At 50.7% G+C, this 56,892-nt stretch carries 57 protein-coding genes (2 of these 57 cut by a window edge); 22 read left to right on the top strand and 35 right to left on the bottom strand.

The features are described from left to right. On the top strand, positions 1–534 hold the 3' portion of the coding sequence (locus EHT87_RS27685; RefSeq protein WP_124910022.1) for an aldose 1-epimerase family protein. 333 nt of this gene lie to the left of the window's left edge; only the last 534 of its 867 coding nucleotides appear in the window; its start codon lies beyond the left edge, outside the window; it ends in the stop codon at positions 532–534. Between the two features lie 277 nt (positions 535–811). Here the strand turns inward: EHT87_RS27685 and EHT87_RS27680 are convergent, their stop codons facing one another. The 4 genes from EHT87_RS27680 to EHT87_RS27665 form a co-directional block, all read right to left on the bottom strand. Further along, positions 812–1,951: an acyltransferase family protein gene (locus tag EHT87_RS27680; RefSeq protein ID WP_124910021.1), complete on the bottom strand. Its 1,140-nt coding sequence runs from the start codon at positions 1,949–1,951 to the stop codon at positions 812–814. A gap of 211 nt (positions 1,952–2,162) precedes the next feature. Next, positions 2,163–3,002: an OmpA/MotB family protein gene (locus EHT87_RS27675; RefSeq protein ID WP_124910020.1), complete on the bottom strand. Its 840-nt coding sequence runs from the start codon at positions 3,000–3,002 to the stop codon at positions 2,163–2,165. 133 nt (positions 3,003–3,135) lie between these two features. Next, entirely contained in the window at positions 3,136–4,332 is a 1,197-nt protein-coding gene (lhgD, locus tag EHT87_RS27670; RefSeq protein WP_124910019.1) for an L-2-hydroxyglutarate dehydrogenase, read from the bottom strand. Between the two features lie 12 nt (positions 4,333–4,344). Next, on the bottom strand, positions 4,345–5,544 hold the full coding sequence (locus EHT87_RS27665) for an anhydro-N-acetylmuramic acid kinase (protein WP_124910018.1): 1,200 nt from the start codon (positions 5,542–5,544) through the stop codon (positions 4,345–4,347). Positions 5,545–5,627: 83 nt separating this feature from the next. Between EHT87_RS27665 and EHT87_RS27660 the strand changes: the two genes are divergently transcribed. The 3 genes from EHT87_RS27660 (at position 5,628) to EHT87_RS27650 (ending at position 8,850) form a co-directional block, all read left to right on the top strand. Next, positions 5,628–6,509, top strand: coding sequence for a fructosamine kinase family protein (locus EHT87_RS27660; protein ID WP_124910017.1), 882 nt, complete (start codon positions 5,628–5,630; stop codon positions 6,507–6,509). Between the two features lie 111 nt (positions 6,510–6,620). Next, positions 6,621–8,006 (top strand): DEAD/DEAH box helicase, encoded by a 1,386-nt coding sequence (locus tag EHT87_RS27655; RefSeq protein WP_124910016.1) that lies wholly within the window; start codon positions 6,621–6,623, stop codon positions 8,004–8,006. A 70-nt stretch (positions 8,007–8,076) separates the two neighbouring features. Next, the gene (locus EHT87_RS27650) at positions 8,077–8,850 is read left to right on the top strand and encodes a tetratricopeptide repeat protein (RefSeq protein ID WP_124910015.1); all 774 of its coding nucleotides are present in this window, start codon (positions 8,077–8,079) and stop codon (positions 8,848–8,850) included. Between the two features lie 77 nt (positions 8,851–8,927). On the opposite strand, the gene EHT87_RS27645 is transcribed toward EHT87_RS27650, so the two are convergent. The 6 genes from EHT87_RS27645 to EHT87_RS27620 form a co-directional block, all read right to left on the bottom strand. Continuing rightward, positions 8,928–9,638 carry a DUF2306 domain-containing protein gene (locus EHT87_RS27645; RefSeq protein ID WP_124910014.1) on the bottom strand — a complete coding sequence of 237 codons (711 nt, stop codon included), beginning with the start codon at positions 9,636–9,638 and terminating at the stop codon, positions 8,928–8,930. Positions 9,639–9,812: 174 nt separating this feature from the next. Then, the gene (locus EHT87_RS27640; RefSeq protein ID WP_124910013.1) at positions 9,813–10,709 is read right to left on the bottom strand and encodes a LytR/AlgR family response regulator transcription factor; all 897 of its coding nucleotides are present in this window, start codon (positions 10,707–10,709) and stop codon (positions 9,813–9,815) included. Between the two features lie 78 nt (positions 10,710–10,787). Next, positions 10,788–11,408 carry a rhomboid family intramembrane serine protease gene (locus tag EHT87_RS27635; RefSeq protein WP_124910012.1) on the bottom strand — a complete coding sequence of 207 codons (621 nt, stop codon included), beginning with the start codon at positions 11,406–11,408 and terminating at the stop codon, positions 10,788–10,790. Positions 11,409–11,452: 44 nt separating this feature from the next. Further along, on the bottom strand, positions 11,453–12,436 hold the full coding sequence (locus EHT87_RS27630; protein ID WP_124910011.1) for a polyprenyl synthetase family protein: 984 nt from the start codon (positions 12,434–12,436) through the stop codon (positions 11,453–11,455). Between the two features lie 48 nt (positions 12,437–12,484). Then, positions 12,485–13,426, bottom strand: a complete 942-nt coding sequence (gene miaA, locus EHT87_RS27625) for a tRNA (adenosine(37)-N6)-dimethylallyltransferase MiaA (RefSeq protein WP_124910010.1) — start codon at positions 13,424–13,426, stop codon at positions 12,485–12,487. A gap of 595 nt (positions 13,427–14,021) precedes the next feature. Further along, a complete protein-coding gene (locus EHT87_RS27620) occupies positions 14,022–15,692 on the bottom strand; it encodes an ArnT family glycosyltransferase (RefSeq protein ID WP_124910009.1) in 1,671 nt (556 codons plus the stop codon). Positions 15,693–15,784: 92 nt separating this feature from the next. Between EHT87_RS27620 and mog the strand changes: the two genes are divergently transcribed. Further along, entirely contained in the window at positions 15,785–16,321 is a 537-nt protein-coding gene (gene mog, locus EHT87_RS27615) for a molybdopterin adenylyltransferase (RefSeq protein ID WP_124910008.1), read from the top strand. Here mog and EHT87_RS27610 read toward each other — a convergent pair whose 3' ends face one another. Together EHT87_RS27610 and EHT87_RS27605 are read right to left on the bottom strand one after the other, a co-directional pair. Then, the gene (locus EHT87_RS27610; protein WP_374756043.1) at positions 16,322–17,623 is read right to left on the bottom strand and encodes an anthranilate phosphoribosyltransferase; all 1,302 of its coding nucleotides are present in this window, start codon (positions 17,621–17,623) and stop codon (positions 16,322–16,324) included. Between the two features lie 284 nt (positions 17,624–17,907). Then, positions 17,908–18,456: a phosphatase PAP2 family protein gene (locus EHT87_RS27605; RefSeq protein ID WP_229321405.1), complete on the bottom strand. Its 549-nt coding sequence runs from the start codon at positions 18,454–18,456 to the stop codon at positions 17,908–17,910. Positions 18,457–18,649: 193 nt separating this feature from the next. Here EHT87_RS27605 and EHT87_RS27600 point away from each other — a divergent pair, with 193 nt between their 5' ends. The 11 genes from EHT87_RS27600 (at position 18,650) to EHT87_RS27550 (ending at position 28,270) form a co-directional block, all read left to right on the top strand. Next, complete coding sequence (locus EHT87_RS27600) at positions 18,650–20,191, top strand: ArnT family glycosyltransferase (protein ID WP_185716366.1); 1,542 nt, start codon at positions 18,650–18,652, stop codon at positions 20,189–20,191. A gap of 79 nt (positions 20,192–20,270) precedes the next feature. Continuing rightward, complete coding sequence (locus EHT87_RS27595) at positions 20,271–20,816, top strand: YceD family protein (protein ID WP_124910005.1); 546 nt, start codon at positions 20,271–20,273, stop codon at positions 20,814–20,816. Positions 20,817–20,895: 79 nt separating this feature from the next. Next, positions 20,896–21,090, top strand: a complete 195-nt coding sequence (gene rpmF / locus EHT87_RS27590; RefSeq protein ID WP_124910004.1) for a 50S ribosomal protein L32 — start codon at positions 20,896–20,898, stop codon at positions 21,088–21,090. A 185-nt stretch (positions 21,091–21,275) separates the two neighbouring features. Next, positions 21,276–22,214, top strand: a complete 939-nt coding sequence (gene plsX / locus EHT87_RS27585) for a phosphate acyltransferase PlsX (protein WP_124910003.1) — start codon at positions 21,276–21,278, stop codon at positions 22,212–22,214. A gap of 129 nt (positions 22,215–22,343) precedes the next feature. Then, entirely contained in the window at positions 22,344–23,330 is a 987-nt protein-coding gene (locus EHT87_RS27580) for a beta-ketoacyl-ACP synthase III (RefSeq protein ID WP_124910002.1), read from the top strand. Positions 23,331–23,434: 104 nt separating this feature from the next. Beyond that, positions 23,435–23,998, top strand: coding sequence for an elongation factor P (gene efp, locus EHT87_RS27575; protein WP_124910001.1), 564 nt, complete (start codon positions 23,435–23,437; stop codon positions 23,996–23,998). An 82-nt stretch (positions 23,999–24,080) separates the two neighbouring features. Further along, positions 24,081–24,554 carry an acetyl-CoA carboxylase biotin carboxyl carrier protein gene (gene accB, locus EHT87_RS27570; protein WP_124910000.1) on the top strand — a complete coding sequence of 158 codons (474 nt, stop codon included), beginning with the start codon at positions 24,081–24,083 and terminating at the stop codon, positions 24,552–24,554. Positions 24,555–24,654: 100 nt separating this feature from the next. Continuing rightward, a complete protein-coding gene (accC, locus tag EHT87_RS27565; protein WP_124909999.1) occupies positions 24,655–26,001 on the top strand; it encodes an acetyl-CoA carboxylase biotin carboxylase subunit in 1,347 nt (448 codons plus the stop codon). Positions 26,002–26,179: 178 nt separating this feature from the next. After that, entirely contained in the window at positions 26,180–27,520 is a 1,341-nt protein-coding gene (gene xylA, locus EHT87_RS27560) for a xylose isomerase (RefSeq protein ID WP_124909998.1), read from the top strand. 73 nt (positions 27,521–27,593) lie between these two features. Next, positions 27,594–27,815 (top strand): PLD nuclease N-terminal domain-containing protein, encoded by a 222-nt coding sequence (locus tag EHT87_RS27555; protein WP_124909997.1) that lies wholly within the window; start codon positions 27,594–27,596, stop codon positions 27,813–27,815. Continuing rightward, positions 27,812–28,270 carry a nuclear transport factor 2 family protein gene (locus EHT87_RS27550; protein ID WP_124909996.1) on the top strand — a complete coding sequence of 153 codons (459 nt, stop codon included), beginning with the start codon at positions 27,812–27,814 and terminating at the stop codon, positions 28,268–28,270. The genes EHT87_RS27555 and EHT87_RS27550 overlap by 4 nt, the downstream gene beginning before the upstream one ends. 78 nt (positions 28,271–28,348) lie before the next feature. Here EHT87_RS27550 and EHT87_RS27545 read toward each other — a convergent pair whose 3' ends face one another. Together EHT87_RS27545 and EHT87_RS27540 are read right to left on the bottom strand one after the other, a co-directional pair. Beyond that, complete coding sequence (locus EHT87_RS27545) at positions 28,349–28,576, bottom strand: hypothetical protein (RefSeq protein WP_310587582.1); 228 nt, start codon at positions 28,574–28,576, stop codon at positions 28,349–28,351. A 217-nt stretch (positions 28,577–28,793) separates the two neighbouring features. Then, positions 28,794–29,612 carry an enoyl-CoA hydratase-related protein gene (locus EHT87_RS27540; protein WP_124909994.1) on the bottom strand — a complete coding sequence of 273 codons (819 nt, stop codon included), beginning with the start codon at positions 29,610–29,612 and terminating at the stop codon, positions 28,794–28,796. Positions 29,613–29,735: 123 nt separating this feature from the next. Here EHT87_RS27540 and EHT87_RS27535 point away from each other — a divergent pair, with 123 nt between their 5' ends. After that, positions 29,736–30,827: a T9SS type A sorting domain-containing protein gene (locus EHT87_RS27535; RefSeq protein ID WP_124909993.1), complete on the top strand. Its 1,092-nt coding sequence runs from the start codon at positions 29,736–29,738 to the stop codon at positions 30,825–30,827. 9 nt (positions 30,828–30,836) lie between these two features. Here EHT87_RS27535 and EHT87_RS27530 read toward each other — a convergent pair whose 3' ends face one another. The 5 genes from EHT87_RS27530 to EHT87_RS27510 form a co-directional block, all read right to left on the bottom strand. Further along, on the bottom strand, positions 30,837–31,814 hold the full coding sequence (locus EHT87_RS27530; protein WP_124909992.1) for a radical SAM protein: 978 nt from the start codon (positions 31,812–31,814) through the stop codon (positions 30,837–30,839). 4 nt (positions 31,815–31,818) lie between these two features. Continuing rightward, on the bottom strand, positions 31,819–32,076 hold the full coding sequence (locus EHT87_RS27525; protein ID WP_124909991.1) for a DUF2442 domain-containing protein: 258 nt from the start codon (positions 32,074–32,076) through the stop codon (positions 31,819–31,821). An 8-nt stretch (positions 32,077–32,084) separates the two neighbouring features. Further along, the gene (locus EHT87_RS27520; protein WP_124909990.1) at positions 32,085–32,315 is read right to left on the bottom strand and encodes a DUF4160 domain-containing protein; all 231 of its coding nucleotides are present in this window, start codon (positions 32,313–32,315) and stop codon (positions 32,085–32,087) included. 9 nt (positions 32,316–32,324) lie between these two features. Next, on the bottom strand, positions 32,325–33,167 hold the full coding sequence (gene accD / locus EHT87_RS27515; RefSeq protein ID WP_124909989.1) for an acetyl-CoA carboxylase, carboxyltransferase subunit beta: 843 nt from the start codon (positions 33,165–33,167) through the stop codon (positions 32,325–32,327). 88 nt (positions 33,168–33,255) lie between these two features. Continuing rightward, on the bottom strand, positions 33,256–33,954 hold the full coding sequence (locus EHT87_RS27510) for a DNA alkylation repair protein (RefSeq protein ID WP_124909988.1): 699 nt from the start codon (positions 33,952–33,954) through the stop codon (positions 33,256–33,258). A gap of 79 nt (positions 33,955–34,033) precedes the next feature. Here EHT87_RS27510 and EHT87_RS27505 point away from each other — a divergent pair, with 79 nt between their 5' ends. After that, positions 34,034–34,594, top strand: coding sequence for an NADPH-dependent FMN reductase (locus EHT87_RS27505; RefSeq protein WP_124909987.1), 561 nt, complete (start codon positions 34,034–34,036; stop codon positions 34,592–34,594). A gap of 38 nt (positions 34,595–34,632) precedes the next feature. Here EHT87_RS27505 and EHT87_RS27500 read toward each other — a convergent pair whose 3' ends face one another. After that, positions 34,633–35,079 (bottom strand): winged helix-turn-helix transcriptional regulator, encoded by a 447-nt coding sequence (locus EHT87_RS27500; protein WP_124909986.1) that lies wholly within the window; start codon positions 35,077–35,079, stop codon positions 34,633–34,635. A 102-nt stretch (positions 35,080–35,181) separates the two neighbouring features. Here EHT87_RS27500 and EHT87_RS27495 point away from each other — a divergent pair, with 102 nt between their 5' ends. Further along, entirely contained in the window at positions 35,182–36,030 is an 849-nt protein-coding gene (locus EHT87_RS27495; protein WP_124909985.1) for an SDR family oxidoreductase, read from the top strand. Between the two features lie 92 nt (positions 36,031–36,122). Here the strand turns inward: EHT87_RS27495 and ftsZ are convergent, their stop codons facing one another. The 11 genes from ftsZ to EHT87_RS27440 form a co-directional block, all read right to left on the bottom strand. After that, complete coding sequence (ftsZ, locus tag EHT87_RS27490) at positions 36,123–37,532, bottom strand: cell division protein FtsZ (protein WP_124909984.1); 1,410 nt, start codon at positions 37,530–37,532, stop codon at positions 36,123–36,125. A gap of 78 nt (positions 37,533–37,610) precedes the next feature. Continuing rightward, positions 37,611–39,023 carry a cell division protein FtsA gene (gene ftsA, locus EHT87_RS27485; RefSeq protein ID WP_124909983.1) on the bottom strand — a complete coding sequence of 471 codons (1,413 nt, stop codon included), beginning with the start codon at positions 39,021–39,023 and terminating at the stop codon, positions 37,611–37,613. After that, complete coding sequence (locus EHT87_RS27480; RefSeq protein ID WP_229321403.1) at positions 39,020–39,745, bottom strand: cell division protein FtsQ/DivIB; 726 nt, start codon at positions 39,743–39,745, stop codon at positions 39,020–39,022. Before EHT87_RS27480 ends, ftsA begins: the two co-directional genes overlap by 4 nt. An 83-nt stretch (positions 39,746–39,828) precedes the next feature. Beyond that, positions 39,829–41,211 (bottom strand): UDP-N-acetylmuramate--L-alanine ligase, encoded by a 1,383-nt coding sequence (gene murC / locus EHT87_RS27475; RefSeq protein WP_124909981.1) that lies wholly within the window; start codon positions 41,209–41,211, stop codon positions 39,829–39,831. Next, positions 41,208–42,305: an undecaprenyldiphospho-muramoylpentapeptide beta-N-acetylglucosaminyltransferase gene (gene murG / locus EHT87_RS27470; RefSeq protein ID WP_124909980.1), complete on the bottom strand. Its 1,098-nt coding sequence runs from the start codon at positions 42,303–42,305 to the stop codon at positions 41,208–41,210. The genes murC and murG overlap by 4 nt, the downstream gene beginning before the upstream one ends. A 60-nt stretch (positions 42,306–42,365) precedes the next feature. Next, a complete protein-coding gene (locus tag EHT87_RS27465) occupies positions 42,366–43,508 on the bottom strand; it encodes an FtsW/RodA/SpoVE family cell cycle protein (RefSeq protein WP_185716365.1) in 1,143 nt (380 codons plus the stop codon). Between the two features lie 63 nt (positions 43,509–43,571). Next, a complete protein-coding gene (murD, locus tag EHT87_RS27460) occupies positions 43,572–44,930 on the bottom strand; it encodes a UDP-N-acetylmuramoyl-L-alanine--D-glutamate ligase (protein ID WP_124909979.1) in 1,359 nt (452 codons plus the stop codon). Between the two features lie 130 nt (positions 44,931–45,060). Beyond that, positions 45,061–45,393 (bottom strand): large-conductance mechanosensitive channel protein MscL, encoded by a 333-nt coding sequence (mscL, locus tag EHT87_RS27455; RefSeq protein ID WP_124909978.1) that lies wholly within the window; start codon positions 45,391–45,393, stop codon positions 45,061–45,063. Positions 45,394–45,500: 107 nt separating this feature from the next. Next, entirely contained in the window at positions 45,501–46,292 is a 792-nt protein-coding gene (locus EHT87_RS27450) for a transglutaminase family protein (RefSeq protein WP_124909977.1), read from the bottom strand. Positions 46,293–46,467: 175 nt separating this feature from the next. Beyond that, positions 46,468–47,037 (bottom strand): thioredoxin family protein, encoded by a 570-nt coding sequence (locus EHT87_RS27445; protein ID WP_124909976.1) that lies wholly within the window; start codon positions 47,035–47,037, stop codon positions 46,468–46,470. Between the two features lie 176 nt (positions 47,038–47,213). Next, the gene (locus EHT87_RS27440) at positions 47,214–48,491 is read right to left on the bottom strand and encodes a DNA polymerase Y family protein (protein WP_124909975.1); all 1,278 of its coding nucleotides are present in this window, start codon (positions 48,489–48,491) and stop codon (positions 47,214–47,216) included. A gap of 115 nt (positions 48,492–48,606) precedes the next feature. Here EHT87_RS27440 and EHT87_RS27435 point away from each other — a divergent pair, with 115 nt between their 5' ends. Further along, on the top strand, positions 48,607–49,323 hold the full coding sequence (locus EHT87_RS27435; RefSeq protein ID WP_124909974.1) for a LexA family transcriptional regulator: 717 nt from the start codon (positions 48,607–48,609) through the stop codon (positions 49,321–49,323). A gap of 100 nt (positions 49,324–49,423) precedes the next feature. Here the strand turns inward: EHT87_RS27435 and EHT87_RS27430 are convergent, their stop codons facing one another. Continuing rightward, complete coding sequence (locus tag EHT87_RS27430; protein ID WP_229321401.1) at positions 49,424–49,855, bottom strand: hypothetical protein; 432 nt, start codon at positions 49,853–49,855, stop codon at positions 49,424–49,426. Positions 49,856–50,151: 296 nt separating this feature from the next. Between EHT87_RS27430 and EHT87_RS27425 the strand changes: the two genes are divergently transcribed. Continuing rightward, positions 50,152–51,864, top strand: a complete 1,713-nt coding sequence (locus EHT87_RS27425) for a GMC oxidoreductase (protein ID WP_124909972.1) — start codon at positions 50,152–50,154, stop codon at positions 51,862–51,864. Positions 51,865–51,936: 72 nt separating this feature from the next. Here EHT87_RS27425 and EHT87_RS27420 read toward each other — a convergent pair whose 3' ends face one another. The 3 genes from EHT87_RS27420 to EHT87_RS27410 form a co-directional block, all read right to left on the bottom strand. Further along, positions 51,937–52,683 (bottom strand): GLPGLI family protein, encoded by a 747-nt coding sequence (locus tag EHT87_RS27420; RefSeq protein WP_124909971.1) that lies wholly within the window; start codon positions 52,681–52,683, stop codon positions 51,937–51,939. Between the two features lie 24 nt (positions 52,684–52,707). After that, positions 52,708–55,530, bottom strand: coding sequence for an outer membrane beta-barrel protein (locus EHT87_RS27415; RefSeq protein ID WP_124909970.1), 2,823 nt, complete (start codon positions 55,528–55,530; stop codon positions 52,708–52,710). A 246-nt stretch (positions 55,531–55,776) separates the two neighbouring features. Then, on the bottom strand, positions 55,777–56,592 hold the full coding sequence (locus EHT87_RS27410) for a polysaccharide deacetylase family protein (protein WP_124909969.1): 816 nt from the start codon (positions 56,590–56,592) through the stop codon (positions 55,777–55,779). A 71-nt stretch (positions 56,593–56,663) separates the two neighbouring features. Between EHT87_RS27410 and EHT87_RS27405 the strand changes: the two genes are divergently transcribed. Beyond that, positions 56,664–56,892: the 5' portion of a hypothetical protein gene (locus tag EHT87_RS27405; protein WP_124909968.1), read on the top strand. The gene runs 68 nt beyond the window's last position; only the first 229 of its 297 coding nucleotides appear in the window; the start codon lies at positions 56,664–56,666; the stop codon falls past the right edge of the window.

The following is a 56,892-nucleotide window of genomic DNA, read 5'->3' as shown; positions in this document are numbered from 1 at the left end:
ATCGAATACCAGATCGACCACCAGGTGCTGACGATCATTTACCGCGTCATCAACCGGGAAAACAAGCGGATGTATTTCTCGGTGGGCGCGCATCCGGCGTTTGCCGTGCCGTTTTTGCCGAATGAAAATTACGAAGATTATTACCTGGAATTTCAGAACGAGGAGCCGCTCGAACGGCACATGCTGTCGGCGAAGGGCTACTTTACGGGCGAAACCGAGCCGGTTTTAACCGTCGACCGGCAGTTGCCACTGACCGGCGATTTGTTCAAGGATGACGCGCTGGTGTTCAAAAATATGGATTCCCACAGTGTAACGATCCGGAGCCGCCACCACGATCAGGCCGTAACGGTCAGTTTTCCGGCATTTCCGTATCTGGGCATCTGGGCAAAACCGGGCGGCAAGTTCGTCTGCATCGAGCCCTGGCTGGGCTGTGCCGACAGCGAGGGAACGCCCGTGCCGTTTGAGGAGAAAGAAGCCATTCAGCACGTCGAACCGAACGGATCGTTTGAAACCGGTTTTACAATTGGCGTATAGGGGTAGTCAGCAGGCTTGCCAACTGTTCTCAGAATGTGTTTGAATTCACCCCGGAGGGGTTGCTACTACTAGATACCAATGTATTCAGGAACTGTCCGGCGTTTAATGGGCTTTTTTCTATCGACAGACCGCCCTTCCAGGGCTTGTCAGGGAATTGAACCTGCTTTTGACGTCTATTTCAACCGGGAACTGAGGATAATTCTTAGCTTTCAACGCCTGAAATCGAACGGCCGAAGCCATTATTAGTAAATCTCCAGCATCAACTACTGGCGATTTACTAATTTTTTTGTGCTCGTAAAAGATACTTCGCCAAAAACCTGCGTACCGGTTCATCATAGCGTTTTAAGCATACATACGCCAAGAGGACTGAACCCATAACAAGCGCTAAAGCACCGGGCCACGATTGTTCGAAGGTGAGGTTTTCATTTTTAACCCAGGCATAATACCAATAAATAAAGGGGTAATGGACCATGTACAGCGGGTACGAAATGTCGCCTAAAAACTGGCATAGGCGGGTCGTTATCCGGTCCGTTGTCTTTCCTGACGCGCCAATATAAACCAGTACAGGAAAGATAAGTACAACACAGATGGTGTCATACAGCCCGTTCATCCAGAAATTTTCAGTGCCGCCAATCCGGGGTATGGCCGACAGAATAACAATCGACAGGCTGCCGATCCAAAAAGCCCCTTTGACACGGATCGGTTTGAAGATGCGGGATAGGAGCAATCCTGCCGGGAATGAAAATAACAGCCGCAGAGAACCACCGGTTATATTTTCTTCTGTTAGCGAAAATCCGGCGCATAGATCGCCGTAGGGTCCCCAGATGGCAAATGCGGCCAATCCGCAACCGGCCAGTAAAACGAGTAGCGAAAGCACCTGGGTCGGAAGCTTACGGAGAACGAACGCGTAGAGGATGGTGCCGATATATTCGAAAAATAAAGACCAGGTCGGACCATTCAGCGGGTACATTTCACCAACGCCCCGAATTTCAAAACCGGGCGTTGCCGGAATAAGAGCCGCATTGATCAGGGTCGCTATCAATAACCGGGTGCCCGATACTTTTGAAACGTCCCAGGCAGCGCAACCCTGGAAGTAGAACACACTGGCTCCGATAAGAGCCCCGATAACGACCATCGGATGCAGGCGAATCAACCGCCGTTTGATGAAGTCGTTTACGGTCATCGTTTTCCATCGGTCGTCGTACGCATAGCCAACCACAAAGCCCGACAGGATAAAGAAAAAATCAACCGCCAAATAGCCGTGATTGATTTTTTGGTCTACATGACTGGTTGCATAAGCTTCGAATACGTGAAAACAGACCACCGTCAATGCTGCTACGCCCCGTAACCCGTCCAGCAGGTGGTAATGCGGTTTTGTGTCCGCAAATGCCGTAGTAGAAGTTGTGTTTTTTACCATATAACCTCGTATCGTAGGAGAACGTATTTGAAAAAGGGCTGCGCGCCGTGTCATCGGGAAATTGGCCGGAACCGAAGAAAAGAGCCAGCAAATACCCACTGATTATTCATGCGAAAAGCTCCTGTCGAATGGCCTTTAAACCGTTCAACAGGAGCTTTTCTTATCGTTTCAGAACCAACCCAAAATGTGGGATGCCCCGGATGTATTGCGCTTATTTCTGCTCCGTCAGCAGGTTGAAGAACTCGTCCAGTTTGGGCAACAGAACGATTTCGGTCCGGCGATTGGCCTGACGACCTTCTTCCGTGGTGTTTTCCGCCTTAGGAATGTATTCTGAACGACCACCGGCCGTCAAACGAGACGGTGATACGCCAAATTGGCTTTGCAGCGTCCGCACAACCGAAGTGGCCCGCATAACACTCAAATCCCAGTTGTCTTTCAGGAATTGCGTCGAGATCGGGTATACGTCCGTGTGGCCTTCCACCAGCACATCCAGGTTGCGGTGGTCGTTGATGACCTGCGCCACTTTACCCAATACCGTCTCTGCTTGTTTGTTCAGTACGTAACTGGCGGATGGGAAAAGCATTTTGTCCGAAATGGAAACGTAAACCACGCCCTTCTTCACTTCCACCTGAACATCGCTGTCGTTGATGTCGGAGAGTGACCGTTTCAGGTTTTTCACCAATAATAAGTTGATAGAATCTCTTCTTTGGGCCGAAGAAGACACATTTGAGAGTGTTTCCAATGAACGACGGATGCTTTCGGCACCGGCTTTGCTCACAATCGACAAATCGGCCATCCGATCCAGCAAGTTCGTGTTGGTTTTTTTCATGTAATCCAACTGGCTTTGCAAATCGGTAATCTGGCCGTTTTTGGTGAGCAGCTCCGCGTCTTTTGTTCCGAGTGAACTTTGCAGACTGGCCGTTTTCTTGGCGCAGTCTTCCAACTCCATTTTTACTTTGTCATGAACGGTTTGCAATTCAGCCAATCGCTTTTTGCTTTTACAGGAGGTTATTACGGTTAAGAGGGCAATGGCAAACAGAATATTTTTCATATTTTTTGTTAGGGATAATAAAATTATTTTGGGTTAACGCTTACGCTCTGCAAGTTACGAAGCAATTGGGAAAGGTAATAACAGGATTTTTACATTATTACGCTTTTTAAGCTTTTTCTAATTATGTGGTCTTTCAAAACCGCGCCAGTGCTTTTTCCGATACCGTCAGGCCAATCGACAACGACGATGTGGCCGCCGGAGAGGGCGCGTTGCAGACGTGAATCGCCCGGTCGGTTTCCAGAATGGCAAAGTCGTCGAGCAGCCCGCCCGTTCGGTCGCAGGCCTGTGCGCGGACGCCCGAGCCGCCTTCCACGAGGTCGTCTTCCTGCACTTCCGGAATCAGTTCCTGCAAGGCTTTGGTGAAAGCGGATTTCGAAAAAGACCGGTACATTTCGCCCAGTCCTGTTTCCCAGTATTTAGCCGCCACTTTCTGAAAACCGGGCCAGCTCAGCGTTTCATAAAATTCTTTCAGGTTGATGTCCGACTTCCGATACCCTTCCCGCTGAAAGGCCAGCACCGCATTCGGTCCGGCTTCAACACCGCCGTGAACCATCCTTGTAAAGTGAACACCCAGAAAGGGAAAATTGGGGTCCGGAACGGGATAAATCAGGTTGCGCACCAGGTATTGTTTTTCGGGCCGGATTTTGAAATATTCCCCCCGGAACGGAATAATCCGGATGTCGATATCGTGCCGCTGCGTTAGCTGGGCCATTTTATCCGAGTAAAGTCCGGCGCAGTTGATCACCAGCCTGGTTTCGTAGGTGGCCCGGTCGGTCAGCACCACGGAGAGCGTATTGCCCGGTGTGATCTGCGTCACTTTCTCGTTCAGCCGAATTTCTCCGCCCAGTTCGCGGAATTTTTCGGCGTATTTTTCGGACACCTGCACGTAGTCGATAATCCCGGTTTGCGGTACCCACATGCCCTGAACTCCCCGGACGTGCGGTTCGATCTCGTGCATTTCGGAAAGCGTCAGCTTCTTTAATCCTTCAAGTCCGTTCTGCTGCCCGCGCTGGTATAAATTGTCCAAAAGCGGTATTTCCTCCGGTTTGGTGGCCACAACGATTTTGCCGCAAAGTTCATACGGAACATTTTCCTGTTCGCAGAATTCGAGCAGCATCCAGTAGCCGCGAATGCAGTTGGTGGCTTTCAGACTGCCCGGTTTATAATACAAACCCGAATGAATGACGCCACTGTTGTGGCCGGTCTGGTGGGCCGCCAGCCGGTTTTCTTTCTCGATTACGGTTACCGAAAGACCAGGGCGCTGGCGCTTGATTTGCAGCGCCGTTGCCAGCCCGACAATACCGCCCCCAATGATTATGATGTCAGTCATGTCGTTTTACATTTAATTTGGAAAAGAAACTTTGCCCATCGACACCGTCGGGACGCCCCGGCGATTGCCGAAAGACGTGTAGCCACCGGCGACGGCTTCATTAGCCAGCACTGCAAACAGAATGGCTTCCTTGGCGTCACCGGAAATACCCAGCTCGTCGGTATTGGCAAACCGGCAATCGGGCAATAACGCCTGAATAGCGCCGGTCAGAACCGGGTTATGCATCCCGCCCCCGCTCCGGTACACCGAATAAGGCTCACCCGGTTTGATCACGGTTTGAATCGCTTCGGCAATGGTTTCCGCACTAAACCGGGTTAGAGTGGCAATCAGATCTTCGGGCGTCAGGTACTCGTCCGTTTGGCTGAGTTGCCGCGCGCGCTGAACATACTCCGCGTTGAATACTTCCGGTCCCGTAGTTTTTGGAAAGGGAGCCTTGAAAAACGAATCTTTTTTCAACATTTGTAGTAAATCCTGATTCACGGTTCCGCGAGCGGCAATTTGGCCATTTGCGTCGTATGGTTGGTTGAAAAACTGCCGCGTAAAGGCATCAATGAGCGTGTTACCGGGGCCGGTGTCGGTCGTAAATACCTCTTCTGCGTTCAGATTTCCGGGGAGATACGTAAAATTGGCAATACCGCCCATATTGAGCATCAGGCGGTTTTCGTCTTTTTTTGAAAAAATAAAATAGTCGCCATAAACCGCCAGCGGAGCGCCTTCGCCCCCTTTGGCGATGTGTTTCTGACGAAAATCACTGAGGGTAATAATGCCCGTGGTCACGGCAACGTGGTCACCGTCACCGATCTGCAGCGTGGCATTCGGGAATTTATCGAGTCGGTGCTGGCTTTTGGGTGCGTGAAAAACCGTTTGGCCGTGGCTGGCAACGAGGTCGACGTCGGCGGCTGTTAGTTTCCATTGGCGGAGGCAGTCCGTCACCATCTGGCCGTGAAGTTGCCCAATCCAGGCATTGAGCAGACAAAGATGTTGGAAGTCGATTTCTTTTTTGGCAAAAACTTTCCGTATTTCCGCCTTCAGGTCGTCGGTGTACGGAACGGTCTCAAAATGGGTAAGCGATACGTCGGTTTGGGGGCCAAACCCTTTGATGTGGCACAGGGCAACGTCCAGGCCGTCCATCGAGGTACCCGACATCAGGCCGATAATCCGGCGTTCGGGGCGTTGTGCCAGTTCATAAAGGCGTTGTATCTGAATATTCATAGTGTGCAATAAGGTTGGCAAAAGTACCAACTGGAAACTGTAAATCGAAACGGGGAACCACGACAACCGAAAACAGTAAACCATTGATGTGGCTGGGAGAAGAACAGTTTGATTTTTTTGAGGGGCTATTTTTTCAGACCCTGGGCCGTTCGGTCGAGGTGTTGGAAGCCCGGTTTTTGGTGGGTGGTAACGTCAACACGGCCGCGCAGGTTTTTTCGTCGGAAGGGCTGTTTTTTGTAAAATGGAACCCGGCCGACAGCGTGGATATGTTCGAGTGGGAAGCCCGTGGGCTGGACCTGCTCCGATCGACCGAAGCCATCTACATTCCTGAGGTAATCGGCTACGGAAAATACCGCGACAAAACCTATCTGGTTCTCGAATACATCGATCCGGTGGTTCCTAAAACCGACTACTGGGAATCATTCGGGCAGTCGCTGGCGTTGTTACATTCACACACCCAATCGAAATTCGGATTACACTTTGATAATTACATCGGTTCGCTGCCGCAAAGCAACACATTAACAGACAACGGAATCACGTTTTACATCGAACAACGTCTTCAGCCACTGGCCGGTATGGCTCTTTACAAAGGACTTCTTTCAAAAGAGTTGTACAACAAATTTCAAAAATTATACCAACGGTTGCCTGATTTGTTGCCGGTTGAACGACCGGCTTTGCTACACGGTGATTTATGGTCGGGCAACGTGATGGTGAACGAACAGGGCGATGCGGCCTTGATCGACCCGGCGGTTTATTACGGCCTGCGCGAAGCTGAACTGGCCTTCACAACGCTTTTCGGCGGTTTTGACGAGCGGTTTTACGACGCCTATGATGAAGCGTTTCCGATGGAAGACGGTTTTCAGGAGCGAATACCGATTTACAATTTGTATCCGTTGCTGGTCCATCTCAATTTGTTCGGAATGGGCTATCTCAGCGGTATTGAGCGGGTGTTGAATCGTTTTTAACCCTCTTGAACGGGAATTACGCGGATGAAAGGATTAATAAGATTAAAAGACCGCGTCAGCAATCCTACTTAATCCTTTCATCCGCGTAATTTCCGTTCAAGACACTATTCTATGGAAATCAACTCTTTTGACGATTTTAAGCTCAATAAACAACTGCTGACGGCGATCGTGGAAGCGGGTTATGAGCAGCCAACGCCCATCCAGCAACAGGCCATTCCGCTGGCCATGGCGGGGCATGATGTGTTGGGAATTGCACAAACCGGTACCGGAAAAACGGCGGCTTACCTGCTGCCGCTGCTGATGAAAATCAAGTATGCGCAGGGCCAGCATCCGCGGGCGTTGATTCTGGCGCCAACGCGCGAACTGGCCATGCAAATCGATGCCGCCATTACCGAACTAGCCAAATATACCGATATCCGGCACCTGGCCCTGTATGGTGGCATTGGACCGAAAGCGCAGATTGAAGCCGTTCAGAAGGGCATCGACATTCTGGTGGCAACACCGGGGCGGTTTTCGGACCTCTACTCGCGGGGCGAAATCGTGGTGAAGCAACTGACGACGATGGTGATGGATGAAGCCGACAAAATCATGGACATGGGCTTTATGCCCCAGATCCGGAAAATTCTGGAAGTGATTCCGGTGAAGCGGCAAAATATGCTGTTTTCGGCCACCTTTCCGCCCAAAGTGGAAGAATTGTCGTACGAGTTTCTGGAGTTTCCGATGCGGGTCGAGGTGACGCCCCAGGCATCGACGGCCGATATGGTTTCGCAGAAGATTTATGCCGTTCCTAATTTCAGAACCAAGATCGATCTGCTGGCGTACCTGATGAGTTTCGAATCGGCCAACCGGGTGATTGTGTTTGCCCGATCGAAAGAAACCGCCAACAATATTTATAAATTTCTAGCCCGGAAAGTCATCGCCGACGACCGGATCCGTGTTTTACACGCCAATAAAGGGCAGAATACGCGGATTAATTCGATGGAAGCCTTTAAGGAAGGCAACATCCGGGTGCTGGTGACCACCGACGTTACGGCGCGGGGCATCGACGTCAATCTGGTCAGTCACGTCATCAATTTCGATGTTCCGCTGATTTATGAAGATTACGTTCACCGCATTGGCCGCACGGGCCGCGCTAACCATACCGGGGAAGCCATCACGTTTGTGACAATGGCGGAGGAATACCACATTCGGCAGATCGAGAAGATTATCCGGATGCAGATTCCACGCGAACCCATACCGGAAGCGGTTCCGATTACCGAAACGCCTTTTGAAGAACAGCAGGATTTCCTGCGGGAAATCGACGATCAGCGGAAAAAGGAAGATCCGACTTTTAAAGGCGCTTTTCACGAGAAAAAAGGAATACCGGTCAAAGGTCGTAGCACACCGGGGAAATCCGCAGCCACCCGCAGCACATCCACCCGCGGCAAGTCGCCCAAAAGCCCAACGGCCCGCAGCAGCAAACCCAAAACCGGCCCCGCCCGTCGCCGGAAGACGTAACCGTTTTTCAATATTTTGTACTAAATTAGATCCCCTTACGTTTTATAGGGGTTAGTACGTTGAACGTCACATGAATAATCGGACAAAAGGAATGCGGTTTTTCGGTCTTCTGGTTTGGCTTCCCCTGGGCGTTTTTGCGCAAACCGGGCCCTTAGCCAGTTCGGCCCGGAGAGTCGAAGCAGGCAAAGGAGATACCGTTGTTGAGGTTTCCAAAAATGCCAACCCCACCGTTGTAAACCCAATGGTGACGCCTTTGTTTGGTGAACAGGCAAAAACGGCTGAGCACATCACCTGGGAAGTGCGGTTTTTGAACGAATGCGACAAAAATTTTAGCAATCGCGCCGAAGCCAGCCAGTTTTTCTCGACCCGTGCCTGGGAATACCTGACCGAAGGCCAGCTGGACACGGCCACTTACCGCTTCAATCTGGCGTGGCTGCTGAACGACAAAAATTCCGACACGTACTGGGGTCTGGGCGTGATCAGCTACCAGCAGAACAAAATGCCCGAGTCGATCCGGCTTCTGAAAAAAGGACTGGAAGTGGCCGATAGCAACGCCGTTCTGATGACCGATCTGGCCACGGTAGAACTCAAGCAGTATAAAGAGAATAAGGACAACGCCCTCCTGGAAGACGCCATTTCGGTGCTCAACAAGGCCCTCCAGTATGATGTAACAAACGCCAATACGTTCATGCGGTTGTCGTGGGCTAATTTTGCGAAGGGCGATTATGCCGCAGCCTGGGAGAATTTGCACAAAGGACGGTCACTGGACTTGGCCGCCGTCGACTTCGTTTATTTGCAGGAATTGCGCGATAAAATGCCCGATCCCAAAGGATTCTTCAAATAATACCCGTACCCACGGAGTTTAGTCCGTGTTTTCAATGCCTCCGAAATAGTAATATTATGATCTATTAAAAACACGGACTAAACTCCGTGGGTACGCAACTTCTTTCCTGTTGCTTCATTCAAATTGAATTTCTTCAAATAATACCGGATCGTCCGGCCGATCAGAATACCTCCAATAATGCCCGGCAGGGTCCAGGCCGCGATGTCGATCATGAAATGATGGTCGGGTAAATACCGGGTATTGACCGTGGCAAACGCCGTCAACGTGGCAATGTAGGAACCACACATCCGGGTGATATGTCCGAAAAACCACTCTATTTTACCGTAACGGGTCTTTTCCGGATGCCGGAATAAAAGGACGTCATACCGGGCGTTGCTGAAGAGAATACCGGCAAAAAAGAAATAGAGCAGGCCGAAGATGGAGATACTGCCCATCATAACCCAGTTGACAACGGCCTGAATACCCAACCCAAACATCACCAGCGACGCGCCCAGAGCCAAATAGGCCGCAATCTGATCGGTTAACGTAAACTGATTCTGCGCTTTTTTCAGGCGGAGAAGGCGCCGACCCGAAAAGCAGAAATAAAAACTCAGAATGGCAATGAATAACAGAAACAGTGCGCTGGGTTTGAAGAAAACCAGGTAGACGGCGGTCAGACAGACGACGGCCATGCACCAGTAAAATACCAGGCCGGTCACTTTGTGCAAGCGGTTTCCTTTTTTGGTCACCATGGGAACAATACCGACCAGCAGGGCGAAGAAGCCAGCCGCCACGTGGATACCAATCATAAGTTTTAACAAGAGATCCATAACTCCAAAAGCGTTTAGTCGTGTTCGATTCGTTGAAACAAACCTACGCGGAGTCGGCAAACCGGTCAAATTAAAGGGAAGTACGGCAGTTTTTTGGGGTATTTGACACTTTCTGGGGTCGTTGACAAAGCCGGTGGGACGTTTGGCAAAGGATCAGACCATCGATTTGAGTTGGGCCACCAGCGTATCGTTGTATTTGCGGGCCACCGGAATTTGAAACAGCCCGTCTTGCAGGTGAAGTTTGTAGCCCTGCGCGTTGCCCGTTACGCGCTCCACTTTTTCCAGATTGACAATATACGACCGGTGGCACCGGACCATCGGATTGCGGGCCGTGATTGAAGGATCGTTTGCGCCAAGCTGGCTTTCCAGCCGACTCAGGCTACTCCGCAGCAGGGTTTTAACCGGCTGGCCATTTTTCAAGTGAACAATGGTGGAGTAATTATCACTGGATTCGATGTATAGCAGATCGGTGGGCGGGAAGACGAGGCTGTCTTTTTCATTTTCGGCGGTTAGGGTGATCAAAATCCGCTGATCAGGCCCGTCGGCGGGATTTCCGGCGTGGTGTTCCCGAACCGGGAATTCCCGGGCCAGCTGTTGATATCGTTTGAGTTTGACGATGTAGTTCACCAAAACCGTGCCTGCCGAAGGAAAGACACCAATTACAAAGGTAACGATGATCATCCCAAACAGACCCGAGCTGTAGATGGCGCTTCCGGTTAGCCAGTTGATATAGAAATAATTAGCCAGCCCAATCAGGGTCATGTGGGTGGTTATCCAGAGGATTTCGCGGCCCACCGTCCAGCGATCGTTGGAAAATTGCTTCGGCAGCAAAACCGGTAAAGACAGGCTGAGTCCAGCTGTCACCAGCAAGGAAATGAGCCCAAAACCCAGAATTTTGAGGGTTTTGTAAGGCGTATTCCACGTATTCAATCCGAACGGTTGGAAGATCAGCAGAAAAAGCCCCACAAAAACGCCAATCCAGAACGCCTTGGCCCACCGTCGGCGAACCGGATCTTCACACGGATACGGTTGATTCAGTAGCTGCCACATAGCGAACAAAAGAGGCCCGACAAGAGAGGAAGAGCAAAACGCAAAAGCCGGTATTCTCTTGTCTCTCTTGTTTTTCGATCAAAATAATTTCCAGTTCGAGATTTGCTGAATAAAAGTCCCGACAACGGGCGGATACAGCAGGACAACGACAAAAATACCGAAAATAGCACCGTACAAGTGGGCGTCGTGGTTGATGGTACCGCGCCCTTGCCGGGATTCGTAGAAGGAGTAGCCCATGTAGAGTGCACCAAAAATAAAACCGGGGATGCCGATGATACCCATGAGGTAAATTTTTTCGGTCGGTTGAAACATGATTGCTCCAAACAGCAGGGCCGATACGCCACCCGAAGCGCCTAAAGAGTTGTAATTGGACTTATTGCGTTGGCGGATCAGAGTCGGAATGTCGGATACTACGATAGCAACCAGATAAAAAATCAGCAGATAAATCGGCCCGGCTCCTTCAAACAGGAGGCTAAAAACCTGTTCGATAAGACTCCCGAAAAAATAGAGCGTAAACATGTTGAACAGCAGGTGACTCATATCGGCGTGAACGAATCCCGATGTCAAAAGCCGGTACCATTGCCCCCGCTTAAGGACTTTTTGCGGGTTCAGAACCATGCTATCCAGAAAAGAATCATTTCGCCAGGCGTAAAAACTAACGAGTCCGGTAATGACGATAATGGCAAGCGTGACGGTCATAACGAGTTGTGGCGTAAGAAGTTAGGTGGGGTTTTTAGATTTGCTCAGCTTTCGCGACCGATCAACTGTTCGGTGAAATCCATCAGCAGTGCTTTGCGGGCCGGATCGGCCGATACCTGACCGAAATTGGCAAAGCCCCGCGTAAAGTAGTTATTAATCCGTTCTTCGGTCAATTGCCGGATGCCCAGTTGGTCGTAAATGGCCGTAACCGCCTGGACTTTTTCCTGCTTATCGAATTCCGTGGCACTGAGCCAGCCGATGAGTTCGGCTTTCAAATCACCACGGGATTGTTGCAGGGCTTCGATGAGTAAAAACGTTTTTTTGTTGGCAATAATATCGCCCCCAACCTGCTTGCCGAATTTAGCCGGATCGCCGTACACATCCAGCAAATCGTCTTTCAACTGAAAACCCAGTCCGATATTAATACCGCCTTCGCGCAGCAGACTGCTGGCTGCATCGTCGGCACCGGCAATGATACCGCCCAGTTCGAGCGCAAAACCGAGCAAAACCGACGTTTTGAGCTTGATCATTTCGATGTATTCGTCTTCCGTAACGTCCCAGCGGGTTTCAAAATTCATGTCGAGTTGCTGGCCTTCGCAAACATCGGCGGCTGTGCGGTTAAAACGGCTCAGTACTTTTTTGAGCTTCGGCGTTTCAACATCCAGCAGCAGCTCATAGGCATTGACCAGCATGACATCACCCGACAGGATGGCAATGTTGTGGTTCCACTTCTCATGAACCGTCGGCTGGCCCCGGCGCAGGGGTGCCTGATCCATGATGTCGTCGTGCATGAGCGTGAAATTATGGAATACTTCAACTGCCACGGCCGGTTTGAGAGCCCTGCGCCAGTCGTCACCGAAGAGGTAAGCGGCCATGAGCGTGAGCAGCGGCCGCATCCGCTTGCCGCCCAGGTTCATGATGTAGCTGATGGGATCGTATAATTCCGCCGGTTGCTGGCCGTATTCCGTTTGTTGAATCTCCTGATGAAGCGCTTCTAGAAAAACCAGTGGGTTTGTTGTTTGGGTCATGGCTCAAAAATACGGAAAACTGCCGGAATGGGAGTGAAGAGTGATGAGTTATGAATGAAGAGTTTGCGGAATTTCCTGTAAATCAGCGGTAATACGATCAACTAAGTGATGAATGGGCAGCCGGCCGTCGAGCCAGTGGATGCGTAAACCGTCGCGCTCCAGTTTGCGAAAAAACGTCATCTGACGCTTGGCAAACTGGTGAATGGCCGTTTCCAGGCGGACGCTCAGGGTCGCGTAATCCAGTTCACCGTGCAGGTAGTGGGTGATGAATTTGTATTCCAACCCGTAAAAAATCAGTTTTTCGGCCGGAATACCGCTTTCCAGTAACCGCTGAACTTCGTCGATCAGGCCGTTTTGAAGTCGTTGGTGTAACCGGTCGGAAATCCGCTGCCGACGCACTTCGACGGGTAAATCGATTCCAAAAACCACCATGTCGGGCAATGAAACCGGGCCGGAAAGGTCAATTTTGGGATTTTGGGTTAAGTACATGGCAATTTCAATCGCCCGGATCAGTCGTTTGCGGGTGGAGGTGTCGGCCAAAACCGCATAGGCTGAAGGAACCTGCTGAAACCGTTCGAGCAATTCATCGTCGGTTCTGGTTTTCAATTTCGCACGCAGTTCCTCATTAATCGGAATGGCGGTGTACCGATGCCCTTTCAGAACGGCTTCAAGGTATAAACCGGTTCCCCCGCACAGAATCGGAACATGACCACGGGCCCGAATTTGGGGAAAAATGTGGTTAAAATCCTGCTGATACTGGTACAGGTTGTAGTCACTGCCCGCATCGACAATGTTAATGAGGTGATAGGGAATGGTTTGATTATCAACGCGGTATTCGTCCAGGTCTTTGCCGGTTCCGATGTCCATGCCGCGATACACCTGCCGGGAATCCACGCTGATGATTTCACCGTTCAGCCGTCGGGCAACGTGAACCGCTAACCGGGTTTTTCCGCTTGCGGTCGGACCGAGTATGACGAGGCTTTTGGGCATATTTTAGTGTTCCAACGATCAAATGCTGACTTTCTGAGGCCAATAACTGAAAGATTTCTTACTTAAACTCAAAATTGTAGGTCAGGCTGGGGATGGGAGCCGCAAAAATAGCCAGCCGGTAGGATTTCGTGGCCTGCCCTTCGGTGCGGTAAAAGACGGAATAGGCATTCTTGCGGTCATACAGATTATACTGGCCAGGGCAATTACTAGTGTCAATAAACGAAGCCCGGACGCTCCTAAAATGATCCAGGCTGTCTGATCAATACCCTCGCCCTGAACGATATGACCATAAAGCCAAAGCGCCATGACTACAACCACGAAAAGGCCAACGAAGACGAAAATTGCGTATACGGGCCACCGAATGATTCGTTTTTTTTCAGGGTTCAAAATAAGGTAAGTATGGACCCGGTAACGTGATTACGTAAAAGTAAACCAAACTAGACTCTTGTCCGGTAATTCAGCAAAGAAAATGCCCCACGGTTAACCTCCTTACGGAGCCTTTTCTCGCCACGAAAGCGAACGTGAAAGGCAAAGAGCGGTTATTCATGGCGTCAGTGGCGCATCGGCACGCGCCTTGCCCAGCTGACCGTTTCCATCACTTAAAAGCAGGTTTCCGGCGCAGAAAAACAAACCCGTTGTCTTCACTGATGATTTCCAGATTCGGGTTGTACTTGTATTGATCGAGGTTGATGTTGCGGGTGACGAAAAAAGCCGGTTTGTCGACCGGGCCGTTGATCAGCCACTCTTCGCTGTAACTTTTGGGATTGGTCGGGGGTGGTTTCCGGAAGTAAAACAGGTGAGCGTAACTTTTATAACCGATGGGCTCGATGTAAATGTCCTGACCCTGTTTGGCTTCGTAGAAATCAATCACGGCACCCTGCGTATAGCGCTCAATTTTGGGAACAATGGCCGGTAACACAAACCACAAGAGGACCGGTGTAGACAGAAATAAGGTGACCATACTCCCGACGGGCCGTTTTTGCCGGAGCCACAACAAACCCAGAATAAGCAATCCGTAAACGGTGCCGATGGCCCATTCCCAGCCCTGCCACTCGACCGGGGCCGTCAGGTTGGCGGCTGCAAACCGGTCTTTGATGTACGGAATCAGGTCGGCGGTATGCATGCCAATCAGCGGCAAGGCGGCAATCAATACCGCCAGCACTCCGCCAATGATGCCGATGCCGATGGTCAGCCAGCGGTTCCATTTCAAATATCCGTTCAGGTAGCCATACAAAACCGTAGCGGCCAGGTAGGAAACCGGAAACCACGCCATCGAGGAATAATGAACGATTTTGGTTTTGACGATGGAAAACAGAATCATTACTACCCAGAACAGGATGATCATCCAGCGCCGGAACGAAACCGCCCGAACCGCCCGTTCCGATTGCGAATCCGAACGAGCCCCCGCCGTATCCGCAAAAAAACCGCGTATCGCCAGCAGTGACATCGGAAAACAGCCCAGCAAGACCACCACGAAATGGTAATAAAACGGCTGCTGATGGCCGGCGTCGGGCGTTGAAAAGAGCCGGATCTGGTACCGGAAAAATTCTTCAAAAAACCAGAATCCGTTCTTGATCAACTCCAGCCCGAACCAGACGGAGGCCACCGCCAGGCCACAACCGAAGAAGAGCAACCCGTTCAGAAAACTCAAAATCGGTCGAAACCGCTGGATGCCCCAATACACCAGAAACGTCAGTCCGAGCAGCAACCCGCCGACGGGGCCTTTGGTCAATACCGCCAGACCGACGAACAAACCCGAAAATGCCGCCAGTCGGGTCGCTTTCGGTGTGCCATAGGCCGAAACCGCCCCGGCCATCAACCAGACACTCAGGAAGATGAACAGATTGAATGTCGGGTCGATAATTCCGGATTTGAAATAAAGGTGGGGCGTTAAAGAGCCGAAATAGGCCAGCGCCCACAAAAGTCCAAACCGCTCATCGACGATCTTTTTACCAATCGAATATAAAACCAGCAAGGTGACGATGCCGATTACGGCGTTAGGAAATCGGGCGGCAAACTCGTTGATGCCGAAGGCTTTCATGGCCAGCACCTGAAGCCAGAAAAACAGGGGCGGTTTTTCCCAAAATGGCTGAAAATTAATCTGAACCCGGGTGTAATTGCCCGTCACGATCATTTCCCGCGCCGATTCGGCAAAGTTGATCTCGTCCCAATCGAAGAGGTGAACCCGGCCCAGAAACGGGAAGTAAAACAACGCTCCGGCCAGAACAATCAACACGGGAATCAGACGGCTTGGAATTCGGGGCATAGCGTTGGGGTTGATTTCGCAAAAGTACGCAAACTCGCCGTTTCGTTGCGCGGTTGCGTGTATCTTTGCCGCATCACCCTGAAATTTTGAAGATGGCAACCCAAATTCGCATTGGTGTTATCAATGTTTCCGACCGGGCCAGCGCGGGCATTTACGAAGATATTCCCGGAAAAGCCGTGGTCAGTCTGCTGACAAAATACCTGAGTTGTGACTGGGAACCGGTTTACCGCGTCATTCCCGACGAACAGCCCCAACTGGAAGCCACGATGATTGAACTGGCCGATGGCGAAGGCTGCTGCCTGGTGGTGACGACGGGCGGAACCGGCCCGGCCTTGCGCGACGTGACGCCCGAAGCGACCGAAGCGGTTTGCCAGAAACTATTGCCGGGCTTTGGTGAACTGATGCGGCAGGAAAGTCTGAAACACGTGCCGACGGCCATTTTATCCCGCCAGACGGCCGGTATTCGCAACCAGACGCTGTTTCTCAATTTACCCGGAAAACCGACGGCGATCGAGCAATGCCTATCCGTGGTTTTTCCGGCCATCCCGTATTGCATCGACTTGATTGGCGGGCCGTTTCTGACGACGCACGCGGAGATAATGAAGGTATTTCGGCCCAAATCGGCCTGATTAGCTCAATCGGACATCTTTCATGGTCCGGCCGTCCAGTTGCCCTTCGATCCAGTCCATGCCCCGGCCCAGCAAGGCCTGCGTGAAATGCGCGCGGTTGTCGAAATCTTCGCTGTCGGTTTCGCCGTCCTTCATGAAATCGCGGATAAGCCGGACGTTGTCACTGACCTGCAAATTCGTCACAATCTCATCCGTTTCGGTCCGGTATTCGGCAAAGGCGGGCAGGTCGATGTCGAAATTTTGATAGAACAAATGGCCGCGGGCCGTCCGGACAGCGCACAGAATACCGCTGCTCCGGCTGGTTGCAGGTGAAAGACTTCCTTCCAGACCCCGCTTCATGACGATGACCGCGTCAAAACCGGCCATCAAAGCCAGCTCCGCCATTTTCATCTGGAAAGGAACCTGAAAAACGGACGTTACCAGAATGCGGGCGCTGCACGGATTTAAAATTTTTTCGAGCGTCGCCAAAAAAGGGCGTTTGAGAATGATCCGACGGCGGTCGACCCAGCGATTCAGGGCCGGAGAAAGAGCTTTTTGGTCGAGCACCCAGCCGAAAGGCTCCGGTGGCGTATTGATTTCGTGGTTGCTCTGCAACATCTGACACCCCAGATAGAGGTAAAGATCGTGGGCGTTGAGGGTGTAGTTAGGCCCCGGCGTCCGGCCCACAACCGACAGGGCACCGTAGCCGCGCTGCTCGAAGAAATGAGCCAGCAAGGGCGTAACCAGATACGTATGCTCGACGCCATCAAAAGGTTCGGCCAGTTGAACCAGCGGACGATCGACGCAGCTCAGTTGTCGAAAACCGGGTGTAATGGTTTCCATGGCCGCATCATAAAATCCCTTGTATTCGTCGTTGGATTCAATCCGGATTCGTAACAAACTGGTGGCCATTCCTTTGAAGGTCTCGCAGTTGTCGTCCGAAAACAGGAAGTTACCCAACTGGTGGGCTTCGCTGGCGCGGAGAATATGGCCTTTCAGCAGTTTTGTGGCAATGGGAAAGAGGCTGGTTGGCAGGTCCGGGCATACTTTATTGATAAAGAAAGCCGGATTTAAAAAAGCATTTTTTCCGAAAACCGTCTCCAGCGACTGTTCTTCCGGCGTCGGTCCCTTGGCTAGTAAAGCCCCCAAAAACGCCCCTTTCTGCAACGGATCGCCCTGGTCCGACAGCAGCACCTGTCTGCATTCCTCCATTAAATCAGGCGAAAGCGGTCGGCGACCCAGCTTGCCGAAACCAATGGCCTGAATACCCCGTCCTAATGCCGTTGTGGTAGGGTCAGCGATGGATTGCAGTTGTGACATCATACGTCTGAAGCGTGGAATTTAGGCTGAAATTACGAAAAGAGATAGGTTTTATTGATAAATAGGCTTCGTTTTAAACTGTATTTTTCAGAAATGCCAAATAATTATTGATATAAACGTATTATTTCAGGCTAATTTTTTGGGAAATTAGCTTTTTTGCCAAATTGATAAAATAGATTTTCAGGAAAGCCGGCTGAGTAGGTATATACGTAAAGGCAGCCAGGCAAACTATTTACCGGTATGATGTAATTATTTGAAGAATAAGTTGAATGGATAAGGTAGAGGTATTATAACCGCAACCGTCGGTCGTGCCACGTTTTCGGATTTTGGTCCCAGTGGCGGCCCAACACCAGGAAAACAACTACGGAAGATACCGTACCGATGATGGAGCCAACGTATACATCTTCCACAAAATGCTGGAATAAATAAACGCGTGAATAAGCGGTAACAACGGCCAGTAGGGCAAAAAACCAGCCCCGGCTCTTGCGCTCATCCAACAACGCCAGCAGGCAAAAAACCGAGAAGGCCGTCGTGGAATGACCGGATGGAAAACTGTTGTAGCTGTGAATATCCAGGCCGTCGATGATCCGGTATTGCCAGGTAGAATGCTCGAAATACTTCAGAGGGCGCAAAGAATCCGAAAAAACAAACTGTTTTAGGGCGCGGGTCACCAGAGTCGACAACAAAAAGGATGCAATTCCCATGAGTGCAAACCGGAATGACCAGAAGAGCAGGATGACACAAACGATGGCAGCAAATGCACCGTCGCCCAGGTAAGTAACACGAGCAAAAAACAGATCGGCAAGGGGGCCGTTGTGCGCATTGACCCACTGCATAAGTTCCGTTTTGCTGTAAAGCAGCAGTAAGACACTAACCGTTAGGAAGAAAAAAAGATAGACTATAAAAAAGGAACGATTCTTCGTTATGACTTCCATAAATACCTGAATTAACGTACAGAAATAACAAATAGGATGTGAAAAGCATGAATAAGCAGGTATCTTGATGCCGTTTTTAACAACTCTGCCCTGTATGAGTTTACGTTCATGGCCCGGTTTTTTTTCAGTGGTGCCAACCAAACCCGTCTATCGCCGGATTGGATGGCTGTTTACGCTGGCCTGGGGCGCTTTCATCGTTTTTCGACGCCTGCTTCGCGAAGGCATGTGGGCCGACGGCCTTACCTACGCAGCTATTTCCCGGAATATGGCAATCGGCAAAGGATCGTTTTGGTCGCCGATTTTTGCCAGTTCTTTCTGGTTACCCTACAACCAGACCGAAACGTTTTATGAACATCCTCCCCTGCTGTTTTATATTCAGTCCTGGTTTTTCAGACTGCTGGGCGATACTTATGTAACCGAACGTGTGTATTGCCTGGTGGTTTTCATTCTGATCATTGCGTTGATTGTTCAGTTATGGCGGCAGCTCATACCGGCCGATCATCCGCTGTATCGGTGGGAATGGCTACCGGTATTTCTGGTGTTTACCTTCCCGCTGACGGAGTGGACCTACGAGCAGAATTACCTGGACGCCACCATGAGCCTGTTCTGTTTGTTGGCCGTCAAATATACGATTGCGGGCTGGCAAAATCCCCAAAGATGGTTTTTAATGGCTACGCTGGCGGTTTTGTCGCTGCTTGCGGCCTTTCTGACCAAGGGGCCGGTGAGCCTGCACGTGCTGGCAGTTCCGGGCTTGTACGGACTGTTTTATGGCCGAACCCCGGAAATCGCAAAGGCAATCCGCTGGACATCCATTCTGACCGGCGGTTTTGTCCTTCTGATGGCTCTTCTCGTGCTGTATGAACCGGCCCGGATTTTCCTGCAAGCCTACTTCAATCAGCAGGTGTGGGCCGCTTTGAACAGCAAGCGCGAAGTTTTTGAAGATACACAGGGCCCTTTCGGGCGGATGTACATTATCAAAGTTCTGCTGATCAATGTGGCCCCTGCGGTGGCCCTACAGGCTGTTTTATGGGCCCTGAACCGGTTTTGGTTTAAGTCCCGCGAGCCGGTTCGTCCACTTTCGGGGCTAATCCGGTTTTATATTGGACTGGGTCTGGCGGCTACCCTGCCCATTATGGCCACCACCAAGCAAATCGACTACTACGTCGTTGCGGCCATTCCTTATATGGCTCTCGGGTTAGCCGCCTGGATGGGGCCGCAACTGCTGAAGGTGATCGATTCCGTGTCATTAAGCCCGCGCAGTCTGCAGATCATACTGGGAGCGGGCGTGTTCGCCTGTGTAGCTGCCGGGGTATACGGCGTGAACATTGCCGGGACACCGTACCATAGTTATAAAGATATTCTTGTCGAAGTAAACAAAATCGGGGCGGTGGTTCCACCGGATACCAAACTGGGTGTGTGCCCGGAAATGATGGTAAGCCCGTTACTGCATTCGTATATTCAGCGGTATAACCGACTTGAAATGACGACGCTGGACAAAAAGCCGGACTATTTTCTGGCCGATGAGCGCTGCCGGGATGGGCAACAGCAACAATTGACTTATCTGGGGTACCAACCCGTATCCATTTCTCTAAAAAGCTATTCCCTGTATCATCGGTCGGACCGATCCGTGAAATGACAAAGACGTTCTAAATTGACAGCTAATCTTTTATGGTTCAGAAATAGTTCGTAACTTTGCGGACTATTTTGAGACGATAGTGAAAGAGATCCAAAAATACACCATCTCGATCAGTAGTCTGGAAGACAAAACGTACGAGTTCGACTTTGAGTCGGGCGATGCGTTTTTCGAGGCTATGGACCAGGAATTGATTCAACATGGATCATTCAAGACGCATTTGGTTCTGACCAAGTCATCGTCAATGATTCAGCTCAATTTCCATATTTGGGGCACATTGGGACTTGTTTGTGACCGTAGCCTGGAGCCTTTCGACGAGCCAATGGATATTCGGGAGCAGTTGTTTCTGAAATTTTCGGATCGGGTAGAGGAGTTGACCGACGAAATCGAACTGATTCTGTGGGATACGCAGCAAATTAATATTGCGCGTTACCTTTTCGATTTTATCGTGCTGTCATTGCCGATGAAAAAACTCCATCCCCGTTTTCGTCAGGAAGAAACGGACGACGATGAGGAACAGGAAGGGAAAGTGGTTTACCGTTCGGAGCCAGCCGGTCCGGATGATGAAACCGCCGAACCGCCCGTTGACCCACGCTGGGAAGCATTACGAAAACTGAATAATAATTAATACCCTTTGTTATCGCTCCAGCGACCGTTCCGGCTGTGGGAGAATGGCAAGATAGACTGACAATTGACAAGATACAATTATGGCACATCCCAAACGCAGACATTCAACCACCCGCCGGGACAAGCGTAGAACGCACGATAAACTGACCGCCAAAACGCTGTCTTTTGATGCGACAACCGGCGAAATTCACGTTCGTCACAAGGCACACGTTTTCGAAGGCAACCTGTATTACAAAGGCAAGGTCGTTATTGAAAATTACGCACCAACCGCCTGACATTTTAGCCCCCAACCCCATGCCGGGGCTTTTTTCACAGTATCGAAAACCTCTTTCAGGAGGTTGGGGGTAACAAGTATTTCACAGGAATCTGCATCGGATGAACGTGAAATACTTTTTTATTGCCGGGCAACTACTATTTTTACACGTTCGTTTACCAATTCAGCGCACCCAAACCTGGTTCAATGAGAATCGCAGTCGACGCTATGGGTGGCGATTTCGCTCCGGACGCTATTGTGGAGGGAGTCGTGATGGCCACTAAAGAATTACCGAGTGACGTTACCATCGTATTGGTGGGCAGACAGCGGGTAATTGAAGACCTTCTTCAGAAATATAAGTACGCAGGCTCCGGCGTGGAGATTGTCCATGCAGAAGATGTAGTCGAAATGGGAGAGCACCCCACCAGGGCGCTTTCGCAAAAACCCAATTCCAGTATTGGAGTTGGGTTTAAACTTTTACGTGACAAAGCTGTCGATGTTTTTTGCAGCGCGGGAAATACCGGTGCGATGCATGTCGGCGCGTTGTTTAGTATCAAAGCGATCGAAGGCGTCATGCGGCCCGCCATTGCCGGGTTTGTTCCTCAGTTGAGTGGCGGTTTTGCCGTTATGGTCGATATTGGTGCCAACGCCGATTGTAAGCCGGAAATGCTACTGCAATTCGGCGAAATCGGTTCCATTTACGCTCAGTATACGTTTGGTATCGATCAACCCCGGGTGGCACTGCTGAACATCGGCGAGGAAGAACAAAAAGGATCGCTGCTGGCCCAGGCCGCCTACCAGTTACTGAAGAACAGCCCCAAAATTAATTTTGTCGGTAATATGGAAGGCGGAGATCTGTTTCGCGATAAAGCGGATGTGATTGTAACCGACGGTTTTACCGGTAATATCCTTTTCAAAATGGGCGAGTCGGTTTACGAACTGAACAGAGATCTGGGGCTAAAGCACGAATTTACGGATAAGACCAACTACGAATCGGTCGGCGGTAGCCCGATTGTCGGCGTAAATGGGAACGTCATTATCGCCCACGGTATTTCGTCGCCGTTGGCAATCAAAAATATGATTAGTCTGGCAAAAAGGCAGGTAGAATCCGATGCATACACAAAAATTGCCCAGGCTTTAAGTTGAAATAAGACAGGAGACAATAGACATGAGAAAAAAGACTAGCGAAACCGGTATGTTTACCTTGCCCCACAGCAACTCTCTGGTCACATGTTTGGTTACTTTTGTCTATCATTTTGATTGTACCCCCCGAGTATGAACAGTAGAGCGGCAATTACAGGCGTATACGGATATGTGCCGGACTACATCCTGACCAACGCGGAGTTGGAAAAAATGGTGGATACCAGTGACGAATGGATCACCAGCCGCACCGGTATCAAAGAACGGCATATTTTGAAAGGCGAAGGCCTGGGCACGTCGCACATGGCCGCCAAAGCAGTTGGCGGGTTGCTGGCAAAAACCGGCACGGCACCGGAGGAAGTCGAATTACTGATTTGCGCCACCACAACGCCTGATTATGTTTTTCCGTCAACGGCCAACCTGATTTGTGATATGACCGGTATCCGGGCCGTCGGCAGCTTCGATATTCAGGCGGCCTGTTCGGGTTTTTTATACGCCCTAACGATTGGCTCCCAGTTTATTGAAACCGGCAAATACAAGAAAGTAATTGTGGTAGGTGCTGATAAGATGTCGGCCATTGTCGATTATACCGACCGGACCACCTGCGTATTATTCGGCGATGGAGCCGGTGCGGTTCTGCTCGAACCCACTACGGAAGACAACGGTATTATGGATTCCATCATTCGCTCCGACGGTGCCGGGCAGAACCATCTGGTTCAGAAAGCGGGCGGAAGCCGTTACCCACCCACCCACGAAACGATCGACAAACGCTGGCATTACGTCTACCAGGACGGCCCGTCGGTGTTTAAATTTGCGGTCAAGAATATGGCCGATGTTTCTGCCGAAATCATGGAGCGCAACCACCTGAAAGGCAGCGATGTGGCCTGGCTGGTGCCCCATCAGGCCAACAAACGGATCATTGAAGCCACCGCAAACCGCATGGGCCTGGGCATGGACCGGGTCATGCTGAATATCCATAAATACGGCAATACCACCGCAGCCACCATCCCGCTTTGCCTGTTCGACTATGAATCGCAGTTGAAAAAAGGCGATAACCTGGTTCTGGCCGCTTTTGGCGGAGGATTCACCTGGGGCGCGATCTATGTGAAATGGGCACTATGAGTCAGGTGATTAGAAGGATCAGTCAGGCTAAAAAAGTCGGATCGATCACGTAACGCCAGCATCATAGTCAATCAGTAAAATCAGTATAATCATAGTTCAAAATCATGGCAACGACCGCAGATCTTCGGAACGGACTCGTTATTCAATTCAATCACGATCTGTTCCAAATCACTGAATTTCAACATGTTAAGCCCGGTAAGGGTGGCGCATTCGTACGGACGAAACTGAAAAGCCTGACTTCGGGTAAAGTACTGGACAATACCTTCAACGCGGGGGTAACGATTTATCCGGTGCGGGTTGAACGCCGGAAATTTCAGTTTCTGTATAAAGATGAAGCTGGTTACAACTTCATGGATAATGAAACGTTCGATCAGATTAACCTGACCGAGAAAATAGTGGAAGGGGCCGATTTGATGAAAGAAGGTCAGGAAGTTGAAATTTTGATCAACGCCGAAACCGACACGCCTTTAACCTGCGAATTGCCCCCATTTGTGGAGCTGGAAGTAACGTATTCAGAACCGGGTATCCGGGGCGATACGGCCAACAGCGCCAAAAAGAAAGTCGAAGTGAGCACCGGAGCCACCATCATGGTACCGCTGTTTATCGAACAGGGGGATAAAATCCGGGTCGACACGCGTACCCACGATTATGTTGAACGAGTAAAATAAAAGGATGATGAACGATGAATGATGAATGGGTTCGGCCTTATTCATTCACATTCATTGTTCATCGTTCATCATTCCAAAAGAAATGGACACGAAAGACATTCAGAATCTTATTGACTTTATCGCCCAATCGGGGCTCGATGAGGTCAGTATTGAAACCAACGAACTGAAGCTGAACGTAAAACGCTACGGTCAGACTCCGGTTGCTTCGGCTCAGCCCGTTGCACAACCGGCACCGCAACCACCCGCACCCGCAGCTCAGTCGGCGGTTTCAACGCCCACGCCGACTGCTCCGGCACCCAAAGCGGATACCTCGAACCTCCTCACCATCAAATCACCGATGATCGGAACGTTCTACCGCTCGGCGGGCCCAGACTCCGATTCGTTTGTGGAAATTGGTGACGAAGTGAAACCGGGAAAAACCGTCTGTATCATCGAAGCCATGAAGCTCTTCAATGAAATCGAGTCCGAAGTCGCGGGCCGGATTGTCAAAGTCCTGGTCGAAAATGCCACACCGGTTGAATACGATCAACCGTTATTCCTCGTAGAACCTATCTAATGAGTGAATGAGTGATTGAGTGAATGAGTGAATAAAAACGGGCTTGCTTAATTTTTATTCACTCATTCACTCAATCACTCATTCACTCATTCAAAAATATATGTTCAAGAAAATCCTAATTGCCAATCGGGGCGAAATTGCGTTGCGGATTATCCGGACGTGCCGCGAGATGGGCATCAAGACAGTGGCGGTTTATTCGACGGCCGACCGCGACAGCCTGCATGTGCGGTTTGCCGATGAGGCCGTTTGCATCGGTCCACCGCCGAGCCGCCAATCCTATCTCAATATTCCCAGTATTATCTCTGCCGCTGAAGTCACCAGCGCCGACGCCATTCACCCCGGCTACGGCTTCCTTTCCGAAAACGCCGAATTTTCGCAAATCTGCACCGATTACGGTATTAAGTTTATTGGGGCCACTGCCGAGCAAATCAACGCGATGGGCGACAAAGCCACGGCCAAAGCTACGATGAGAGCTGCCGGTGTGCCGGTTATTCCGGGTTCGGAAGGGTTGCTGGAGTCGGTGGAAGAAGGGAAACGACTGGCTGCCGACATGGGTTATCCGGTTATTGTCAAGGCTACGGCCGGGGGCGGTGGCCGCGGCATGCGGATCATCAAAAGCGAGCTGGAATTTGAAAAAGCCTGGCTCGATGCCAAGATGGAATCCGGAGCGGCCTTTGGCAACGACGGCCTTTATCTGGAAAAATACGTAGAAGAACCGCGCCACATCGAAATCCAGATCGTTGGCGATCAATACGGCAAAGTTTGTCACCTGTCGGAGCGCGATTGTTCCATTCAGCGTCGGCACCAGAAACTGGTCGAAGAAACACCCTCACCCGTTGTCAGTTCCGAATTGCGCGAACGGATGGGCGAAGCCGCCATCAAAGGCGCATCGGCCATCGGCTACGAAGGGGCCGGAACGGTTGAGTTTCTGGTCGACAAACACGGCGACTTCTACTTCATGGAGATGAACACCCGGATTCAGGTGGAGCACCCCATAACGGAGGAAGTAACTGATTTTGACCTGATTAAGGAACAGATCAAAGTGGCAGCCGGGGCGCCCATTTCCGGAAAAAACTACACGCCGAAGATTTACGCGATGGAGTGCCGCATCAACGCGGAAGACCCCGCCAACGGGTTCCGTCCGTCACCGGGCAAGATCACCAACCTGCATTTTCCCGGCGGACACGGTATTCGCATCGATAGCCACGTGTACAGTGGTTACACCATTCCACCGAACTACGATTCGATGATCGCCAAGCTGATCGTATCGGGGCAATCGCGCGAGGAAGTGATTACGCGAATGAAACGGGCCTTGCAGGAAGTCGTCATCGAAGGCATCAAAACCACCATTCCGTTCCACATCAAGCTGATGGACGATCCCAAATTCCAGTCGGGTGAATTCACCACCTCGTTTTTGGATGGATTTGATTTCAGTACGTTAAAGTAACAACACGGACTAAAGTCCGTGGGTACGGAAAGCCGGAAGCTGTCTGCAGCTTCCGGCTTTTTTATGTCCCTTTAAATCATTCCATAGAGGATATTTGGCTGACTCCTGCCTTTCACCACTTGGTATCTCTCCGGAGAAGTGGATTTTGAAGTAGTACTAGTTTCAATCGCAACTTATCATGTCAAAACTGAACCTCACACTGGGCGACAAAACGTATTTTCCGTTCGTAAACGGCCCCATTCCTTACGAAGGCCGCGAATCGGATAATCCACTGGCGTTTAAATGGTATGACCAAAACCGCACAATTCTGGGAAAACCGATGAATGAATTGTTCCGGTTTGCGGTCGCTTACTGGCATACCTTCTGCGGTACGGGTGCCGACCCGTTCGGTCCGGGTGTCAAACTATTTCCCTGGAGCACCAACGCTGACCCATTGGGGGCTGCTTTCGAAAAAATGGATGCGGCTTTTGAGTTCATTACCAAAATGGGCATGGAATACTATTGCTTTCACGACACCGACGTTGCGCCCGAAGGCAATTCCAACGCCGAGTTTGAAAGCAACTTCCGGAAGATAGTCGATTATGCCAAACAGAAGCAGCAGGCCAGCGGGGTGCAACTGCTCTGGGGAACAGCCAACCTGTTCTCGCACGCCCGGTATATGAATGGTGCATCGACCAACCCCGATTTTCACGTGCTGGCCCACGGCGGCTGGCAGGTCAAGAACGCCATCGACGCCACGATTGAACTCGGCGGTTCGGGCTACACGTTCTGGGGCGGTCGCGAAGGCTATATGTCGCTGTTGAATACCAACATGAAACGGGAGCAGGAACACCTCGCCCGCTTCCTGACGATTTCGCGCGATTATGCCCGTAAACAAGGTTTCAAAGGCGCGTTCTATATCGAACCGAAACCGATGGAACCGACCAAACACCAGTATGATTTCGATGCCGCTACGGTAGCCGGTTTCCTGAATAAATACGGTTTGCAGGATGATTTTGAGCTGAACATCGAAACCAACCATGCGACGCTCGCCAGCCACACGTTCGCGCACGAGTTGCAGGTTGCCGCCGACAACAACATGCTCGGCAGCATTGACGCCAACCGCGGTGATTACCAGAACGGCTGGGATACCGACCAGTTTCCCATCGATCTTTATGAACTAACGGAAGCCATGCTGGTGATTCTGGAAGCGGGTGGTTTGAAATCGGGCGGGGTGAACTTCGATGCCAAAACCCGCCGGAATTCGACCGATCTGGACGATATTTTCATTGCGCACATTGGCGGCATGGATGCCTTTGCCCGGGCGGCCATCGTGGCCGAAACCATCCTGAGCAAATCAAAGTATAAGCAACTGCGCGCCGACCGCTACGCCAGCTACGACAGTGGCGAAGGGGCCCGTTTCGAAAAAGGCGAACTGACGCTGGAAGATTTGCGTGAATTTGCCCTGGCCAACGGCGAACCGAAGCAGATCAGCGGCAAGCAGGAATTGTATGAGATGATTATCAATCAGTATATTTAAAAGACGGAGGGTGACACGACGCAAAACCGTGTCACCTTTTTTGATCGCTCCCGAATCATACTGATTTCACACCATGATCGCGTTTTTAGATACTCTGGCCGGTACGGAATTTGTATTTTTGCTACTGTTCTTGCTTATTCCGGTTCTCATCCCCGTCATTGCCTTAATCGATATTCTTCGTAGCGAGTTTCGTCAGTCCACCGATAAGCTCATCTGGGTTATTGTCGTGCTCTGTCTGAATATCGTAGGTGTTCTGTTGTATGCCATGATTGGCCGTAACCAACGAATCGAATGAAAACTGTTTTACTAGTCTTGTTCTTACTTCCGGTTTCGGCGGTTTTTGCCCAAAGCAACGACGAAAAAGCGGTCCGTGCCGCCATCACCCAACTATTCGACGGTATGCGAAAAGCCGATACCACACTCTTTAAGGCGGTTTTTGCGCCAACGGCCTCCTTGCAGAGCATCGCTAAAAACAAGGAAGGTGTCGTCAGTGTGCGGAACGAATCGATTCCCAACTTTGTCGCGTCGGTTGACAAGCAAAAACCGGGCGCACTCGATGAGCGGCTTTCGGCGTATGAGGTGAAGATCGACGCTGAATTGGCCATCGCCTGGACGCCGTACGTTTTCTATTTCAACGGTCAGAAAAGCCATTGTGGCGTCAATGTATTTACGTTGGTGAAACTGAACGACGGCTGGAAAATTCAGGCCATTATCGATACCCGAAGGCGGGAAGGCTGTCCGGATTTGTAGAAGGACGTACTTTAAAATAGCTGCTCCATCGGGGCATTTCCCCGGCTGCCAGGAAACCGCCTACCCCTGCCGAACCAATCAACGAACCGGATCCCGGCGGTTGATTTCCGCTTGAATGCCTTTCAGGTTTTTTGAATAGCTGGACCCAATCAGAAAAGAAAAAATCAGCAAAATAACAGGCAGCAAGAAGCCCTTATTGGTAGCCGAATAAATAGCAATGCCAACTATGAAACCGATAAATACCGCAAGTATCGTTTTTTGTGATTTCAATTTTTTCTCTTCGGACACTAATTCATCAAGTGTCATTTTAGAGTAGTCTTTACTTGAAAACATTTTAGTGGAGTTACGCTTTAACTGGTATTTTTTAGTCCGATAACAAAGCGGCTGAAAGTAGGACAAGATAAAGGACCGGAACAGGTTCTACAAGGGTAATAACCAAAAAAGTATAGCAAGCCGTTGAGCGGATTGGGAACTCATCCGGGTCTTCTAATCAGAATGTCGGCCAAGTGGCCCCGTAAGGCATTCATTTCCCGCCCCACCGCGGCACTCTCTTTTCCAGAAAAGCCGCCAGGCCTTCTTTGGCATCGGCGGTTTGCTGAATTTGCTGAAACTGTTCGTAGAGAAAAGCCTGCTGCTGATCCGGTGGCAGGTTTTTGAGTTGCTGATACGCTCGCAGCCCAAACTGCATGGCGGTCGGCGAATACTGCTTTAACTCATTAACTAGCTGTTGAACAGCATTATCCAATTCGTTTATAGACACTATCTCCGTTACCAAACCAATTTTCTGTGCTTCGGTTGCCGACAATGTTCGGGCGCGGAGACACAGATCGAGAGCCGTCCGGGCGGGCATGATGTCGAGCAAAACCGCCAGGACCTGAAATGGAAATAAACCCCGTTTTACTTCCGGCAAACTGAACGTGGCCGTATCGGCAGCAACGACGTATGTAGAACCGCCAACCAACAAAAAACCGCCCGCATACACCGGTCCCGGCACCTTCGCAATGCACGGTTTGTGCAATCCGGCCAGCAACTCGCCCAGCCGCACCGGCCCGGAGGGTGGAGGAACGGTCTGCCCGGTTTCTTCCTCCGACGACAGGCTTTTCAGATCCATACCGGCACAGAATACGTCGCCCGAAGCCGCCAGTATTACCAGCCAAACGTCATTTTCATACTGCGCGTAAGCCAGGGCAAAGGCCAGTTCGTTCAGCAGAACCGGATTCAGGGCGTTCTTTTTTTCGGGGCGGTTGAGCGTCAGCGTCAGGACATGGTCGTTCTGGTCCGCCAGCAAATGGCGAAAACGATAGGTTGAAAAACCGGCCGTTTGTTGCGGTGTGTAAAGCATGGGGTTTCGGGCAGGAATCGTAGGAAATAGTGGACACTCGTAATACTACAAAATTGCGTTCTCCGTTTCAAAATTACCAGGGTCAATTGCGGCAGTACCGCTCATTTCCTTCTCCCTTTCATCATGAGAAAGATCGCTGCCTTTTTGCTGATTTTTAGCTCATTACCGGTGTTGGGTACCCACCTTATCGGTGGCTACATTCAGGTTCGGAATGTCGCTGCTTCAACTTACGAAATTACGGTTAAACTCTACATGGAAAGTTCTGGCGCTGGCCAGCAGGAAACAAGTGTTCTGGTTTGTCTGAACGATGGGGCAGAACCTGTTAGCGTAGCCCGGACCAGCAGTCGGCTGCTGAAGGGCGGTATTCTGTTGAACGAATACCGTATTACGCACACGTACAACGGCAATGGAACCGGCTCCCGGACCATATCCGCATTTCCCAGTAATCGGACCCAATCCCGTAACATTCCCAATGCGCTCAGTACGCTTTTCTATATAAAGACAACGTTCGTTTCAACGCAGTCCAACACCACACCCGTATTTCAGGATTTTGACAGCCGTTTAACAGGAACGGTCAATCAAAAAGCGGAGTATAATTTTCTTGCCACGGATTCCGAAGGTGACAGTGTCGTTCATTACCTGGTTCGGCCACAGACCGGCGCGTGTAATCGGGGCAGTCTGCCGATTGCGGGTTATGCCTTTCCCAACGACGTAACGCGTAGAGGCACGTTCAAAATTGGTCGGCAGGATGGTCGGCTGGTGTGGGATTCTCCCACCGAAACCGGAACCTACGGCTTTGCTTTGGCGGCTGAAGAGTGGCGAAAGGGTCAGCGAATCAGTGAGACGGTTTTCGATATGGTGACCCTCATCGCTGATGGAGGCACGCCCGGTACCGTTCCGCCCTATGAACCGGCCGTGGAACGGGAACTGCTAACGGGCATAAATGACCACATCGATGACCGGGACTTATCGGTTACGGTTTACCCAAGCCCCTCGCAAAACCGCTTTCTGGTCGTCTTGAAAAGCAGCAAACCCACCACGGCAACGTTTCAGTTGCTGGATAGCCAGGGCAGAATTCTTCAGGAAGTTGCTGCCGGGAAGGCGGCTTTGGAACACGAGCAGGCGATTGGAAACGAACAGCTGGCCCCGGGTTTGTATGTGATCCGGACGTCGGCGCGCGGAAGGGTTTATTCGAATAAGGTAATCAAACGGTGAAAAAACCGCTTAGAACAATTGCTTCCAGGTGCCCTTGATGCGGTTGTACTTTAACGTGCTGGGAAGAGCCTTCCACCAATACCGGTTCATTTCAACAGCGAACGACGGCTGCATGTAGCAGTTGATGGCGCACCCTTCGCAGGCTGGCAGACGGCCCTCGAGCGCAACCAATTTCTGCACTTCGTCGGAGCGGTACAGGTTATACAACTGGCCTTCGATAGGAAAATCTTTCAGGCCCAGGTGGTAGCAGGGCAATACCAGTTTGTTTTCCGGAGAAATTACGAGCGTGGTGCTGCCGGCCAGACAAACCGGATCTTCGACGTGGTTGCCGCCGTCGCGCCGGAGCTGAATGAAGGCGTCGTTGAGGTATACGTTTTTCTGCTTGCCCCACCGCGTCATTTCCTGCAGGGTTTTCTCCGAAAAACCGCCCCCGGTTTCGACGTCATTGTACTCAAAAACCGGGTTCAGAATCAGCACCAGATCGTTCGGCAGGCAGATTTCTTCGTGAAGTTGCTTGATCTGGTGAACGTTGTGTTCGAAAACCGTAAACAGAATGTCCGGTCGTTCGCCCAGCCTGCGGGCGATGGCGATGGACTCCATCACCTTGTCGAAACACTTCACACCCCGTGATTTGTCGTGTTCTTCGGCAATCGGTGAATCCAGCGAAAAATGCAGCATATCGACCAGGCCGTGCAGTCGTTCGGCGTATTTCGGGTACAGCAGCCCGTTGGTCGTGATGGTCGTAATCAGGCCGAGGTTCTTGGCTTCGCGGAGCAAGTCGTCCAGCTGGCGATGCAGCAGCGGTTCGCCCCCCGTAAAATCGATGACGCGGACACCCAGCCGTTTCAAATCCCGCAGGTTGTCGCGCATGTTCTCCAGCGTCACATAGGGCGAGGGGCGCTCCCAGATGTCGCAGAAACTACAGGTCGCGTTGCAGCGATAGGTGATGTAGTAATTGCAGAGAACGGGGTGGGAGACCAGGCGCATGTAGTTACGGGTTTGTTTGAAGATTGTAGAGTAACATACCTTCCGCCGATAGATCCTCGTCAATTTCCTCCCAGTGAACTCCGTAGCCGCCCGCAATCAAACGCCAGTTTTGACGTTGGCTATCGCTGGCATTCTTAAGTCTCGGAAACCAGGTTAGGGGACTACCGATCGTTCGTCCATCTGTAAGATTAAAATAAACCTTTTCGGCATCGAACCAGACGGTATTTACCTTTAAGCTTTTCAATAACGTCGCAGTATCCATGTCAATCTTCAATTAAAATAGCTTTTCCATTTCGTAATGAACTCCTGCTGTCGTTCAACGATGATTGCTTCGGCTTTCTTCAGGTCTTTGCTTTTCATGCCCTCATTCTTCACCAAAGCGACCGGTATTAAATTAAACTTCGCAGCGGAGTCACCCTTTTCGATATGAACGTGTAATGGCTCATGTTCGTTGCTAAAAAAGAAAAACCGAAAACCATCCTGTATCCAAATCGTCGGCATACAGAAACGCTACTGCAACATTTTAAACAAACTCGTCAGCTTGTCTTTCAAATCTTTCCGATCGACGATGAAGTCCAGGAAACCGTGGTCGAGAACAAACTCGGCGCTTTGGAAGCCTTCGGGCAGGTTCTTTCCGATGGTTTCGCGAATGACGCGGGGACCGGCAAAACCGATCAAAGCACCCGGCTCGGCAATGTTGAAATCGCCCAGCATCGCAAACGAAGCCGTTACACCGCCGGTTGTCGGGTCGGTCAACAGGGAAACATACGGTATTTTCTCCTTCGACAACAGCGCCAGTTTGGCGGACGTTTTGGCCATTTGCATCAGCGAATAACCGGCTTCCATCATCCGCGCTCCACCCGACCGCGAAATCATCACGAACGGCGTCCGGGTTTTCAGCGAATGATCGATGGCCCGCGCAATTTTTTCGCCCACCACCGATCCCATCGAACCCCCGATGAAGTTAAAATCCATGCAGGCAATCGTGACGTCCAGTTCGTTCACCTTCCCGTAGGCCGACCGAACGGCATCTTTCAGGTGGGTTTTGTTGATGGTCGCTTTTACCCGCTCCGGATACGGCTTCGTATCGACAAATTTCAGCGGATCGCCGGAGGTCATATTGGCATCCAGTTCGGTAAAAATACCGTCGTCGAACAGGATGGAAAAATACGCATCCGAACCAATTTTTTCGTGGTAGTTGCAGTGTACGCAGGTATAAGCGTTGACTTTATGCTCCCGCGTGTGCATTATTTTCTTGCAATTCGGGCATTGGTACCACAATCCGTCCGGCGCTTCGCGCTTCTCTTCGGTGGGCGTGTTGATACCTTTTTCTTTACGGATAAACCACGACATAGGGTGTCAGTCTCCAGTTAACAGTTCGCAATCAGTACCTTTTCTTTTAGAGCAGGGGGCAAAGATAGTAAGAAAACGGCAGGGGTGGTCATAGATCAAGGTAGTACTTTCGACGCGCCGGCTCAAACCGCTCGATGGCATACCGCAAAGCCGTCCGTGGAAACCGCCCCGCGTGGTCGTGCAGAAACTCTTCCAGTGCATCCGGATTCTTTTTGCCAACCTCCCGCAACATCCAGCCAACGGCTTTATGAATCAAATCGTGCCGATGACTGAGCAACAGTTCGGCGATCTGAAAAGTGTCCTGAAATTGATTTTTGCGGATAAAAGCCAGCGTGGAAATCATCGCAATCCGCTGCGACCACAGGTAGTTTTCCCGGGCCAGTTCGTATAAAATACCGCGGTCTTTGTTGAGCAGGTAGTTTCCGACGATGCCGGGGCAACTCGTGTCCACCAGATCCCAGTTATTGACGAAATGCTTATTGCGGAGATAATAGTCAAAAATCAGTTGCCGGTTTTCCTCGCCGGGGCGCTTCGCCTGATTGGTCCAGATGAGTAAACCGGTCAGGCGGCATTCGTGATACGCATCCTGCACCAGCTTTTCCGTTTCGTCGGCAGAAAGCAGACGATACTTTTGAGCGACAATCCGCTGTTGCGGTACCGACAGGCCCAGAAATACATCGCCCTCGCCGTATTGCCCCGGCCCGGTTTTGAAAAATCGTTTGAAAAAAACGGCTTTTTCGGGATTCCCCAGGGCCATCAACTCCACTTTAACGTCTTGATGGGTCATTTTTATACTTGAACTAAAACCGGAATGGGTTGTTATTGCTGCAACTGAGTGTATAAGTCAGTCGAACGAAATCAAGGGTATGAATCCAAATCCTACCGAACCGGTAAGCGAAAATTCAATTATTATCATTGTCGGCACCAATCGGAAAGACTCCATGTCGCGCCATATTGCTGATTATTACCACACTATTCTGCAAGAGCTTGGTAGCCAAAGTAGTATTCTCGACTTGAGCGGGCTTCCCCCGGATTTTGTGACAACGGCTTTGTACGAAAATACGGGAAAAAACCCGGAGTTCAACCGCTACAAGGAAGTGGTTGAACGGGCGAAGAAAATGGTGTTTATCGTTCCGGAATACAACAATTCGTACCCCGGCGTTCTGAAAGCCTTCATCGACGGTATGAGCTACCCCAGCGGTTTATCGAATAAAAAAGTGGCCCTCGTTGGTCTGTCGGCCAATCACCAGGGCGGAGCACTGGCTCTCAGCCATTTAAACGATATTTTTAGTTACCTCGGAACCAATACATTAGCGCTTCGCGTAAAACTGGCACAGATCAGGAACTACTGGAAAGAGGGGGCGTTGCACAATGATTTGTATAACCTGCTGTTGCAACAACAGGCGCAGCAGCTGATTGAATTTTGATTGCGGGGCTCCTTCACGAGAAGTGCCTGATTACAAACTCACCATTTTACGGCGCTTGCCGAATGTTCCCGGGTGGCATACTGTTCCCGGGCTTTTAGAATTTGGTCGCTGTTATCGCTTGCCCACTCGCCAAGTTCTATAATCTGCATCAAAAAACTTCGGCCTAACTCGGTCAGTTCGTATTCAACCCGGGGCGGTATTTCGGGAAACATCCGGCGTTTTACCAACCCGTCGCGTTCCAGCGTCCGAAGCGTTACGGTAAGCATCCGCTGCGAAATCCCGTCGATTCGCTTCTTCAATTCATTGAACCGCAACGTGCCTGCATCGCCCAGGTGAAAAATCGATAAGGTGGACCATTTATCACTAAAACGGTCAAGAATGTTCCGAATGGGGCACGGCGCCAGGACGCCCACGGTGGGCTGTAAAATTTTATTCAGCTTTTTTTGCAAGCTATCCTGCTGATAATCAACATTAGTTCTGTCCATGTGCCTGACGTACCAAGAAATGCCTTCTTGTGAGAACTTTAGTTACCAAATACATTTGAGTTACCAAAAGTAACTAATAAGCTGTTAAAATCAATTCATACCATGATCGCCATCACCGGAGCCTCTGGCCATTTAGGAAAAACCACGCTCGACTATTTATTGACCAAAACCAGCCCCGGTTCACTGATTGCCATCGTCAGAGACCCCGCAAAAGTTGCCGATTTAACGGCTAAAGGCGTACAGGTTCGCACGGGTGATTACAACAACCCGGCGTCGTTGGCGGCAAGCCTGGCTGGCGTCGACCAACTCCTGCTGATTTCCAGTTCAGCCGTTGGTGAAGAACGGGTTCGGCAGCATACCGCTGCGGTACAGGCCGCCAAAGAAGCCGGTGTAAAGCATATTTTCTATACCAGCGCCACGAATCCATCACCTGATGCGCGGTTTACGCCCGGCATTGATCATTATCTCACCGAAAAGGCGCTGAAAGAATCGGGATTGACCTACACCATTTTCCGCAACAACATTTACCTGGATGTGCTGCCGATGGTCATTGGCAACGCGGCTCAGTCCGGTAAACTCTATTTTCCGGCTGGTGATGGCAAAGTTAGTTTTGCCTTACGGGCCGATATGGCCGAAGCCCTGGCAAACGCCCTGACTACGGAAGGTCACGCGAACAAAATCTATGATATTGGATCTCCGGTGGCCTGGTCGTTCAGCGATATTGCCGATGCGCTCACCCAGAACGGAACTCCCGTCGAATACGTAGACATTCCGACCAGTGCTTACGAAGCCGAACTAATGAAGCACTTGCCGGCTCCGGTCGTCAAAGTCTACTCAGGAATGGCCGAAGCCATGAAGCACAATGATTTCAATCAGCCTGATACCGCGCTGCAAACCTTGCTGGGCCGCCCTCCGGTCAGTTTGACTGCCTTTCTGAAAAACCGGGACTGAGCCAGTGAACTGTTTGTAAGAGATCAGGATTGCTCTACATGCCAAAGACGCCCGAAAGGCGTCTTTGGCATGTGAAGTTATGACCATCGAGTTTAATCATTCAGGCGGGTACGAATGATATCCCGCTCGTCCAGAAGCGGCAGCTCATGAAGATTCACTTTCTGACGCGCAAAAGCCGGTGTTTCCAGTTCGCGCTCGCGTTCGGAATAGCGACCATGCGTAAAACCTTCGATCATTTTCTGGATTTGCAGCAAGTCATCTTCCCGTTTTTCATCCACCAGAATATCGTCGATACTGGTCAGGTGAGGGCGGGTTACCGGGTCAGGAACGGGGACGACATCGATGTTGCCACCGCCCCGCGTTAACGTGTCAGTACCCTGGGACTGATCTTCCGTTACCAGTTCAATGTCTTCTTCCTCTCCGGGTAATTCGTCAGTTGCCTCCTCTTTTTTCAGCTCCGGTTCGGGCTGTTTCCAGTTCGTTGGCGGGAAATCCGGCCGTTCGGCCGGTAAGTCAAAACCGGCCGCAATCACCGTTACGCGGAGGTTTTTGCCCAGCGTTTTGTCTTTAATCGTACCGTATTTGAACAGATGGGCCTGCTTATCCTTACCGATTTTTTCCTTGATGTAGCCGGTAATGATTTGCAGTTCCTTCATGGTCGTGCGGGCATCTGGTCCCGACGCCATCGTGAGCAGAATCCGTTTGGCACCCCGGATGTCGCGGTCGTTGAGCAACGGCGAGTTGAGTGCATCCTGAATGGCAGTCAATGCACGGGTTTCACCTTCCGCATCGGCCGAGCCCATAACCGCTTGGCCAGCGCCTTCCAGCACCCGCTTCACGTCCATAAAGTCGACATTGATTTCGCCCTGCACCGTAATGATTTCCGCGATACTTTTTACGGCATTTGCCAATACGTCATCCGCTTTGGCAAACGCCTGATCCATCGGGAAATCCTCGAATATTTCCGCTAGTTTATCGTTGAGAATCACCAGAACCGTGTCGCAGTATTCCTTCAATTCGTCGATACCGCGCATGGCCTGATCCAGCTTCTCGATTCCTTCGAAGTCGAACGGAGCCGTAACGACGGCAATCGTCAGCAGACCCATTTCCCGGGCAATCTGCGCAATAACCGGTGCGGCTCCCGTACCGGTTCCGCCCCCCATACCCGCCGTAATGAAAACCATTTTGGTGGGTTCACCCAGCAATTGCCGGATATCTTCCGTATTTTCCAACGCAGCCTGACGGCCCACTTCCGGGTTGGTTCCGGCTCCCAATCCGGACGTCAGAAGGGCTCCGAGCTGGATTTTGGTTTTTACCGGGCTGTTGGTCAGCGACTGGCGATCGGTGTTGCAAACGATAAAATCTACATCCTTTACGCCCATTCGAAACATGTGGTTGACGGCATTGCTGCCACCCCCACCGACGCCTATTACCTTAATAATTGGTTCATCTTCCTCGTCGGGGAATTCAAACCTCATGCCGTACTCCAATGCCTCTGGCATACCTGCTAATGTTTTTTGCTTAAATATATATTTGGTAACGCTGGATAGCCAATGCGTCGTGCCGCCAAAACTGAGTACTTACTGATTGTACCGGTCGTCGGGACCGAGTTCTTTCCCGATATCGTCGTTCAGAAAATTCTGAAACCATTTGAGGATTCTGCCCCCGCTCTTTTCTTTTTCCTTGCCTTTGACGGGCTCTTTTCCGTTGTTGCCATTCCCACCGTATCCGGGTCCGGAACCGAGGTGGCCATTCCCGCTTACCGGGTGCAAAACCGCATGCTGTAACGGAATCCGGTCGTCCAGGCGTTTAAAACCAGCCCACACCAGGCCCACCGCCGTGGCAAAAGCCGGATCACTGACCAGATCGGCTTTGACGTTGTGCTCCAGCTGATCCGGAAATCCGATCCGAACATCTAAGCCGGTAACGCGTTCAAAAATCCGTTCGATGCCCGAAATGGAGGCTGTACCGCCCGTCAGAACAACGCCACCTACCAGTTTGTCGCGGTAACCGGACCGGATGATTTCGGCCTGCACCATGGCTGCAATTTCTTTCAGACGGGCTTCAATTACCAGTGCGACGTTCTTCAGGAGAATATCTTTCGGTGGCCGCCCACTCAGATTCGGAACGGCAACAACTTCGTTCAGTCGGAAATCGCTCGGATCGGCACTGCCAAACTTGGTTTTTAGCAGTTCGGCCTGCGTCGGCAAAACCCGGCAACCGATTTCAAGGTCGGCCGTCAGGCTATTTCCCGCATACGGTACCACGGCCACATGCCGCAGCACGTTTTTGTGGTAAATCGCAATTTCGGTCGTTCCGCCACCAATGTCCACCAGGGCAACACCCGCGTGCTTTTCTTCATCGGTCAAAACCGCTAAAGCCGACGCTAAAGGTGCCAGCAGGAACTTGTCGTTTTCGAGGGGCTCTTTCTGGGAGGATACCGAACGGGATCGCTGAATACACTTCCGGGTATAGGACGCCGAACTGGTTTGTGCGGTAATGACCTGAAAATCAGCTTCCAGCTTAACGCCAATTCGGCCAACGGGATAGTCGATGTTCGATTCGCTGTCGACCGTAAAATCCATCGGCAGCACATGAACGATCTCGGCTCCAGCGGGCAACACCGAACGATACATGTCACCAACCAGATGATCGATGTCGTCGGCGACGACTTCATCGCCCGGCGAGGTACGCGTAATGCTTCCGTGTTGCCGGCGGGCGGTTACGTTCTGGCCGGAGAAACTCACATTGACAACGTGAATATCAATGTTAGCCTGCCCGGCGGCTTCTTCAACGGCCCGGTTGATGGCTTCGACAGTCTGGCCAATGTTGACAACGGAGCCTTTGGTGACTCCTTTGGAGACGGCTTTTCCCACGCCCAGGACATCCAGGCGAGCGTGATCGTTATTGCGGATAAGACGACCGGCCACGGCGCACACTTTGGTGCTACCAATGTCCAGTCCAACTATAATTTCTTCCTGCTTAGGTATCATTCGCACACAATCTGGTTACGGTACTGTACACTTACCCTACGGTATCGTTCCCACCCTTTCAATGGCAGGATATGTTTGTAAAACAATTTAATCTTTTCAAATTTCGACTCCAGTTCAACCGGTTGGCCAATTTCGATCAGGCAGTCACCCACCTGCGGAATCAGCGTAACTTCACGATTTCGGTCGACCACCACCTGCGCTACCTGTGCTTTCCAGAACGGGTCCTTTTCAATCTGCCTGAGCAACTCAAGCAAGGGCTGATTTTTCTCCGTCGTCAGCGACTTTCGTTCGCTAAAGTAAGGGCCGGACACCAAAACGACCCGCGCCGTGTAATTCAGAGACAACGGAAACCAGTGACCCTCTTCTGTTAAATAATAACCGGCATAAGCCGATTTTGCCTCATCACCGTCCGGAACCAGCCGTGCCAAAGGTCGTTGCTGCTTGATATCGGCGATCAAAATTCCTTTTAAATCGCGATATAATTGACAACTTTTTATCAAACCGTTCTGTTTCAGCCTCTTTTCTAAAAGCTTTAAATCCATGTCGGCGTAATCATCGCCCAGCAAGGGATCCGCTCCTTCGTTGGTGAGCGTTTTCAGGACATCGTTCCGGTTCAGAAACCGGTGACCGTCCACTTCGTCCATCCGGATGTCGATACCCTCACATTGCCGGTGATTTTGCCGGTGTTCAGTAAAGGCAATGAGCCCCACCAAAATGGACAATCCTGCGACGGTCAGAATGAAAGTTCTATTTAAGGGAAAAATAGAAAACATCCGTGTTTATTAACTTTAAAAAAGGTGAATTTTTATTGATTGGTCTCAAATAGGTGTCGCAACACCGGAATCATCTGGTCGATGTCGCCCGCACCGATGGTTGCCACCAATTCCGGCGGGTCGTTTCGCAGCAGATCGGGCAGTTCGGCTTTGGTACATTGCACTTTATTTTCAGACACAATCGATTTAAAAATCAGGTCGGCACTCACGCCTTCAATGGGTAACTCGCGGGCCGGATAAATATCGAGCAAAATGACCCGATCCGCCAGCGAAAGGCTCTTGGCAAATTCATCGGCGAAGTCACGCGTCCGGCTAAAGAGGTGCGGCTGAAAAATGGCCGTTACCTTCCGCTCGGGATACAAGGCTTTCAATGACGACAAAAAGGCAAATACTTCGGCCGGATGATGGGCATAATCATCGATAAATATAACGTTTTTTGATTTGAGTATATACTCGAAACGACGTTTTACGCCCTTATAATTTCCGAGCGCCTGCCGAATCGCTTCCGGTGCAACCCCTACTTGAAGAGCAGCCGCAGTGGCCGCTACGGCATTTTCCACGTTATGAAAACCGGGCATTTGCAAGGCCACATTTTCGATAACTCCCTCAGGATAAACAATATCAAAAACGAAGCAGGCATTTTCGATCCGGAGGTTTTGGCTGTGGTAAGCGCCTTCGTCTAACGAATAGTCATAAACGGTGGCCGGTGTACGGTCGGCCAGGGCCAGCCCGCGTCTCATGAACAACGTGCCATCCGGTTTAATCTGACTGACAAAAGCACGGAACGAATCCAGAACCGCGTTGTGATCGCCGTAGATGTCCAGGTGGTCGGCGTCGGTGGACGTGACAATGGCCACCTGCGGAAACAGCGTCAGAAATGACCGGTCGAATTCATCGGCTTCGACCACACAAATGACTTTTGACAGATCGTCGGTCGGTTCGTTCAGCAAAAAATTGGTGCCGTAATTCTGGGTAATACCGCCCAGAAAAGCCGCACAGTTGGTCCCGGAATCCTTCAGAATATGCGCCACCATTGACGAGGTCGTCGTTTTGCCGTGGGTTCCGGCAATGGCCACGGTTGTCATCCGTCCGGCCAGGAAACCGAGCACCTGCGAACGCTTCTGTAACGTAAAACCGTGTTCGGTCAGGTAGAGGTATTCCCGGTGGGTTTTCGGTACGGCGGGCGTGTAAATGACCAGCGTTTCCTCCCGGTTTTCCCGGAAACGAGCCGGTATTTGTTCCACATCTTCCTCAAAATGAATGGCCATGCCTTCCTGTTGCAGGGCGTCGGTCAGGGCCGTAGACGTCCGGTCGTAACCGGCTACTTCATAGCCATTTACCAAAAACCACCGCGCCAGAGCACTCATGCCAATACCGCCAATGCCCAGAAAATAAACGTACCGGATGTTATTCATTTGATCAATTTTAAAACTTCTTCCGCAATTTCGCGGGCGGCTTTGGGCCGGGCGAGTTCGCGGATATGCTGACTGAGTTTTTGCTGTTGGTCAGGATCGTCTAAAAGCCGCAGAGCCGCCGGAACCAGCTCGGAAGGGGCCGCGTGGTCGTTGACCAGCAATGCCGCCTGCCGGTTCACCAGACTCAAGGCATTTTTAGTTTGATGGTCTTCCGAAGCGGCCGGGAAGGGTACCAGAATGGCCGGTTTTTCGACCAGACAAAGTTCCGATACCGACAAGGCTCCGGCCCGGGATACGACCACGTCGGCCGCTGCGTAAGCCAGATCCATTTCGTAAATAAAATCAAACGCTTTCACCTGACTGGCACCAGCATCGGCGATGGCTTTGCGGGCGCGATCGATGAACAATGGCCCGGTTTGCCAGACAACCTGATGGCCCGACTGGATCAGTAAACGAAGGTCTTTTTCGATGCTTTCGTTGATGGTCCGCGCGCCCTGACTCCCGCCGATAATGAGCAACGTTTTCCGGTTTGGTTCCAGGTTGAAGAAAGCCAGACCTTCGGTGCGTTTCCCGATGGCCTGCATAATGTCGGTCCGGACGGGATTGCCGGTCAGTTTAATTTTTTGAGCCGGAAAAAACGCTTCCATGCCCGGATAGGCCACGCAAATTGTTCTGGCCCCCCGTGACAAAAGCTTGTTGGTCAATCCGGCATACGAATTCTGCTCCTGAATCAGCGTGGGAATGCCTTTCAACGAAGCGGCCAGCAAAACCGGCCCGCTGGCGTAACCACCGACGCCCACCGCCACATCCGGCCCGAATTCGCGGACGATCTGCCGGGCGCGCAGAAAACTCCGCCCGAGTTTGAACGGAAATGCCAGATTCTCAAGCGTCAACTGTCGTTTAATACCGACCACCGGCAAGCCGATGATTCGGTAGCCCGCCCGCGGCACTTTTTCCATTTCCATCTTTCCTTCTGCCCCCACAAACAGGATTTCGATGGCTGGATCGATGGTTTTCAGTTCATTGGCAATGGCAATCGCCGGATAAATGTGTCCGCCGGTTCCTCCACCACTGATGATGATGCGTTTTGGCATTGATTGACTACGAATTAAAATTACGACGCTTTAGAAAGTATTCGTAATCAGCGAGTTGTATTAAATTTTACTTTCATCGGCTTCCCCGCGACTCACGCTGATGATGATACCGATGGCAGTTCCCGTGAAGAGCAGCGACGTTCCACCCATACTTAGCAACGGCAGCGGCTGGCCCGTTACCGGAACCAGTCCCACGGAAACGGCCATATTGATCATCGCCTGAATAACGATGCTGAACGTTAGCCCGGCCGACAGCAAACCGCCATACGCCCGGTTGGCTTTTCGGATGGCCCGCATCCCGCGCCAAAGCAAATAGAGATAAGCCGCAATGATGACAATACCGCCGATCAGCCCGTATTCTTCCACGATCATGGCAAAAATAAAGTCGGAATAGGAGTGGGGCAGGAAGTTACGCTGGTGGCTGTTTCCGGGCCCTTGGCCATAAATTCCGCCGTGGGCCAGCGCGATGTAGGATTGTTCAACCTGAAATTCGGGCGGTCGCTTTCCCTGAAAGGTCTGCCAGTAATTGGTCAGACGACTGCTGGATGTTTTGGCCCGCTGGCCTATCAGAAGAGCAAAGCTACCCATGATCATGCAAACCACCACCATGATGAGCAAATACTTGCTGGGTACACGTCCGATAAACATCAATAAAAAGCAGGTTGCGGCCAGTAAAGCCGCCGTTGAAGCATTACTGAGCACAATGCAGGCGCAGATAATTCCGATCCAGACAATCATGTTGACCAGAATCCGGGGTTCGTACTGCTCTTTTTTGATGTGCTGCCGTTTGGCCAGCATGGCCGCCAGGTTGGAGATCAGCGCCAGTTTGGCTAAATCTGAGGGCTGAAAGGTTTGGTTAATTAACGGAATCGTGATCCAGCGTGATGCCTCGTTCAGGTTGGTCCCTTTAAAGTAGGCCCATAACAGTAGTGGCACCGACAGCCACATGCCAAATCGGGACAGCCGGGCGTAATAGACGTAGTTAAACCGGTGGGCCACCCACATGCAGGCCAGTCCCAGCACCACCAGCGCGCCGTGTTTGAAGAGGTAATGCTCCGTCGATTGCAGCTTCTGATACGCCATCGTGCCCGTCGCGCTGTAGACAACGGCAATACTCATAATCGAAAAGAACAACACCACGCCCCAAATGTGGTAATCGCCTTTGATGTTGTTTTTCAGCCAGTCGGTCGGTGAAATGGTCATATCTATAATGATGGGTTATGAATGATGAACGATGAATGGCTGACGCCTAACACCCATCGTTCATCATTCATCATTCATAATTCTTTTAACGGCTTCTTTAAACTGGTTTCCCCGGTCTTCGTAATTGCGAAATAAATCGAAACTGGCGCAGGCGGGTGATAGCAAGACCGTATCGCCCGGATTGGCTAGCGCTAATCCTTTGGCAACGGCTTCGTTGACGTCTTGGGTCTCGAACAGCGTCGGAACGCGGTCCGAAAAATAGCTGATCAGCTTTCGATTGTCTTTTCCCAGACAAATTAACGCTTTTACTTTTTCCCGTACCAACGGTGCCAGCTGATCATACTCATTTCCTTTGTCCAAACCGCCCGCAATCCACACAATTGGCGTAGTGATGCTTTCCAAAGCATAGTAGACCGAATCGACATTCGTCGCTTTGGAGTCATTGATGAACTGCACGCCCCTGATTTCACCCGCCGGTTCGAGCCGGTGGGCCGCATTCTGAAACGTCAGCAAGCCCCGGCGCAGGGCGTCCGGTTGTATACCTACCGACTGAGCTGCCAGCGTAGCCGCCAGGATGTTGATGGCATTGTGCTTGCCCTTCAACGGCAAATCGGCCTGAGCGACTTCAAAAGTTTGATGACCGTCGTTTATAACCAGCAAACCGTCTTTCAGGTATGCACCCGGTTTTGGGGTATCGATCAGCGAAATGGGCAGCAGCCGGCTCACCGGTTTTTTAACCGGCAGGGTTTCGCTGATGGCCGGGTTTTCCGCGTAGTAAATAAATGTGTCGGCCGGAGTCATGTTTTGCAGGATCCGGAATTTTGACTCGACGTAGTTCTGAAACTGGTATTCGTAGCGGTCTAAATGGTCAGGGGTGATATTGAGCAGAATGGCAACATTTATCCGGGTCTGAATCATGTCGTCCAGCTGGAAACTGCTCAACTCCAGCACATAATAGTCGAACGAATTTTCGAGAACCTGCCGGGCAAAGCTGTCGCCGATGTTGCCCGCCAGCCCGACGTTGAGCCCGGCGGTTTTCAGCAAATGGTAGGTAAGAAGCGTTGTGGTGGTTTTGCCGTTGCTGCCCGTAATTCCGACCAGTCGGGCTTTTGTGTAGCGGGCCGCCAGCTCGATTTCTGAAATAACCGGGATGTTTTGCGACCGTAGTTTCTGAATTAGGGGTGCTTTTTCGGGAATACCGGGGCTTTTCACGACCTCGCTGGCCCGCAGAATGCGTTCTTCGGTATGCTGCCCTTCCTCAAACGGGATGGCTTGCTGCTGAAGAATCTGGCGGTATGATTCCTGTAAAAGGCTTTTGTCGGACAGAAAAACGTCGTATCCTTTTGCCTTTGCCAGCAAAGCGGCTCCAACGCCACTTTCTCCGCCACCCAGAACGACCATCAACGGCTTCTCTACTTCCATGCGATTCGTATATACAAGGGACAAAAATAGAAGTTTCGCCGTAGTCTGTCCGCCCGTTGGACAATCTTTTTGCTTAAAAAAAGAAACCCCACTCGAAAGCGGGGTGAATGGAGTGGGTACAGTGGAAAGGTTATTCTTTCTTTTCCAGCGACGATGACACGCGCAGGCGATTGGCCGCTTTAACAATGAGGAACACGACCCAGGCAATGATTAAAAACTGAAGCACGATGTTGAAGAAATTGCCGTACCGGATGGCAACTTCCGGGGTTTGGCCGACGGCTTCTTTCAGGACAATTTTTAACTGACTGAAATCGACGCCACCGGTAATCAGGCCCAAAATCGGATTGATAATATCTTCAACCAGCGATGTGGTTATTTTTCCGAAAGCGGCTCCAATGATAACGCCCACGGCTAAATCCAGCACGTTGCCCTGAGCAATGAAGGTCTTAAATTCTTTCAGCATGGGTTAAGTAGTTAAGGTGATTGGCAGGAAGTTATAAAATGTAACCGTTTTGTCAAATTTATTTACAAAATAAGAAAAACCGTTCTCTTCTCCTGACCAGCAACCACTTAGCTGTCTACTTTCTTCTCCTCCACCCACACTCTCATTTCTTGCAGCGTCATGGCACCGTATTGAGTGGCCAGTGCCACATCGGCGGCATCACGGCCATACGCCACCACAATCCGGTTGCCGCGCGGCTCTTTCTGGGTTGCGTCGAACGTATACCAGCGTCCGTCGACGAACGCTTCGAACCAGGCGTGCAAATCCATCGGGTCGAGCAGGTGCAGGTAGCCAACGACCATCCGGGCCGGGATGTTGATGCTGCGGCAGAGCGAAATACCAAGATGCGCAAAATCCCGGCAGACACCAATGCGTTTTTCGGCGGTTTCGACGGCCGAGGTGCTGGCATCACTGGTGCCGTATTGGTAGGTTACCCGGGTTTGGATCCAACTCCGGATGGCTTCCACCTGATCGTAACCGGGGAGGGCGTTTTCGGTAATTTCGGCAGCCAGCGCACCCAGCCGATCGGATTGGCAGTACCGACTGGGGAGTAAAAACTGCAGCACATCATCGGGCAAATCCTGCACCGGCACAAAAGGAGCGCCGGGAGCCGTATCGATTGCATCGGCGGTTTCGACCACCAGGGATATTTGAATTTTAAACTTTCCCTCCGGGGTCATCAGCCGCTGGCATAAATTGCCGTAGGGGTCGGTATACTCAATGACGGGAATACTGGGTTCAATCTGGTATTCTTCGGAAATGACCCATTGCCCGGCGCCGGAGCGGGGGCGTAACATCAGCACAACAGGTGCTGGAGCCGGAACGTCGTAGAGGAGTTCACAGCCGGCGAAAAGTTTCATAAATCGTTCGTAGTGGGAGAGTCGGTGTTAGTTTACTCAAAATTTCTAACCTCATATTCTCTCAAATTGTTCTTATGCTGTTTAGGTAGCAACAAATTAATTCATTTATCAATAAAAAAACAGCCCGAACGCAAAGCCCGGGCCGTTATGGTTGCTTATTGACGCGCAATAGCGCCTAAATCTTGACCGCGAATTTCTGCGGATAGGTCTTGGTTTTGAATTGTTCGAAGGGCTCTTTGCTGTAATAATCTCCGCCGATGAACGTAATAATCTGGTGGAATTCCGGAGCCTTGATGTAACCCGGAATGGGCTGGATAGGCTGAAATTTTTCATTCAGAAACACAACCGTCGGGTAGCTAAGCTGATTTCGCAACAAGGCAGCCGCCAGTTGGTGATAGCCCCGGGCACCCTGGGCAACGTAAACGAATTTATCGGTTCCCAGTACGATGTCCTCTTTCTGTTCGGCGTTCAGCTTGACGGCGTAATAATTTTTGCTGATGTAGTCGACAACGGAGGGGTTCGTAAACGTTTCCCGATCCATGACCTTACACCAGCCGCACCAGTCGGTATAGACGTCGATGAAAATCTTTTTCGGTTTTTTCTGATTCAGGGCGAAGGCTTCCTCAATGGTCATCCACTTGATTTTGGCGTCTTCTTTGGCTTCCTGCCGGGGCCGAAACGAGAATGAAACCAGCGTGACTGCCAGCAGCAGCATGGTGATAATACCGGTGAATACTTTAGTCATAAGTCTGATGATTTGGGCGAAACCGCTCGTGAATCGCCGTATTGATTGAATAACGAAAGGTAAGTCGTAAACCGTGTGCCACCAGGCGAAGTTCGTGTTACTTGTTTTGACTCCAAAAAGGAATAAGAGTAACAGAATTCCTGTAAAAATCTGGAGTAATGTATACGAGAGCCATTTTAAAAGGGGTTTTCGTCATCGTGTAAGTCTTTGATCGAGCCAAAGCCAATGACATCGCGGAAAACGGGGTTGTCGCGGAGTTCGGTAGCCCGCATTAATTTATCGCTGCCAAACTTCGCTTTTACTTCGTAGATCGTTTTCCGAAGCGTGTTTTTGCGGGTATTGTCTTCGAACAGGCTAAAGGGTACCAACTGAGCCGGAATGAAGCGGAAGACACTGACGCTCATACTCCGAATCGAGCGATTCAGAATCGGTTCGCACTGATTGACCTTCTGAAACCGCTCGAAGCGCTGGCGGATCAACTGGTACAATTCCATGCTATCCTGCTTCGGTTCGGGCAATTTAACTTCGTCGTTGTAGTTTCGGCCGTCGTGGTAGCGGCAGTAAAACGTTACTACCTGGCAGAAAACATCCTGGCGCACCATCCGGCGCTCGAGCGTCAGGCAGAGCGACTGCAATAACTCGTCCAGTTGCTCTGCCGATCGTCGCTGGGCCGTCGAAATGGTTCGCATGGCCTGCATGCTTTTATAGGCGGTGGTTTCCATATCCACTTCTCCGCCAAAGTTCAACCGCAAATGCCAGTGCCAGCCGATAATGCTTTTGCAAACCGCCCGGAGCCGTTGGGGCGAGGCATACCGCAGATTCAGTGGTGTCAGAATGCCCTGGTCCTCCAGTCGTTTGGCCATCCGGCTGCCAATACCGGGCAGATCGGTCAGTTTCAGATTCAGTAAAACGTCGTCGATGGTTTCGGGGGTAATCACCACCAGCCCGTCGGGTTTCTGGAGGTCGGAGCCCAATTTGGCCAGAAAAGCATTGGGGGCAATGCCGATGGAGCAGCGTAAATAATCGCCCACTTTGTCGTGAATGTCCCGCTTGATCTGGTAAGCCACCTCCCGAACATCTTTATACATCAACTGGCAGCGGGTCAAATCGACCACGGCTTCATCGATACTTTTCGGCAAAACGTCGGGCGTGAACTGTTGCAGCACTTCGATGATCTTAACGTGGAACGTACGGTATCGCTCAGGATTGGTTTCTACCGGAACCAGATTCGGACAAATCTTTACCGCTTCGTCCAGCCTCATTCCGAGCTTGATTCCCAATCGTTTAGCTTCGATAGAAGGCGCAATAACGCAGCCCTGCTTGCCGGTATAAACACAAACCGCAATGGGCCGGTCGCGCAGGTAGTAATTGACCTGTTGCTCACAACTGGCAAAAAAGCTGTTCATATCGATGAACAGTACCGTCGGTTTTGTGTATTCCCCCAGCCGCTTCATGGTTTTTAGCTATCATATAATATTATTCTGGTAGTTTTCATCGGCTTTGTTGTTTTTTTTAGTAAATTTGATCACAATATATAATACTTATATTATAAAAGTCAATAACTATATTATGTTTAACGAACCCGGAAAATCTTTTGAAGAGGGTTTAGAGCCGATTCAGGAGCGGCTGCGGCAGGTATTTGACGCGCTGGAAATTAGTATCTACCAGGCTGCCAAAGACCTGGGTGAGAACTCATCTAAATTTTACAACATCCTGAACGGGCGGGCTAAACCGTCGTATGATACCATCATGCGGCTGCTCGAGCAATATCCGCAGGTACGGGCCGACTTTCTGTTGCGGGGCCAAAAACCCGTAATCGACGAGCCGGAGCAGAATGGCAAGATTATCGAACTGGAAGTGCGGTATACCGACCTTCCATTCGTACCGACGCGTTTCTACGCCAGTTTTATTGAGACCTATACGGAAGGAATCAGCATGGCGCAAATGGAAACGTACCGCGTTCCGGTGCACATGATCGGGAATCATAAAAATCCGGTAATTATCGAAATTTCCGGAAACAGCATGACCCCGCAACTGGCCAATGGAGCGAAAGTATTGGCAATTCTGGTAGATCCGAATAATTGGGAGTATCAATCGGGCGGTATTTTTGCCGTCATTTACCGCGATTTTTTCGTAGTAAAACGCATCAAAGACAATGAGTTACTGACCAAGCAACGGCTAACGCTTCATTCCGATAACCCCAACGGCGGCAGCGTTACGGTTCCGCTGAAAGACATTCGGGGAATCTGGAAAATCGTGCGGGTGATCGACTCGCCGGTGGAGTAGCGTGGAGAAAAAGTGAAGCCCCTCGATACAGTGCTCTATACACCTGACAGATTTCCAAAACCTGTCAGGTGTATAGAGCACTGTATCGAGGGGCTTGGTTTTAATCCGTATTGGCGTGAAAAGCAATAAAAGCGTCTCGGCCACCAAACCAGTTCAACACGTCATCGCGGCACAATAGCGTTGATTTGTCGGAAAGCAGTGATTGAAAAGACGAATACGGCCACCTGGAAATCTCGCTGGAAAAGCCGTGCTTGACCGGATTGTGATGAATGTAATAAATGAGTTGATTGTAATACCGCTCATCAATGACTTCTTTTCGTTTGAAAGGATTTAGAAACAAGGCCCCTTTGTGTCCAAAGTGGTTATTATAAGCTTTAGCGTAGGCATTAAAGAAATTTGAAAATTTTTGGCTGAGTTGTCTGGCTAATTGAGCCTGCCATTCCACAGGTCGTAGTTTGTCAGAAATTTCAAAATGAATTGCTAATTCTGCATCCGGTTTTATACGGACAAAAAAGTGAAAATGATTGGCCATCAGACAATAGGCAAACGTGTCGGCTACTGGTGCACAGTATTGAGCATATTTTTTCAGGAAATACGCGTAGTTAGCTGGTTCGCGGAACAATAAATCGGATCCGTTCCCGTGGTTGTAGATATGGTAATACCGATCGGGTAGCAGAGGAATAGGGCTCACTGACATCGCTGAAGTTTTAGATCGTTAGACGTAAAAACGTGTGTTAAGTCTTGCTGGGCGTTGTCTTTATTGGCGGATTCAGCGGCAGATTTCACCAATTTCTGTAACTTGTGATTCGATCTAATCCCGTCTACTCAATGCATTTCAACGGAAAGGCCAAAGAACAAATGAGCTACGATGCCATCGTCATCGGTTCGGGAATCAGCGGAGGCTGGGCGGCCAAAGAATTGTGTGAAAAGGGGCTCAAAACGCTGGTTCTGGAACGGGGTCGTATGGTGAAACACATCACGGATTATCCGACCGCGATGGCCAATCCCTGGGATTTACCCCACCGCAACCGGATGCCCGACACCTTTGAAGTAGCCAATCCCGTAGCCACCAAATGCTATGCGCTGGACGAGGCCACACAGCAGTATTTCGTCAAAGACGCCGAGCATCCCTACATTCAGGAAAAACCGTTCGACTGGATTCGGGGCTACCAGGTGGGTGGCAAGTCGCTGATCTGGGCGCGGCAAACGCAGCGGTGGAGCGACTACGAATTTGACGCTCCGGCCCGCGATGGGTTCGCCGTGGATTGGCCCATTCGCTACGCCGACCTGGCACCCTGGTATAGCCGGGTCGAAAAATTTGTCGGTATCAGCGGTAATAAAGACGGCATCGACAGTTTGCCCGACGGCGAGTTCCTGCCACCTTTTGAACTGAACTGCGTTGAGAAACACATCCAGACGGCCGTTAAAACCAATTACGCCGACCGGCATGTGATTATTGGCCGCTGCGCCCATTTGACCAAACCGCAACCCATTCATCTGCAACAGGGCCGCGGCCAGTGTCAGGCCCGGCACCTGTGCTACCGGGGCTGCCCGTTCGGCGGTTATTTCAGTTCCAATTCGGCCACGTTGCCGTGGGCAGCCAAAACCGGGAATTTAACGATCCGGCCCGACTCGGTTGTTCATTCCATTATTTACGATGAGCAAAAAGGCAAGGCCACGGGCGTGCGGGTCATCGACGCCAGCACGAAGCAAATGACGGAGTTTTTTGCCAAAATCATTTTTGTGAATGCGGCCGCGCTGAACTCCAATCTGGTGTTGCTGAATTCCACCTCAAAACGCTTTCCGAACGGGCTGGGCAACGACAACGGGCTCTTGGGTCGCTACGTGGCGTTCCATAATTACCGGGGCAGTCTGACGGCTTCGTTCGAGGGCTATAAGGATCAGTATTTTTACGGCCGTCGCCCGACCACGGCCTTTATGCCTTCGTTCCGAAACGTAAAAAAACAGGAAACCGACTTCCAACGGGGCTACATGGTGGCCTTCAGTGCCAGCCGGGCTACGTGGGGCCGCGGCAACGGGCAGGAAGGTTTTGGGGCCGAATTCAAAGAAAGTCTGCTGACGCCGGGCGACTGGAGCGTCTACATGATGATGCAGGCCGAAACGTTGCCGAAATACGAAAACCACGTCCGACTCAGCCCGGATCAGAAAGATCCGTGGGGTATTCCGCAACTGATCACCTCCGTCGGTTACGACGATAACGATGTGAAGATCCTGAAAGACTTTCTGACGCAGGGTGCCGAAATGCTCGAAAAGTCGGGGTGCAAGAGCATCGCACCCTACGACGACAACCGCAATCCCGGCCTGGATATTCACGAAATGGGCGGTGTTCGGATGGGGAAAGACCCCAAAACGTCGCTATTGAACAAGTGGAATCAGTTTCACAACGTCAGGAACGTTTTTGTCACCGACGGTGCCTGTATGACGTCCGTCGGCAACCAGAACCCGTCGATCACCTTCATGGCATTGACCGCCCGGGCGGCCAATTATGCAGCTGCGGAATTGAAGAAGGGAAACCTGTAAGGGAATGATGGATTATAAATGATGAACGATGAATGGGGTGACGCATTCATCATTCATAATCCATCATTAAATTTAATACCGCATCGTCCAGTACGGATTTTCCTGGGATTTGATGCTGGTTTGGATATGGTCTTTAATCAGTTTATCGTAATCAGCGGTTTTAATTTTCTTGCCTTTGGTTTTTTTGGTCGTGGCCAGTTCTTTCGACACATCTTTCATTTCTACCCGGGTGGCTGTCACCAGTACAGAGCCGTCATTAATATCTAATTCCAGAATGAGGCCCGGCAAGCCAAAGTACTGCTCCGGCCCGGCTGATACGGGAATATCCTGGGCAAACCAGGCAACGATCTTCTGCTGTTTAATAGGATCGGTTGTTTCGGCTTTCATGCAGATATGACCGGCAATGTCTTTCAACTGGTTTAGAACCTTCCACTGAGGTGTTTGCAGGGAATCTTCAATAATATACGTCTTCCCAATCATTTCAATGATTTCCGACTTGGTTTCCTTTTTGAAATCCCGACGAATGATGTAGTCCTCCAGGCGCTGAGACCACCGGCCATCTTCACTTTTCCAATACTCATCCTCATTCGCATAGAGACTCTGATCAGCATTGAAATAGAGCTTCATGGGTGTTTTAAAACCTTCATAATTCTTGTACGTCGACTTCATCCGCTCCTTTTGATCCAGGGTAAGATAGGAAAGCTGCGACAAAATTTTGAGCCAGTCCTGATTGCGTTGATAGGTAACTACTCCTTCAGTCTGCTGGGCTGTTGCCCGTAAACCGGTAATGATGAAAAAAAAGATTAAAAGCTTTTTCATTCTTGCTAAGGCGTTTTTGACGTATTAAAATCCATTATTCCGGCGCATTTGCGATTTCAGCCCGCGTACATTGTACGAAAACGAGAGCATAAAATACTGCGCCAGCGTCTGAACCTGCTCGGTTTGAACAATATTCTGATACGACGATTGCGTAATGCCCTGGTTTTTGTTGAAAATATCGTAAGCCGTCACCCGCACTTCAGCCTTCTTGTCTTTCAGGAAAAGTTTATAAAAGGAGAGATTCAATATCGGTAGTTGCTGCGTAAAGCCAAACCGGGGATTTTTGTAAATCTGGTAATTCATCCGCGCATTGAAAAAAATACCGGCGGGCATCTGAATGTTCATGTCGGCGCCATACCGGTAATTGTAAATCTTCAGGTTTTGGGCGGTATTGACCGAATACCGCGTATCGGTGAAGTTCCAGTTAAAATTAGGATACAGCGTAAATTTTTCGCTAGGCGTCAAATCAAGGCTTACCCCCGCATTGTAGTTGTTGTTGGTGGTATTGTTCGGAACATTATTGATAAAGGTCGGATTCTTGCCGAGATTGATCGATGTGTACATGTTCAACGTGGCTTTGGTTTTTTTCAGGGGAAACCCAAAATTAAAGTAAGAGCCAACGTTGGTCCCTCCGTCGATATTAACCGGACGGGTGGTGGTTACAAGCAACGAATTAATGGTTTGATTATAAACGATTTGATTGATGTTGTAGCCGTAATTAAGGTTGAAATAAACGTTTACGAAACTACCTGGATCGAACACGCCAAAGCCGCCACTAAGCCGGTGGGTAAGCTGAGGCAGCAGATCCGGGTTCCCTTCCCGAATGAAGCGCGGATTGCTGTTGTCGATAACCGGTTGAAGATCACTGGTGGAAGGCTGCCGAACGTCAACGTTGTAGTTCAGATTGACGCGCTTGTTTTTCATGTTGTAGTATGCCGTTGCGTTCGGAACAAATGAGAAAAAGTTGCGGCCCACCGAGGTAAACGGGGAACCGGTCTGGTCTGCGGCAAACTTTCCGGCCTGATGAAACCACATGCCCGCTAATCCGCCCGACAACGTAAGTCCCTTGTTATTATACCGTACGCTCGTGCCAATCCGGTTATAAGTAAAATCGTTGGTGTAATACCGGCTTAAACTCACGTTTCGAACCATGCCCTGATCGGTACGATCAAAAACGTCGCGGTCTACTTTATCGGTTCGCAGACTGAAGTTATAGAACGTCTCCCACGACATCGTTTTTGACAGCGGCTCGATGTAATCCAAACTGGATTTCAATTCAGTCCGGAGGCTGTTGGTGACATTATCCTGATTGAGACGAATTTGTGACGTGCCCCCGGCGGTTGTATCGGTAAAATAGCGGCTGTTAGACTGCTGGTTGCCCGAACCGTCGGTATCGTTGATGTTGTACGATAAACTGGCGGCAAAATTCCGGCCTTTCTTGTGGAACTTATGGCGGTAAATAGCCGTCGTGGCCAGCTGGATTCCGGTATATTTATTTTGATTGTTGAGGGTCGTTTGGCTCGACGGTGGCCCTTTTCCGTCCTCCTGAAAAAAATTCTGAGTGCTGCCAAGGCGTTCGTTTCCGTTGTTGGCTCTGAAATTGCCCACAACAACCAGCGTATTGAGCGAATCGAGATTTTGTTCAAACCGTGCACTGGCCCGGTGGTTGTTGCCCAGCGTGTTGCGGAAACTTTTTTCCTCGGTCCGGAAGGCCCCGTTCAGTAGCGAGGTTTGTTTGGTCAGATCCGTGTCGAAGGTCTGGCCGGTTTGGTTAAAGAAGTAATTGGAACTCAGCTTGGTGTTCTTCGTATCGTAGTTATAGTTGCCCCCGCCGGCATAATTTTTGGAAAAGCCCCGGTTGCTGCTGCCGCCCGAAATCGGAACGCCAATGCCGTTGTCGTCGCCAAAAACGATATACCCTCCACCATTGAATCCAAAATCACCCTGGTCATTCCAGTTGAACGACTGACTACCCCGAAAATCCTGATAATCGTCGAACGATAAGCCGGTCTGGTTGATATTATTGGCAAAACCGATAACCGACATTTGCTCTTTCGTATTGAAACGATTGTAATTTCCGCGTAGCTGATAGCGATCTTTCGTACCAATACCGGCTGTTACTTTGCCAAAACCGCCTTTGCGGTGGCTTTCTTTCAGCTCCAGATTGACGGTTTTTTCGCGTTTCCCATCGTCAATACCGGTTGTTTTAGATGCTTCTGTTTTGTCGTTGAAAACCTGCACCTTCGATATGGCTTCGGCGGGCAGGTTTTTGGTGGCTAGCTTGGGATCCGAACCAAAAAAGGTTTTGCCATCCACGGTCATTTTGGTGACGTTTTCGCCTTGTGCCTTAATATTGCCGTCCTGATCGACCTGCATCCCCGGTAGTTTTCGTAATAATTCCTCAACGGTCGATCCGGGTGGCACTTTGAACGAAGCGGCATTGTACTCAATCGTGTCACCCCGAATGCTGAGCGGAGCGCGGGCGGTTTTTACAACAATTTCCAACAGTTCCTTCTGAATGGGCTTGATTGCCAGGGTCCCCAGGTCAACCACCTCACCGTTGTCGGGATTGACCTCAACCTGTAAAGGCAGAAAACCGACATACGATACTTTCAGAATGTAGGGCGCGCGTTTTACGTTGCGGAATTCAAAAATCCCTTTATCGTTGGTTCGTCCGTAATTGACCAGTGCGGAGTCTTTTGGTGTCAGAAGCATCACCGTTGCGCCGGGCAGAATGGCTTTGGATGTATCGATGATGGAGCCCCGGATGGCGATACGGCCCGACTGTTGGGCAAAAGTTACATGATAGCATACCGTCAGCAACAGCAGCAGGAGAAGTTTTTTCATGGGGAATAGGAATCAGTTGACGAATAGGACCAGCAAGTTGGAAAGAATTATCATTCGTTGCTGAAAGTTAACAAATTTTAATAGTTGCAACTACATGTATAGTTAAAAAAATATTTTTATAGGTAAAATACCGGCTTTGTAGACGGAAGAATACTTATTGGAAATGACGGAAAGACAATGACAGCCAACGAGATGTTGCACTGAATTAAGAGCAGAACGGATAAATAGGAAAGAATTATATACCGTTTATCCCACTAATTGATTAATCGGAACGAGCCGGTATTTTTTCCGCTGTAAGTAACGCAGCAGTTCGTCCAGGTGCGTATAGAGTTTATCGGTTCGGGCGGGATGCGTACCGATGTGAACCAGCAAAATAAAACCGTTCAGTCCCGCCGGCTGTCGTTGTTCATAGTCATAAATGGATTGCAGAATGACGCGGCTGCTGCGGTAGTTTTTCAGATCGGGGGTCGTGTAATCGGCGTGGCTGAGGGTACCGGGCGTATAATTGATGAGTTGCAGACCCATTTTTCTGGTCCAGGCGGCAATCGTGTCGTTATACCATTCGAAGGGCGGCAGGAAATACCGGGCTTCCTGTTTCCGAATACGGTATTGCTGCATCGCGGCATAATTCTGGTTGAGATCGGTACGAAACCGGGTTTCATCGATCAGCAGGCTGTCCCGGTTGGTCCAGTCGCAATACAACAGATGTTCGTTAGAGTGAGCACCGAGGTAATAACCCTCCTTTTTCAGGGTGCGGATCAGCGTTTGAAAAGCCGGGTTGCGGTAAAACCGCCCGGTCAGAAAGAACGAAGCCGGAACCCGGTTTTGCCGGAGCGTTTTCCGGATTTGTTCACCGCCATCGGCGTATTCGTCACCGGTAAAAACGATAGCCAGCTGTCGGACCGTCGTATCACCGCGAACGATGGCGCCCCGCTGCGAAATATATTTTTCAGAGTTTGCAACATTCCGTGCAACGCCAGCAGGCTGGATTGCATCTTTTACCCAATTATCGATCCCAGGAGCGATAGGCCAATACAGTAAACACAACCAAACGATCAGCATAGCGGGACACCATTACTCTCAAAAAACACCGTATCATGAATGTGATGAACTCTTGGGCTACCCGGACCCCTATGGCCACTCCATTGACCAATTACACCGTTGAAATGGAACACACCGGTTTATCCGGTTGGATCAGCTACCGCGAATCCATGCTGACGCTGCGGTTTTCGTATGAACGCATGCTGACCTCGATTTACGTTTTTGTACCGGGCAACGAGCAGTGGCCCGCTTACTGCCGCAGCGCCGGAGCCAAAACCGCCACCCTGCGCCGAACCGAAATTATTCAGCGTATTGCTACCG

This window comes from Larkinella knui, from assembly GCF_003858645.1.
Classification (GTDB): Bacteria; Bacteroidota; Bacteroidia; order Cytophagales; family Spirosomataceae; genus Larkinella; species Larkinella knui.
This window is presented reverse-complemented; position numbering and strand designations above follow the sequence as displayed.

What these genes read in the sequence shown, in the direction of transcription:
- EHT87_RS27540 (WP_124909994.1), bottom strand. Translation starts at nt 29,612, where the DNA reads ATGCTTTACACACCGCAACAAACGGCCGGTTTTTCAACCTATCGTTTT.
- murD (WP_124909979.1), bottom strand. Translation starts at nt 44,930, where the DNA reads ATGGAAGTAGAGAAGCCGTTGATGGTCGTTCTGGGTGGCGGAGAAAGT.
- EHT87_RS27610 (WP_374756043.1), bottom strand. Translation starts at nt 17,623, where the DNA reads ATGATGTCACAACTGCAATCCATCGCTGACCCTACCACAACGGCATTA.
- miaA (WP_124910010.1), bottom strand. Translation starts at nt 13,426, where the DNA reads ATGCCCAAAAGCCTCGTCATACTCGGTCCGACCGCAAGCGGAAAAACC.
- lhgD (WP_124910019.1), bottom strand. Translation starts at nt 4,332, where the DNA reads ATGACTGACATCATAATCATTGGGGGCGGTATTGTCGGGCTGGCAACG.
- EHT87_RS27650 (WP_124910015.1), top strand. Translation starts at nt 8,077, where the DNA reads ATGAATAATCGGACAAAAGGAATGCGGTTTTTCGGTCTTCTGGTTTGG.
- EHT87_RS27435 (WP_124909974.1), top strand. Translation starts at nt 48,607, where the DNA reads ATGTTTAACGAACCCGGAAAATCTTTTGAAGAGGGTTTAGAGCCGATT.
- EHT87_RS27600 (WP_185716366.1), top strand. Translation starts at nt 18,650, where the DNA reads ATGAGTTTACGTTCATGGCCCGGTTTTTTTTCAGTGGTGCCAACCAAA.
- EHT87_RS27680 (WP_124910021.1), bottom strand. Translation starts at nt 1,951, where the DNA reads ATGGTAAAAAACACAACTTCTACTACGGCATTTGCGGACACAAAACCG.
- EHT87_RS27655 (WP_124910016.1), top strand. Translation starts at nt 6,621, where the DNA reads ATGGAAATCAACTCTTTTGACGATTTTAAGCTCAATAAACAACTGCTG.
- efp (WP_124910001.1), top strand. Translation starts at nt 23,435, where the DNA reads ATGGCAACGACCGCAGATCTTCGGAACGGACTCGTTATTCAATTCAAT.
- EHT87_RS27550 (WP_124909996.1), top strand. Translation starts at nt 27,812, where the DNA reads ATGAAAACTGTTTTACTAGTCTTGTTCTTACTTCCGGTTTCGGCGGTT.
- ftsZ (WP_124909984.1), bottom strand. Translation starts at nt 37,532, where the DNA reads ATGCCAGAGGCATTGGAGTACGGCATGAGGTTTGAATTCCCCGACGAG.
- EHT87_RS27505 (WP_124909987.1), top strand. Translation starts at nt 34,034, where the DNA reads ATGAATCCAAATCCTACCGAACCGGTAAGCGAAAATTCAATTATTATC.
- xylA (WP_124909998.1), top strand. Translation starts at nt 26,180, where the DNA reads ATGTCAAAACTGAACCTCACACTGGGCGACAAAACGTATTTTCCGTTC.
- EHT87_RS27495 (WP_124909985.1), top strand. Translation starts at nt 35,182, where the DNA reads ATGATCGCCATCACCGGAGCCTCTGGCCATTTAGGAAAAACCACGCTC.
- murG (WP_124909980.1), bottom strand. Translation starts at nt 42,305, where the DNA reads ATGCCAAAACGCATCATCATCAGTGGTGGAGGAACCGGCGGACACATT.
- EHT87_RS27530 (WP_124909992.1), bottom strand. Translation starts at nt 31,814, where the DNA reads ATGCGCCTGGTCTCCCACCCCGTTCTCTGCAATTACTACATCACCTAT.
- accD (WP_124909989.1), bottom strand. Translation starts at nt 33,167, where the DNA reads ATGTCGTGGTTTATCCGTAAAGAAAAAGGTATCAACACGCCCACCGAA.
- EHT87_RS27520 (WP_124909990.1), bottom strand. Translation starts at nt 32,315, where the DNA reads ATGCCGACGATTTGGATACAGGATGGTTTTCGGTTTTTCTTTTTTAGC.
- EHT87_RS27420 (WP_124909971.1), bottom strand. Translation starts at nt 52,683, where the DNA reads ATGAAAAAGCTTTTAATCTTTTTTTTCATCATTACCGGTTTACGGGCA.
- rpmF (WP_124910004.1), top strand. Translation starts at nt 20,896, where the DNA reads ATGGCACATCCCAAACGCAGACATTCAACCACCCGCCGGGACAAGCGT.
- EHT87_RS27630 (WP_124910011.1), bottom strand. Translation starts at nt 12,436, where the DNA reads ATGACCCAAACAACAAACCCACTGGTTTTTCTAGAAGCGCTTCATCAG.
- EHT87_RS27430 (WP_229321401.1), bottom strand. Translation starts at nt 49,855, where the DNA reads ATGGCCAATCATTTTCACTTTTTTGTCCGTATAAAACCGGATGCAGAA.
- accC (WP_124909999.1), top strand. Translation starts at nt 24,655, where the DNA reads ATGTTCAAGAAAATCCTAATTGCCAATCGGGGCGAAATTGCGTTGCGG.
- EHT87_RS27510 (WP_124909988.1), bottom strand. Translation starts at nt 33,954, where the DNA reads ATGACCCATCAAGACGTTAAAGTGGAGTTGATGGCCCTGGGGAATCCC.
- EHT87_RS27640 (WP_124910013.1), bottom strand. Translation starts at nt 10,709, where the DNA reads ATGTGGCAGCTACTGAATCAACCGTATCCGTGTGAAGATCCGGTTCGC.
- EHT87_RS27465 (WP_185716365.1), bottom strand. Translation starts at nt 43,508, where the DNA reads ATGACCATTTCACCGACCGACTGGCTGAAAAACAACATCAAAGGCGAT.
- EHT87_RS27605 (WP_229321405.1), bottom strand. Translation starts at nt 18,456, where the DNA reads ATGCAGTGGGTCAATGCGCACAACGGCCCCCTTGCCGATCTGTTTTTT.
- EHT87_RS27445 (WP_124909976.1), bottom strand. Translation starts at nt 47,037, where the DNA reads ATGACTAAAGTATTCACCGGTATTATCACCATGCTGCTGCTGGCAGTC.
- murC (WP_124909981.1), bottom strand. Translation starts at nt 41,211, where the DNA reads ATGAATAACATCCGGTACGTTTATTTTCTGGGCATTGGCGGTATTGGC.
- EHT87_RS27425 (WP_124909972.1), top strand. Translation starts at nt 50,152, where the DNA reads ATGCATTTCAACGGAAAGGCCAAAGAACAAATGAGCTACGATGCCATC.
- EHT87_RS27415 (WP_124909970.1), bottom strand. Translation starts at nt 55,530, where the DNA reads ATGAAAAAACTTCTCCTGCTGCTGTTGCTGACGGTATGCTATCATGTA.
- EHT87_RS27580 (WP_124910002.1), top strand. Translation starts at nt 22,344, where the DNA reads ATGAACAGTAGAGCGGCAATTACAGGCGTATACGGATATGTGCCGGAC.
- EHT87_RS27500 (WP_124909986.1), bottom strand. Translation starts at nt 35,079, where the DNA reads ATGGACAGAACTAATGTTGATTATCAGCAGGATAGCTTGCAAAAAAAG.
- mscL (WP_124909978.1), bottom strand. Translation starts at nt 45,393, where the DNA reads ATGCTGAAAGAATTTAAGACCTTCATTGCTCAGGGCAACGTGCTGGAT.
- ftsA (WP_124909983.1), bottom strand. Translation starts at nt 39,023, where the DNA reads ATGATACCTAAGCAGGAAGAAATTATAGTTGGACTGGACATTGGTAGC.
- mog (WP_124910008.1), top strand. Translation starts at nt 15,785, where the DNA reads ATGGCAACCCAAATTCGCATTGGTGTTATCAATGTTTCCGACCGGGCC.
- EHT87_RS27645 (WP_124910014.1), bottom strand. Translation starts at nt 9,638, where the DNA reads ATGATTGGTATCCACGTGGCGGCTGGCTTCTTCGCCCTGCTGGTCGGT.
- accB (WP_124910000.1), top strand. Translation starts at nt 24,081, where the DNA reads ATGGACACGAAAGACATTCAGAATCTTATTGACTTTATCGCCCAATCG.
- EHT87_RS27620 (WP_124910009.1), bottom strand. Translation starts at nt 15,692, where the DNA reads ATGCCCCGAATTCCAAGCCGTCTGATTCCCGTGTTGATTGTTCTGGCC.
- EHT87_RS27440 (WP_124909975.1), bottom strand. Translation starts at nt 48,491, where the DNA reads ATGAAGCGGCTGGGGGAATACACAAAACCGACGGTACTGTTCATCGAT.
- EHT87_RS27545 (WP_310587582.1), bottom strand. Translation starts at nt 28,576, where the DNA reads ATGACACTTGATGAATTAGTGTCCGAAGAGAAAAAATTGAAATCACAA.
- EHT87_RS27410 (WP_124909969.1), bottom strand. Translation starts at nt 56,592, where the DNA reads ATGCTGATCGTTTGGTTGTGTTTACTGTATTGGCCTATCGCTCCTGGG.
- EHT87_RS27555 (WP_124909997.1), top strand. Translation starts at nt 27,594, where the DNA reads ATGATCGCGTTTTTAGATACTCTGGCCGGTACGGAATTTGTATTTTTG.
- EHT87_RS27450 (WP_124909977.1), bottom strand. Translation starts at nt 46,292, where the DNA reads ATGAAACTTTTCGCCGGCTGTGAACTCCTCTACGACGTTCCGGCTCCA.
- EHT87_RS27525 (WP_124909991.1), bottom strand. Translation starts at nt 32,076, where the DNA reads ATGGATACTGCGACGTTATTGAAAAGCTTAAAGGTAAATACCGTCTGG.
- EHT87_RS27635 (WP_124910012.1), bottom strand. Translation starts at nt 11,408, where the DNA reads ATGACCGTCACGCTTGCCATTATCGTCATTACCGGACTCGTTAGTTTT.
- EHT87_RS27665 (WP_124910018.1), bottom strand. Translation starts at nt 5,544, where the DNA reads ATGAATATTCAGATACAACGCCTTTATGAACTGGCACAACGCCCCGAA.
- EHT87_RS27675 (WP_124910020.1), bottom strand. Translation starts at nt 3,002, where the DNA reads ATGAAAAATATTCTGTTTGCCATTGCCCTCTTAACCGTAATAACCTCC.
- plsX (WP_124910003.1), top strand. Translation starts at nt 21,276, where the DNA reads ATGAGAATCGCAGTCGACGCTATGGGTGGCGATTTCGCTCCGGACGCT.
- EHT87_RS27535 (WP_124909993.1), top strand. Translation starts at nt 29,736, where the DNA reads ATGAGAAAGATCGCTGCCTTTTTGCTGATTTTTAGCTCATTACCGGTG.